Below are 57,142 nucleotides of genomic sequence, written 5' to 3'. Positions count from 1 at the left end.
ATGTATTAGGCACGCCGCCAGCGTTCGTCCTGAGCCAGGATCAAACTCTCCAAAAAGAGTTGAGTCATGCTCAAAATGTTACGTTGGCTAGTGATCCGAAGATCACTATATTATTGTTTGTTGACGCTTGTTTGTTTAGTTTTCAAAGAGCAATTATCGCTCAACAGCGACTTTAATAATATAACATATCAGCTGGCTTTCGTCAACACTTTTTAATAAATATTTAACTTGTCAGTGTTAACAACTCAAGCCGACCTTTGTGATTATATCAGCAGCCAAGCAAACAGGCAATACCTTTTAAAACAAAAAGTAATTTCTGATAATTCACTTCGATTTCAGCAGAAAGTAAATTTGATTTTTCAAGCTCATGGTTCAATTAGACGGTAAATGCTTTAGCCTTACATTTTGCTTTCCATAAATAAAAAAAGAGCAGGAAGCCATAGTCCGGCTTCCCGCTTTATTATACATTTTGCCTTGTTATTCTTCTTCACCCTCATCTTCTTTACCTTCCTCGAGGTTACCGGCAGGCTCATCCAATTCTACTACTTCAGTTACTACAATATTTTCTTCTGTATGCATTGCTTCTACTGCATCACCAGAAAGGTCTGATTCATCGTCGGGCTTATCTTCTTCCCTTTCGACTTTCGCAACGGTTGCCACACTCTCATTATCTTTAATGTTAATCAGCTTGACACCAATTGTGTTTCGGCCAACCTTCGAAATGCTGTCGACCGGTATACGGATAAGTACCCCGCTTGTGGTAATAAGCATAAGGTCTTCCTCACCCGTAACTGTTTTCATTGAAACGAGTTCACCGTTCCGTTCGGTTACGTTTGCGGTCTTAATACCTTTTCCTCCACGGCCCTGGATCCGGTATTCGGCTGCAGCTGTCCGCTTTCCATATCCTTTGCTTGTTACGACAAGCACATCAGTGCCTTCTTCAAGGACCTCCATCCCGATGACTTCATCATCAGGGTCAAGCGTAATTCCTTTTACGCCTGTAGCGGTTCTTCCCATTGTCCTTACGTCGGTTTCTGGGAAACGGATTTGCATCCCTTTCTTGGTTGCGATTGCGATTTCCTTGTTTCCATCAGTAAGCCGGACAGAAATCAACTCATCTCCCTCTCGAAGGTTCAAGGCGATAAGGCCGTTGTTCCGAATATGGGCAAATGAAGTAAGCGGCGAACGCTTCGAAATCCCTTCCTTTGTTGTAAAGAAGAGGAACCAGTCATCGACGAACTCATCAATCGGGATGATTGCATTGACCCATTCACCTTTCTCAATGCCGAGAAGGTTAATAATCGGGAGTCCTTTGGCCGTACGGCTGAATTCCGGAATCTCGTAACCTTTGGCGCGGTATACTTTCCCCTTATTCGTAAAGAAGAGGATTGTATCATGGGTTGACGTTGTAATCAGCTGTTCAACAAAGTCATCCTCATTTGTCCCCATACCCTGAATTCCCCGGCCGCCACGTTTTTGGGCGCGATAGGTGGAAACAGGCAGGCGCTTGATGTAGCCATTGTGGGTGAGGGTAAGAACAACTGTCTCACGCGGAATCAGGTCTTCATCCTCAATGTTCTCAATTCCGCCTGCAACGATTTCGGTACGCCTTTTATCGTTAAAACGCTCTTTGATTTCGAGCAGTTCTTCACGGATAATGTCCAGAATTTTCTCTTCATCGGCAAGAATCGCCTTTAATTCGGCTATCAAAGCCATCAAGCTCTGGAATTCATCCTCAATTTTTTCCCTTTCCAGTCCAGTTAAGCGCTGCAACCTCATATCGAGAATTGCCTGGGCCTGCTTTTCGGAAAGATTGAAGGTCGACATTAAGCCATCCTTTGCAATATCGGTTGTCCTGGAATTACGGATTAGTGTAATGACCGCATCCAGATTATCCAGGGCAATGCGCAGCCCTTCGAGGATATGCGCCCTGGCTTCAGCCTTGCCTAGCTCATATTCAGTCCTGCGCCTAATGACCACTTGTTGGTGCGCAAGGTAATATTTTAGGCACTGCTTCAAATTTAGAACCTTTGGCTGTCCGTCAACAAGGGCAAGCAAATTAATTCCGAAGCTGGTCTGCATGGCGGTTTGCTTGTACAAATTATTTAGTACGACATTTGCATTCGCATCTTTTCTGACCTCGATGTAAATACGCATTCCATTTCGGTCAGATTCATCCCGCAGATCCGTAATACCGTCAATCCTTTTATCACGTACGAGCTCGGCTATTTTTTCAATTAACCGTGCTTTGTTCACCTGGTAAGGCAATTCATTTACAATAATGACTTCTTTGCCGTTTTTCAGCTGTTCAATTTCGACTTTTGCCCGGAGTGTGATTGAACCCCGGCCGCTTTCATATGCTTTGCGGATCCCGCTTCGCCCAATGATTATTCCGCCAGTCGGGAAATCAGGGCCCGGAATCGTATCCATCAGTTCATGGATTGTAATATCAGGATCTTTGCTGAGGGCCAATACGCCATCGATTACTTCACCAAGCTGGTGTGGAGGAATATTCGTCGCCATTCCAACCGCAATCCCCGTCGTCCCATTTACGAGCAGGTTAGGGAAACGGGCGGGGAGGACAACAGGCTCTCTTTCCTCTCCATCATAGTTATCCTGGTAGTCAATGGTATCTTTATTGATATCCCTTAACAGCTCCATCGAGATTTTTGACATTCTCGATTCCGTGTAACGCATTGCCGCGGCCGCATCGCCGTCCACTGAACCGAAGTTTCCATGTCCATCGACGAGCATATAGCGATAGTTGAAATCCTGGGCCATGCGGACCATTGTTTCATAAACAGCGGAATCGCCATGTGGATGGTATTTACCAATTACATCCCCGACAATACGCGCGGATTTCTTGTATGGTTTGTCGGAATGCATTCCGAGGTCGTGCATTGCATAGAGGATACGGCGGTGCACCGGCTTCAGTCCGTCCCGGACATCAGGTAGGGCACGTGAAACGATAACACTCATTGCATAGTCCAGGAAGGATGATTTCATTTCCTGGCTAATATTTATTTCCCTTACTCGGGGGTTTTCAAAATCAGCCATCAAATTACCTCCATTAGGGACTGGCCGCTATTGCGCGCTGGCCCATAAACCCTAAATTAATTGCAAAAGCAGGATAGATGACTATCTATCCTGGCTTTTAAGTTGAATCATCGTGTCATGCGGCGTTTATCGTTTTTAAATATCCAGGTTTTTCACATAAAGTGCGTTTTCCTCGATAAAGTTCCTGCGGGGTTCAACCTTGTCGCCCATAAGGATTTCAAATGTCTCATCGGCTTCGATCGCGTCAGTCAGGTTTACCTGGAGAAGTGTCCGTGTCTCAGGATTCATCGTTGTCTCCCACAGCTGGTCCGGATTCATTTCCCCAAGCCCCTTATACCGCTGGACATTAGGCCTTGGCGTCGCCGGAAGCCCAGCCATGATTTCGTCCATTTGCTTGTCGTTATATGCGTATTCCACGCGTTTGCCCTGCTGGATTTTATACAGCGGCGGCTGTGCGATATAAATATAGCCCGACTCAATGATCTGGCGCATATAACGGTAAAAGAACGTCAATAATAAAGTGCGGATATGGGCGCCGTCGACATCGGCATCTGTCATGATGACGATTTTATGGTATCTCGCTTTGCTAATATCGAAATCTTCACCAATCCCTGTACCCACGGCTGTAATAATCGCCCTTACTTCGTTATTGGACAGGATTTTATCAAGTCGTGACTTTTCAACATTCAAAATCTTTCCGCGGAGCGGGAGGATTGCCTGGAAATGGCGGTCGCGGCCCTGTTTGGCGGATCCGCCTGCAGAGTCACCCTCTACAATGTAAACTTCACTCTCGGAAGGATCTTTTGATGAGCAGTCCGCGAGCTTTCCTGGAAGGCTTGAGACTTCCAGCGCGCTTTTCCTGCGTGTCAATTCGCGTGCTTTTTTCGCAGCTAGCCTTGCTCGGGCGGCCATCAGCCCTTTTTCAACAATCTTCCTGGCAACAATAGGATTTTCAAGCATGAATTTTTCAAATTGGTCCGCAAAAACCGCATCGGTTACCGCGCGTACTTCCGAGTTGCCAAGCTTGGTTTTGGTTTGCCCTTCGAATTGCGGGTCGGGATGCTTGATGGAAACGATGGCGGTCAATCCTTCACGGACATCCTCGCCAGAAAGGTTTGCATCGGCTTCCTTGAAAATCCCGCTCTTACGGGCATAATCGTTTATGACTCTCGTCAACGCGGTCTTGAACCCGAATTCATGGGTACCGCCTTCATACGTATTGATATTATTTGCAAAAGAATAAAGGTTTCCTGTATAGCCATCGTTGTATTGCATGGCCACTTCGACCGTAATCCCGTCACGGCCGCCCTCCATATAGATCGGCTCATCATGGATGACTTCTTTCGAGCGGTTCAAATGCTCTACATACGATTTAATTCCGCCTTCATAATGGTACTCATTCGATTTGTTCTCCACCCGCTTGTCTTCGATGGAAATGTTGATTCCACGGTTTAGGAAGGCCAACTCACGAAGCCTGTTTGCCAGCACATCGTATTCATATTCAAGTGTTTCCGTAAAAATTTCCGGGTCCGGTTTGAAGTGGATGGTCGTACCTGTCGTATCGGTTTCGCCAATCACCTTCAAATCGGCGACGGGAACGCCCCGCTCATATTTCTGGTAATAAATATTGCCGTCCCGGTGGACAAAAACCTCAAGGAAAGTGGACAGGGCATTCACAACGGATGCTCCGACCCCGTGCAGCCCTCCGGAAACTTTATATCCTCCGCCGCCAAATTTACCGCCGGCGTGCAACACAGTCAGGATAACCTCAACCGCGGGCCTGCCCATCTTCTCCTGAATCCCGACAGGAATGCCGCGCCCGTTATCTTTGACCGTAATGCTATTATCCTCTTCAATAATGACCTTAATTTTATCGCAATAGCCGGCCAGCGCTTCATCTATACTATTATCGACAATTTCCCAGACAAGGTGGTGCAGMCCTTTGCTGCTTGTCGAGCCGATGTACATCCCAGGTCGCTTCCTAACAGCCTCCAGGCCTTCAAGCACCTGAATTTGACTGGCATCATACGATTGCTCATTCATCATTTCTTGATCCATTGCCAAACCGCTCACCTGCTCTTTCATTGCATTTGCCTTGCTGATTTATGTTAAGTTCATATAAAAATCCTGAATGCCCATCCGGGCTGAACGTTTTTTTAATGTGGTTGAGGCCAGTGGGGATAAATAGATCTCTTTCTCGGTAACAACGACCGATTTGAAGGGACCCTTCGACAAATTGACAGCTTGGGCCGATTCAGCCAATCGGGAATCCGTGGCGCTGCCTTTATCGATAATCGCAATAATTTCTTTCMCCCTTMCCATATGGTCTTCACCGATGTGAATGTACATAGGACCGCCTCAACTCCTCTGTATAATCTCCCCTGAGTTGACAATGAAGGTGGAAGCCTCCTTGATCGTCTGGTGGTCGATTCCTTCCACACTTGTTGTTGTCACAAACGTTTGCACTCTCCCAAGAATTGTATTAAGGAGATGGGATTGCCGGTAATCGTCAAGCTCCGACAGGACATCGTCCAATAAGAGGATTGGATATTCACCGATTTCGGACTGAATTAGCTCAATCTCGGCTAGCTTTACTGATAATGCCGTTGTCCGCTGCTGGCCCTGTGACCCGAATGTCTGGACGTCGCGCCCGTTCACGTGGAAGAGGACATCATCCCTGTGAGGCCCGAAAAGGGTCGTTCCCCGTTCGATTTCCCTGGCTTTTACCTTTGTGAATTTATCTTCAAATACCTCTATCATTTTCGACAAATCCTGTCCTTCTAATACATTGACAGAAGGGGAGTAGTGGATTTCCAATGTTTCAATGCCTCTCGAGATGCCTTTGTGGAGGGGTTGGGCCCATTTTTCAAGGATCTTGAGGAATTCAAACCTTTTTGCGGTAATCCTGACCGCAGCCTGGATAAATTGTTCTGTGAGGATATCAAGCATTGTTTCGTCACTCGTTTTCCTGATTTGCAGCATTTTCAAGTAGTGGTTCCGTTGCTGCAGGATTTTCAAATACTGGCTGACGCCGTGCAAATAGACAGGCGAAACCTGTCCGATCTCCATATCTATGAAACGCCTTCGGATCTGCGGGCTGCCTTTAACAAGGTTCAGGTCTTCAGGCGCGAACATGACTACATTAAAGTTCCCGACATACTGGCTCAGCCTTTGCTGCTCGATATGATTGCACCAGGCTTTCTTGCCTTTTTTTGAAATAACGAGCTGCATCGGGAGAGAACCGTGTTTTCGTTTAATACGCCCTTCTATTTTAGCATAATCCGAATCCCAGCGAATAAGATCTTTGTCATTCGAGGTCCGGTGGGATTTTGCCATTGCCAGGACATAGATTGATTCCATGAGATTTGTTTTTCCCTGGGCGTTTTCTCCAAGGATTACATTCACCTTGTTCTCGAAATCAATTTCAAGGCTCTCATAATTCCGATAATTTTTTAAAGCCAACTTCTCAATATACATGACAATATCCCTTAAGCCTGTTCAAGGGTAAATTCACCGAAGCCGGGGATGGATATTTTGTCTCCAGCAGCGAGTTTTCTTCCTCTTCTTTGGTCCTGTTCCCCGTTGATGAACACCTCGTGCTCCCCAAGGAACCATTTGGCCATTCCGCCAGTCTGGATTACTTCGGCAAGCTTTAGAAACTGGCCCAGCGTGATGTATTCCGTATCGATTTTTATCTCAACCGGCATTTTCCTCACTCTTTTCAAAAAAATTGGCATATCCTTTATCCCGGATCTGCCCATTCCAAATGATGGTTGAGCATTTCCAGCTAGAAGTATCTAATACTTTATTTTACTAAAAAAACAGCGAAGATACAAAGAATACTGAGTTTTAGCATGTTTATTCCTGTTTCGGGTTGATTTTTGTGGAAAAAATATACAAATGGAACCTCGCATTCCATCCATTAGTAAGAAACGAAGCTGCCAGTCAACCGGCAGCTCCTTTTATCCTTATTGGGAATAATTTAGTAAGTCCTTACCGGAAGAATCAACTGCAGTGTCGATTCGTCGTGAACCGGACGGATGACAAACGGCCTCATCGCTCCTGTAAAGCTCACTTTAATATCTGTGCCTTCAAGTGCTTTTAATGCGTCCATCATGTATTTTGCGCTAAAGGAGATTTTTAATTCCTCGCCTTCAATAGATTGGCTTTGGATTTCTTCGACTACTTTACCAATTTCAGGGGTGTTGGAGGAAACTTCGACGTTGCCATCGCCAAGAGTCGAAAATTTAACAACATTGTTTCGTCCTTCCTTTGCCAAAAGCGAGGCCCTGTCAATCGCATGGAGGAAATCCTTCGTATGGACGACGACATCCGTTTTGCTTTCCTGCGGGATGAGCCTGGATGTGTCAGGATAGTTCCCTTCAAGCAGCCGGGAGAAAAAGAGCAAGTTTTTCGCACTGAACAGCACCTGGTTATCGGTAATGACGATATCAATCGCCTCATTTGTGTCAGCAATGATTTTGCTCAGTTCATTCAGGCTTTTTCCTGGAATCACGACATTATAGGAATCATTGTTTTCCGTTTCCACATGCGCTTTCCTTAATGCGAGCCGATGTGAATCTGTTGCAATACAGATCAACTGATTGTTTTCGGCCTTCCAGTTTACACCTGTCAAGATAGGCCGTGTTTCCGAGGTGGAAACCGCGAAAACGGTTTGTCTGATCAATGCTTTCAGCAAATCCGCAGGAATACGGAATTTGTTCTTTTCTTCAACCTGCGGAAGGTGCGGATATTCCTCGGCATCCAGGCCAATAAGGTTAAATTCTGATTTTCCTGAGCGAATAACCGTCTGAAGGTGGTTATGCACCTCAATTTCGACTGTATCGGTAGGAAGTTTTTTTACAATTTCGCTGAAAAACTTCGCTTGTAGGACAATTGCACCTTCCTGTTTGATTTCAACGATTTCATTCCCATTTTCTTCTTTTGGAATGAAAGATTGGATCGATATATCGGAATCGCTTCCTGTTAAGGTTACTCCGTCCGTTTCCGCAACAATTTTAATCCCGGTCAGGATTGGGATTGTCGTTCTTGATGTTACTGCCTTCATCACATCATTTACGCTCTGGACAAGATAGTCGCGCTGAATATTGAATTTCATTTTTCTTCCCCCGATTCATGCATAATTTTTTTTGCTAAAAATATATTATTAAGTTCTTTAAAAAAACAGTAGAAGTACTAGTAGGGCCTGTGGGTTTGTGGATAACTGGCCTATTCAAAGGAAAGACAGTCTATCCACATGTGGACAGACTGTGTGTAACCTCAACGGAGTTATTCACAATAACGTTAAACTTTCAACAGCTCGTTCAGCTCTTTGACTTGCTTTTGCAGCTGTGCATCGACAGCAAGCAGCTTTGAAATCTTTTCATGGGCATGGATGACTGTCGTATGGTCCCGGCCACCGAACTCTTCGCCGATTTTCGGAAGTGAGAAATCGGTAAGTTCACGGGACAGGTACATGGCAACCTGGCGAGGAAATGCCACAGATTTGGTCCGTTTCTTCGCCTTGAAATCCTCAAGCTTTACGTTGAACTGCTGCCCGACTGCCTTTTGGATATCGAGGATTGTGACGATTCTCGGCTTCGAGCTAGGGATTATATCCTTGAGGGCCTCGGCTGCGAGGTCGGCGTTAATATCCTTGTTAATCAATGAGGAATAGGCGACAACTCGAATAAGGGCGCCTTCAAGTTCCCTGATGTTTGAGTCGATTTGGTTTGCTATATAAAGCATCACTTCATTTGGAATATCTAGGCCTTCCGCTTTCGCTTTCTTGCGAAGGATCGCAATCCTTGTCTCCAGGTCAGGAGGAGTAATGTCGGTAATGAGTCCCCATTCGAACCTGGAGCGGAGCCGGTCTTCAAGGGTTGGAATTTCTTTTGGCGGCCGGTCACTCGAAATGATGATTTGCTTGCTCTCTTCGTGCAACGTGTTGAATGTATGGAAAAATTCTTCCTGCGTTGACTCTTTTCCCGCAAGGAATTGGATGTCATCAATCAGCAATACATCGACTTTGCGATACTTATTCCGAAATTCAATCGCCTTGTTGTCACGGATTGAATTAATAAATTCATTTGTGAATTTTTCGGAAGACAAATAGACAACTTTTGCAGATGGATTATGTTCCAGGACGTAATGGCCGATTGCATGCATCAAGTGTGTTTTGCCAAGCCCTACCCCCCCATAGATGAATAGGGGATTGTATGCTTTCGCAGGAGCTTCAGCAACCGCTAGCGAGGCGGCATGGGCAAACCTGTTTCCTGATCCAATGACAAATGTATCAAACGTATACTTTGGGTTAAGCATCGTTAGTGGGATGTCATTGGTTTCTTCCTCTTTTTTATGCTTTTTTTTCGGGAGAGCAAGTTCAGGCTCATTGTCGTCCTGCACTTGTGGAATAATAAATTTTGCTTCAAGCTCTTCCCCGGTAATTTCATAAAGTGTTTCCGATATTAAAGGGGCATATCGTTCTTCAAGCCAGTCACGTGCGAATTCGTTCGGTGCCGTTACAACTAATGTATTGCCCTGGAGCGAATGCGCTTTTGTCGATTTCAGCCATGTATCGAAGCTGGGCTTGCTTATTTTTGTTTCAATCGTGGCCAACGCCGCATTCCATAAGTCCGCGATATTTTCCAACTAGTTTCCCTCCCTCTGTTAGTCTTTGATACTTACAAGTATAGTTTCTTGTATATTTGTTGATTCGGTGATGTTGTACAAGCTGTACAACCCATATGAATAATTATTCAAGGTGATGGATTTGTGGAAAAACATATTATAAGGAAAGAATAAGAGGTTTCGACAATATCCACGGTATGTGGACAAGTTTATACAAAGTGGCGGGATAACCTGTCCACAACTTATCCACAACCTGTGGACATCTATATTGTCCACAGTGATTTATTAGAAGTGAAAACACAACTATAATACCAAAAAAAAGTAAGCGGCGCAATGGCTTTTAGTAATTATCCACAAGAACCGGATTTATCCAGATTCGATTTATCCACAATACTAGAGTATGTGAAAAACCTGTCAATAAGCAAGGGAGAATGTAAAAAATCTGTCGGAATTTATCCACAGGCATAACTATGGATCTTTTTCGGGAAAAGCTGGAGGCGGAAAAAGGGTATGGCCGGAGGATGATCCTTCCCCTTTGCGGACTGGTAGATGTATGAAATCATAATCAATAGTTGACAACTTCATGGATGCGTCTCTATAATAATTAAGACTGTCTTTACCAAGCGTAAATTATAAGCAAGCTAGACTGTCCATATAAGCAATTCCTTAGGGAGGTGTCACACGATGAAAAGGACGTACCAGCCAAAGAAAAGGAAGCATAGCAAAGTTCACGGGTTCCGCAGCCGCATGAGCTCAGCGAACGGCCGTAAGATACTAGCGCGCCGCCGCCAAAAAGGAAGAAAAGTATTATCAGCTTAGGCCACTGACCGTCTCAGTGGTCTTTTTTCTATTGAAAATAAAGTCGATTTTCTTCGGGTTCACCCCAAAACCACTCCCATGCCCATAACTGAGCGGCATGGTTAGTTATTTTCCCTTCGCGGCCCTCCGAATAACGGCCGGCCGCGGGGGAGAGGATGAGATGTAGAGGTGGAGGCCATCAGGTGGCGAAGATGGAAGGTGAAGTCATGAAAAAAGAATTCCGGATAAAAAAAAATAATGAGTTTCAGACAGTTTTCAAAAAGGGGCGCTCGACTGCAAACAGGCAGTTCATCGTCTATGTCCTGAAAAAGGAGGAGCAGCCTTCATTCCGGATCGGCTTATCGGTGAGCAAAAAAATCGGAAATGCCGTGATGAGAAACAGGATTAAACGATACATACGGCAGGCGATTTTTGAAATGAAGGAAGGGCTTGCCACGAGCCATGATTATGTCATCATAGCCAGGAAGCCTGCCGCGGAAATGGATTTCCACGATGTGAAAAAGAGCCTCGCCCACGTCTTGAAGCTTGCAAAAGTGTTAAATAGGAACTTTCCTGTCGACAATGGGCGGTAAAGAAGATGTTTTTTTCCGCTTCCTTAGATTTTGAAAGCACTTCCTTTAAAAAAATGATAGAATGATTCAGATAGCATGTCCTTTTCAGGAGGGACATCCTAAAATAAATTCACATACCCATCCGCTTAAGGAGGAAATTTCGGTTGAGTAAGCGAAAAATACTGTATTTAGGTTTATTTTCATTGGTTCTCCTGCTCTCAGGCTGTATGGAGGTAAATAAGCCAATTGATGCAAACAGCAAAGGTTTTTGGAACGAGTACATTGTGTACCCACTCTCATGGCTAATTACAGAGGGAGCGCACATCTTATGGGGAAGCTTCGGGCTTTCCATCATTGTAGTAACGATTCTGATCCGCCTGGCAATCCTTCCATTGATGATTAAGCAAACGAGAAGTTCAAAAGCGATGCAGGCCCTCCAGCCGGAAATGCAGGCATTGCGTGAAAAATACAGCTCAAAGGACCAGAAAACACAGCAGAAACTCCAGCAGGAAACGATGGCCCTTTTCCAGAAACATGGAGTCAACCCGCTGGCTGGATGTTTGCCTATTTTGGTCCAGATGCCGATCCTAATCGGTTTTTACCATGCAATTTCAAGAACAAGAGCGATTGCAGACCACAATTTCCTTTGGTTCGATCTTGGGGATAAGGATCCGTATTACATCCTGCCGATTTTGGCCGGTATCACCACGTTCATCCAGCAAAAAATGATGATGGCCGGGACGGAAGGCAATCCGCAAATGCAAATGATGCTTTACATGATGCCGATTATGATCCTTATTTTCGCCATCAACTTCCCGGCAGCCCTTTCCTTATACTGGGTAGTGGGGAACCTGTTCATGATTGTCCAGACATATTTCATTAAAGGGCCGGACCTGAAGAAGGCTTCAGCCACCGGCGGCGCGGGGGGAGCAAAGAAGTGAAACAGATAACTGCTAGCGGGCAAACCGTAGATGAAGCAGTCCAATCAGCACTGGCTCAATTGAACACAACAAAAGACCGCACAGAAATAGAAATTGTTGATGAGGGGAAAAAAGGGATTTTCGGCCTATTTGGAACAAGGCCGGCTATTGTAAAAGTTACCCTCAAACCTGATCCGATTGAAGAAGCAAAAAAATTCCTTGCCGAGGTCAGCGAGCAAATGGGAGCGTCCATTGAAATCGAGGCAAAAAGGGAAGGCAAACATGTAACGTTCGTAATGTCCGGAGAAAAGATCGCGTTATTGATCGGGAAGAGGGGACAGACCCTCAACTCCCTTCAGTACTTGACCCAGCTCGTCATCAATCGTTTCTCGGAGCAATATCTTACCATCATCCTTGATGCCGAAAATTACAGGGAACGCCGCAATGAAACGCTGATTCAATTGGCGGAGCGCCTTGCCCAAAAAGCAGTCAAGACGGGCAAAACAGTCACGCTTGAACCGATGCCTTCATACGAACGGAAAGTCATCCATACCGCACTTTCCGAAAATAGCAGAGTAAAGACGTATTCGGATGGCACTGAGCCTCACAGGCACATCGTCATTACGCCGGTACGCCACTAAAAAAGAATAGCTGTTAAGAAATCCCGCTTCCTATATTCCGGAGGCGGGATTTTTTATGTAGAAAAAACTCCCTTGTTACAAAATAGCATCTTGCCGGATTCAAAGGGAGAGGAAACCGTCGAATGGCAAGTGTGTGGATTGCTTACGCTTTATTGTTATTCACATGTGGATAAGTTAAAATAAAACATGTTCATCCCAACCGTGTGGATAAAGGTGTTTTTTTGAAAGGGACAGTATGCTATTCTGTTATTTTGGGGATAATCAGCGGTGCTTTGATTTCACTGGATGATGAAGTGGGAACACAAAGCCCTTAAGAGTGGGAAAAACAATAAATCAAATAAACTATAGATGAAGTTGAAACGAAAAGAGGTGGAAAACATGGAATTTGATACAATTGCGGCGATTTCGACTCCAATGGGTGAGGGAGCAATCGCGATTGTAAGGCTGAGCGGGGACGAGGCGTTTAAAATCGCGGATAAACTGTTTAAGAGCCCGTCCGGTAAAATGCTAGGCAATGTCGCGTCCCATACGATCCATTATGGACATCTTATTGATCCGAAGACAGGGGAGACGGTCGAGGAAGTAATGGTCTCTGCGATGCGGGGCCCAAAAACCTTTACAAAAGAGGATGTAATTGAAATAAACTGCCACGGTGGGCTTGTGTCGGTGAATCGTGTGCTCCAGCTCGTGCTGAATAATGGAGCAAGGTTGGCGGAGCCGGGGGAATTTACGAAACGCGCATTCCTTAATGGAAGGATTGACCTTTCCCAGGCGGAAGCCGTCATGGATTTGATCCGGGCAAAGACGGACCGGGCGATGAGCGTGGCGCTTGGCCAGATGGAAGGGCGCCTGTCCAGGCTTATTAAAAAACTTAGACAGGAAATACTCGAAACGCTGGCCCATGTGGAAGTGAATATCGATTATCCGGAATATGACGATGTGGAAGAGATGACGCACACGATGCTGCTTCAGAAAGCAGGCTATGTGCGGGATGAAATTAAAAAGCTTTTACAAACATCCCAACAGGGTAAAATATTAAGAGAGGGCCTTTCCACTGTCATTGTTGGCAGGCCGAATGTCGGAAAATCGTCCCTCTTGAATAGCCTTGCACAGGAAAATAAGGCAATCGTAACTGACATTCCAGGTACCACGAGGGATGTTATCGAGGAATATGTCAATGTCCGGGGAGTCCCGCTTCGCCTTCTCGATACAGCCGGGATCAGGGAGACGGAAGATATCGTCGAAAAAATTGGCGTTGAAAAGTCACGCCAGGTGCTTAAGGAAGCGGATTTGATCTTGCTCGTCCTGAACAATTCAGACCGGCTCACAGATGAGGACCGGAATATTTTTAAGGCAGTCGAAGGAATGGATGCCATTATCATCGTCAACAAGACTGACTTGCCCCAGGTAATTGATATGGAGGAAGTAAAGGCCCTTGCCGGAAACAGGCGGATAGTTTCAACTTCCCTCCTTGAAGACAGGGGAATCGATGAACTTGAAGATGCGATAGCAGCGCTGTTTTTTGCCGGGTCAATTGATGCTGGGGACATGACCTACGTATCGAATAGCCGCCATATTGCTCTCCTTGGCCAGGCGCTGCATGCGGTTGAGGAATCAATTAACGGAGTTGAAAATGGTATTCCGATTGATATTGTACAAATCGATTTAACCCGTTCGTGGGAGCTTTTGGGCGAGGTCATTGGCGAAAGTGTCCATGAAAGCTTGATTGATCAGCTATTTTCTCAATTCTGCCTAGGAAAATAACGCCTTGTTTTTGTACATTTGTAGCAGAGGGTAGATTTTTTTAGTTGAACACATGTAGATTTGGAGCAAAAATTAAAGATATTGAGTAATGTTTTATGCTAAATGAAAAGGAGGCAGCGTAAATGCACTACGAGGCCGGAAATTATGATGTAATCGTCATCGGCGCGGGCCATGCTGGCTGTGAAGCCGGATTGGCAGCTGCCCGAATTGGCGCAAAAACCTTAATGATCACAATCAATCTTGATATGGTCGCCTTTATGCCATGCAACCCATCAATCGGGGGGCCGGCAAAAGGGATTGTCGTCAGGGAAATTGATGCCCTTGGCGGTGAAATGGGAAAAAATATTGATAAAACCTATATTCAGATGAGAATGCTCAATACAGGGAAGGGACCTGCTGTACGTGCGCTTCGTGCTCAGGCGGACAAATTTTCCTACCAGCATGAAATGAAAAAAACGCTTGAAAGTGAAAAAAACCTTACTCTTCTCCAGGGAATGGTAGAAAATTTGGTTGTAGAAGATGGGGTTTGTACGGGCGTCATTACCCAGACGGGAGCAAAGTATCAAGCTAAAACCGTTATTATTACTACGGGTACATTCCTGCGCGGTGAAATAATCATTGGCGACCTTAAATATTCAAGCGGCCCTAATAACCAGCAGCCTTCAATCAAATTGTCCGAGCATCTAGAAGAGCTGGGCTTTGATCTGGTCCGTTTTAAAACAGGTACGCCTCCTCGGGTACATGGAAAAACAATCGATTACTCCCAAACTGAAATTCAGCCAGGAGACGATCTTCCGCAGGCATTTTCGTACGAAACAACAAAATATATCACCGACCAGCTTCCATGCTGGCTGACTTATACGAATGAACATACCCATCGGATCATTGATGAAAACCTTCACCGATCCCCGATGTTTTCCGGGATGATCAAAGGGTCGGGTCCGCGTTATTGTCCATCCATTGAAGATAAGGTGGTCAGGTTTAACGACAAGCCGCGCCACCAAATCTTCCTTGAGCCGGAAGGTAGAAATACGGAGGAAGTATATGTACAAGGACTTTCTACAAGCCTACCGGAAGAAGTGCAACACAAGATTATCAAAACGATTCCTGCCTTAAAAGATGCGCAAATGATGAGGGCGGGTTACGCGATTGAATACGACGCTATCGTTCCTACGCAGCTTTGGCCGACCCTTGAAACAAAAAAGGTGAAGAATCTTTATACAGCAGGCCAAATCAATGGAACGTCGGGCTATGAGGAAGCGGCCGGCCAGGGATTGATGGCAGGCATTAATGCCGCAATGAACGCGCTTGGCAAGGAAGAACTCATTTTGAGCCGTTCGGAAGCCTACATTGGCGTCATGATTGATGACCTGGTTACGAAAGGGACAAGCGAGCCATACCGCCTCTTGACTTCAAGGGCAGAATACAGGCTTCTTCTCCGCCATGACAATGCGGATCTCCGCCTGACGGAAATCGGCCATCGGATCGGATTGATCCCGGATGAACGGAACGAGAAGTTCCAAAAGAAAAATGGTGCGATCGAAGCGGAAATAAAACGGCTAAAAGCAACGATTATCAAGCCAACAGCGGAAGTCCAGGAATTGATTCGGAGCCTCGGAGGCAGCGAGCTGAAAGATGGAATCCGTGCCGCCGACTTCCTGAGAAGAACCGAAATGAATTACAGCCATATTGAATCCATCATTCCCCCGGAAATAAGCCTTGACGACGAAGTCAAGGAACAGGTGGAAATTCAGATAAAGTATGAGGGATATATTGAGAAATCGCTTCAGCAGGTTGACCGGCTGAAGAAGATGGAAAATAAAAAAATCCCGGAAAACATCGATTATGATGCCATCTCCGGGATTGCGAATGAAGCCCGCCAGAACCTTAAACAAGTAAGGCCGCTTTCAATTGCCCAGGCATCAAGGATTTCAGGGGTAAACCCGGCGGATATTTCTATTCTCCTCGTATATTTGGAGCACGGCCGGGTTGCAAGGATAAAAGCAGAATAAGAGCGGAGTTGGATGAAAATTATGAACGCAGAACAATTTGCCGGGCTGCTTGGGGACAGGGGGATTTCCCTCTCCTCCGCCCAGCTTGGCCAGTTCGAGACATATTTCAAAACATTGGTTGAATGGAATGAAAAGATGAACCTTACCGCGATTACCGACCGGGATGAGGTTTATTTAAAGCATTTTTACGACTCCCTTTCGGCCGCATTTTATTTTGATTTTTCAGGAACGCTCACCCTTTGCGACGTAGGCGCTGGAGCAGGGTTTCCAAGCATTCCATTAAAAATCGCCTTTCCTTCCCTAAATGTAACGATCGTTGATTCATTAAACAAGCGCATCACCTTCCTGAATCATCTTGCCAAGGCCCTTGAACTCGACAATGTCCATTTTATCCATGACAGGGCGGAAACCTTCGGAACCAAACCCGAGCACCGGGAAGGCTATGATATTGTTACCGCCAGGGCGGTTGCCAGGTTATCGGTATTAAGTGAACTTTGCCTCCCGCTCGTGAAACAGGGCGGCCATTTTATCGCTTTAAAGGCTGCCAATGCAAAGGAAGAACTGGAAGATGCAAAGAAGGCAATCACAGTTCTAGGCGGCAAGACATATGAAACAAATACCTTCTCCTTGCCGCTTGAGGAAAGCGAGCGGTCTATCATTGTCATCAAGAAGGAAAAACCGACTCCAAAGAAATATCCGCGGAAGCCTGGAACCCCCGCAAAATCGCCGATTGCATAATCTTCTTTTCTGTTAAAGGAAAGGCGAAATCGGCCTCTCCGTTCGGCAGGATTTTTCCGAAGAATAGAGAATTAGTTTAATAGGGAGTATTTAAAAGGTGGTGCAGGAGATGAAGAGTTCTTTTTCACGCTTTTTTGGCCGGGGTGATAAAGAAGAGCAGATTGACCTTCAAAAAGAGATTGATATAGAGACAGAAGCTAGCAATGAAGAAATAAAAAAAATAGCGATAAATTTGATCGTCCCAAACCGGTTTCAGCCAAGGACGGTTTTTGATGACGAAAAAATAGAGGAATTATCACGTACCATCCATATGCATGGGATCATCCAGCCGATTGTTGTCCGTGAATTCGAAGGCGGACGCTATGAGATCATTGCCGGTGAACGCAGATGGCGCGCAATGAAAAAACTGGGCTGGGAAGAAGTTCCCGCGATTATTAAAAATATGTCCGATACCGAAACGGCTTCCGTCGCGCTGATTGAGAATCTCCAGCGCGAGGAGCTTTCGCCAATTGAAGAAGCACTCGCCTATGGAAAGCTGCTTACGCTCCATAACCTGACCCAGGAAGCACTCGCCCAGCGGCTCGGGAAAGGGCAGTCGACAGTCGCCAATAAGCTTAGGCTCCTGAAGCTGCCGCAGGAGGTCCAGGATGCGCTATTGAACAAGCAAATTTCCGAAAGGCATGCCCGCGCGCTCATTCCTTTAAAAGATGGCGCTAAACAGGTTGCGGTAATGGAAGAAGTTATCACCAGGAATTTAAACGTGAAGCAAACCGAGGAACGGGTCATTAAGCTTCTTGGCCAGCAGGAAGAAAAACCAAAACCAAAACGAAAGGCGTTCAGCAAGGACATGCGGATTGCCGTCAACACAATCCGCCAGTCGCTAACGATGGTTTCGGATAGCGGCATCCCCCTTGATTCTGAAGAAGAGGAATTCGAGGAATATTACCAATTCACAATTAAAATTCCAAAGAAAAAATAATAAAACATCTAGCCGGACTCCATATGGGATCCGGTTTTTTTTTATAAGCCGCAACAGAGCGGCTCTTTTTGTAAATAACGGAAACATATGTTCCTGTTTAGATAGACTGTGTTACAGTTGGACGCTATAATGGGAGTGGAGGATAGGGTAATTTTTGTCTTTTTTCGATATTTCCGTCATTTTTGCGGGCATTTCATTTGCTGGATGGAATATTTTCATAAAAACACCTCCATCAATGATTTTTCATGATAAAATAGAATGCATGGCTTTCTCAAAACATTTTGGAAATGCCAGTTATTTTTAGCAAAAAGGTAGGTGACATCGTGGGCAAAATACTTGCAATCGCGAATCAAAAAGGAGGAGTCGGGAAAACGACCACCTCTGTCAATCTGGGCGCCTGCTTAGCATACATAGGAAAAAAAGTCTTAATGGTCGACATTGATCCCCAGGGGAATGCAACGAGCGGGATTGGAGTGGAAAAGGCCGATGTGGAGCACTGCATTTACGATGTGCTCGTCGATGATGTTGAAGCAAAAGAGGTCATAAGGCCAACAAACGTTGAAAACCTGTTCGCCATTCCTGCCACTATCCAGCTTGCCGGGGCGGAAATCGAGCTAGTTCCAACAATTTCCCGCGAGGTCAGGCTTAAAAGGGCTCTTGAAGAGGTTAAGGACGATTATGATTACATCATCATTGATTGCCCTCCCTCCCTCGGTTTATTGACCATCAACGCCCTTACAGCCTCCGATGCAGTCCTGATTCCCGTTCAATGCGAATATTACGCGCTTGAAGGGCTGAGCCAGCTGCTGAATACCGTTCGGCTGGTCCAAAAGCATCTTAACCAGCACCTGAAAATAGAAGGTGTCCTCCTCACAATGCTTGATGCCAGGACAAATCTAGGAATCCAGGTTATTGAAGAGGTAAAAAAGTATTTTCAGGACAAAGTCTACAAGACGATTATTCCACGGAATGTACGCTTAAGTGAGGCTCCGAGCCATGGTGAGCCAATTATCATCTATGATCCGAAATCACGAGGTGCTGAAGTTTATTTAGATCTGGCAAAGGAAGTGGTTTCTAATGGCTAAAGGACTTGGAAAAGGGCTTGATGCCTTTTTTGCCAATATGGAAGCGGAATCTGAAGAATCTGTCCAGGAGATCAGAATTAAAGAATTGCGTCCAAACCCTTACCAACCCCGAAAGCATTTTCAGCCGGAAGCAATTGAGGAATTGAAAGAATCCATATTGGAACATGGGATCCTCCAGCCGCTCGTTGTCCGAAAAAGCATAAAAGGATATGAAATCGTTGTCGGGGAGCGCCGTTACCGCGCCGCAAAACAAGCGGGGCTTGAAACAGTTCCGGCAGTCGTCCGCGATTTATCCGAACAGCAGATGATGGAGCTGGCCGTTCTCGAGAACTTACAGAGGGAAGATTTAAGCCCAATCGAAGAAGCCGCCGCTTACCAGACGCTGATGGAGAAGCTTAACCTCACCCAGGAGGAAGTGGCGAAGCGCCTTGGAAAAAGCCGTCCGCATGTAGCCAATTACATACGGCTCCTCTCGCTGCCGAAACAAATTCAGGATTTGATTTCCAATGGCACCATTTCAATGGGACACGGAAGGGCTCTTCTTGGGCTGAGGCAAAAATCGAAACTTCCTCTCCTTGTTGACAAAATCGTCAAGGAAAGCCTGAACGTCCGCCAGCTTGAGAAACTTATCCAGCAACTGAATGACAATGTTTCACGTGAAACAAAAAAGCCGGAAAAGAAGAAAGACCGCTTCATTCGGGATAGGGAGAACCAGCTACGTGAAAGGTTCGGCACGACGGTCCACATCAAACAAACAAAGAACAAGGGCAAAATCGAGATCGAGTTTTTTTCAAAAGAAGATTTGGAAAGGCTTCTGGATCTTTTAGAACCCGAATCTAACGACTAGGCCATCATGTGATGGTTTCTTTTTTTAGGCAGTAAGTCTTTACAGATAGGGGAAATGGTTATGTTTTTATGGGGAACACTGGTTAACGGGCTGTTGATCATCCTGGGCACAATGCTGGGCAAACTTCTCCATCGTATACCTGAGGGAATGAAGACGACCGTCATGCACGGAATCGGCCTCTCAGTAATGGTGCTTGGCTTGCAAATGGGCCTTAAAAGCCAAAATTTCCTTATCGTCATTTTAAGCCTTGTTCTTGGAGGGGTACTTGGCGAGGCTTGGGCCCTGGATGACAAGCTGAATCGGCTGGGCCTCTGGCTTGAACGGAAAATTGGCGCGAACGGAAAGGGAAGTATTTCCCAGGGGTTTGTAACGGCTACGCTAATTTTTGTAATCGGGGCAATGGCAATTATCGGCGCCCTTGACAGCGGGATTCGCGGTGACCACGATGTCCTTTATACGAAAGCGATCATTGACGGTTTTACTTCAATCATCCTGGCAACGACCCTTGGCATCGGTGTTATGTTCTCGGCCATTCCGGTTATGCTGTATCAAGGGACGATTGCTTTGTTCGCCACTCAAATTGACAGGATTGTCCCAGCTGTATTAATGGATCAATTCATTGTGGAAATGACGGCCACCGGAGGGGTAATGATTTTTGCCATCGGCTTGAATCTGGCCGGGCTAACGAAAATAAAGGTTGCAAATCTGCTCCCGGGCATCCTCGTTACGGCGATGGCGGTAGGGGCTCTTTATTTTTACCAGCAGCTTACATAAGGAAACTAAAAACAGGAGAAGCCTTGCTCGCTTTTCCTGTTTTTAGGTTGTCTGTTCATTTATGGCAGCCTCTTGCTCCCTGTTCCAGCGGATTTCCGACCATGCAAGCTGGTTGTATTGGTATTTGGAGGCTAGATGGATACCGTTCGCAATTGTTTTTGCCATTTTTACAACCAGGCTGAGCCTCGTATTTTGCAAAACAAAAAACTCCATGAAACCGCTGACATTGACGATTCCAGTAATATGCATATCCCCGACTTCTGGCAATTCCTTGTTTACCCCAGCCCCCGGTTTTACAGGGCCATCGCAAACCTGAATAATGCCTACACTTTTAAAACGGCCGAGACAAGCATCAATCGCAATAATAAATGGATGGAAATGCCTTGCCATGATGTCCTTCAGTTTTTCTTCCAAATTTACGGCATGGATTGGATCGTCCAACGTTCCGTATATGTGGAAAGATGGCAACCTCTTCTCTTCAAGGAAACTACCAACGAGAGGGCCCAACGAATCTCCTGTCGATCGGTCAGTCCCAATGCAGACCACTACGATTGGCCGGCTTGTTAACAAAGGCAAATGTGTAATCAGCTCAGTCGCCAGCTTTGCTTCCGCTTTGGCGTCCTCATAATGTATCCGGCTGTTTTGCACCCTGTCGAATAAGCCTGGTTTAATAGTCATTAAGCCCACTCCTTTATGGAAAGCGTAAACGCATTCAGTTCAGTTGTTGTGCTGGTGAACGTCCGTGCAGGACTTAGAGTTAAGGTGGGGTAAATATTTTCCCAATGGGGAGATAAAGAATAGTATCAGTATACGAATATATTTCGTACTCTATACATACCTAAAATATGTTTTTGCTAAACAGGGTAGAAAGAAGGATGAATACGCCCCTTCAGGGAGTAATGGACTAGAAATATAAGGCAGTTGGCCGCGAAAAGTTGAAAAAAATCCCGCTTCTAACTAGAATGATAATGATTGATTGCTTAGGTGGTGAGACTGTGTATATGGTTAACCAGATAATGAGCAAAATACATAACAGATTACTTGATGAAGATAAATGGGCCGCTATCGGAGAGGGTGCAATAAAAATCCTTTTTATACTGGTGATTTCGGTATTCCTGATCCGGATTGGGAAGGCGGCTATCCATAAAGCATTTAAAATAAGGGGCAAAATGCCCCTCAGGGTAACGGAGCGGCGTGAAGCAACCCTTGTAAAACTGCTTGACAATATCCTGTCATATGTCATTTATTTCATTGCATTAATGATGATCCTTACCGTATTGACAATTGATGTGAAAGCCATGCTCGCAGGGGCGGGAATTGTTGGCCTTGCAGTCGGCTTTGGCGCGCAGAACCTGGTGAGGGACGTTATTACCGGATTCTTCATTATTTTTGAGGACCAGTTCTCGGTTGGCGACCATATTAGGGTTGATACATTTGAAGGAACGGTAGAGACGATTGGCCTACGGACGACGAAAATAAAGGCGTGGACTGGGGAATTGCATATTCTGCCAAACGGGAGCATTACGCAGGTCACTAATTACTCCTTAAATAACAGCATGGCTGTAGTGGATATCGGAGTCGCATACGAAGAGGATATTGAAAAAGCTGAAAAGATAATCCAGGAAATCATCGGGAAATTGGCGAATGCGCATGAGGATATGGTTAAACCACCGGAATTGGTCGGAGTGCAAAACTTCGGCCCAACCGAGGTAACCTTAAGGGTTGTCGCGGAAACAAAGCCAATGAAACATTTTGCAATTGCAAGGATGATCCGTAAAGAAATCAAGCTGGGATTGGACCAGCACGGAATCGATATACCATTTCCAAGGATGGTCATGTATTCACGCGAGGATAAAGGCGGCCAAACCGCTGACAGGGGGAAAAGCTGATGGAACAAAAAGAATATGGATTGAATGACATAGTCGAAATGAAAAAGCCTCATCCATGCGGGACAAATCGCTGGAAAATCATTCGCCTCGGAATGGATATCAGAATCAAATGTGAAGGCTGTGCCCACAGCGTACTTATACCACGGAGGGAATTTTCAAGAAAAATGAAAAAGGTTCTTGTGAAGCATGAAAATTAAGTTCATGCTTCTTTTTTTTGTAAAAATGTATTAATCTAGTAATTAAAAACATACGAAGGCGCTTGCGGGGGTGGGGAGTTGCAAACAATCGTGAAATCAGGGTGCCCGTTGAATTGCTGGGACAACTGCGGTTTTCAAGTAACAATGGAAAATGGGAAGGTCATTCAAATAGACGGCGACCCTGACCATCCAATTACAAAAGGTAAAATCTGCGGCCGTGGGCGGTCGTTAATTAAGAGAATTGAAGCCGAGGATAGGTTGCTTTATCCATTGAAAAAAGTAAATGGTGAATTCGTCCGGATTTCCTGGAAACAGGCACTTGATGAAATTGCATCAAAGATGGACGATATTAAGGAAATGTATGGCACAACTGCAGTTCTCCACAGCCATGACTATGCGAATAGCGGGATCCTGACAAACCTTGACCAGCGTTTTTTTAATGCTTACGGCGGAGTGACGGAACTGGTTGGTTCGCTTTGCTGGGGAGCAGGAATCGAAGCGCAACTTTGGGATTTTGGCGATGCGCTCAGCCATGCACCAGGCGATTTATTGAACAGCAGGCATATCGTTGTGTGGGGAAGGAACGCCTCGAGGACAAATCTGCATTTCTACCAAAGCCTACTTGAAGCCAAGAAAAAGGGCATCCACATTCTTGTGATTGATCCATTATACAATGCCACGGCAAAACTGGCAGATGACTTTATCTCAATCAAGCCGGGCATGGACGGCCTGCTCGCCGCGGGCATTTTAAAGGGTTTGCTTAAGTCTGGAAAGGAAGACCGCGCCTATATTGATCAATACACCGAGGGGTTTGGGGATGTTGAAGCGCTTCTTGATACAATTACAATAGAGGAAATCAGCGAAAAGACTGAAGTTCCAATAGAGGCAATTGAAAGGCTGTCCGGCATTTATGCAGACCGGCCTGTGTCGACTTATATTGGCCTCGGCATGCAGCGCTACCGGAATGGAGGCAATACCATCCGGTTTATTGATGCGCTTGTCGCGGCGAGCGGAAATATTGGCATTCCTGGCGGTGGAGCCAATTATGCAAATCTTCAAGTAGGGAAGAGCTTTCAGGCCGCCCGTCTTTCATTAAGCGATAGAAAAAAGGAGTTCCGCCAATTCCCAATCATGAAACAGGCTGAACTGATTCTTTCGGAAAAAAAACCTGAAATAAAAATGGCCATTGTCACATGCGGCAATCCTGCAACCCAGGTCCCCGACTCGAATATAGTCGAGGAGGCCTTTTCAAAGGTCGAAACGGTTGTCGTAATTGATCAGTTCATGACTGACACAGCCCTGCTTGCCGATTATGTCCTGCCGTCTGCGGCTGTTTTTGAAGAAGAAGATATTTATTATGCTTCAATGTTCCATCATTATGTGAATTATGCGCCGAAGCTGATGGATCCGCCGGGTGAGGCAAAACCGGATTTATGGATATGGACCGAGCTGGCAAACCGGCTTGGCTTTGGCGATGATTTTGCCTATACGCCCGAGCAATGGCTGGAAATGTTCCTGGAGCCATTGAATAAAGACGGGCTGACCCTTGAATTGTTAAAGGAACGTCATACATTCGAACTGCCGGTTGTCAAAATTCCCTGGGCGGATGGAAGATTTAGGACGCCTTCCGGAAAATACGAATTTACTTCAAAACTGGCCAAGCAAAAGGGAGTGGACGGGAAGCTTCAGTTATCCTTGCCGGCTGAGACGAGATGGGCAAACCCTGATTTGGCGTCACGGTTCCCGTATTCTCTTTTGACAATCCATCCGCTGAGGTCAAACCATTCGCAGCACTTTCCGATTTTTGCAAAAGAGCCTCACGTTATCATTGAGATTGCGCCAGATATTGCAAATAGGCATGGATTTATCGATGGTGATAAGGCAAAGGTTTGGAATGAGCGGGGAGAAGTAACCGGTACGGTTTCCATTTCGCCGAAAGCACATCCCGGGACAATCAATATCGATGAAGGTATTTGGAAAAAATTTGGCGGGCCTGTCAATAGCCTTACATCAAGCCTTCCTTCCGATAATGGGCTGGGCAGCACTCTGTATGATTGCCTGGTTACGATAGAAAAAATCAAGGCCAAGTAAACTGCCGGATTTTCCGGCAGTTTTAAAATGGGCGGCCAATCAACGCAACCTTGTGTTTTTAGAAAGGAATGCCTATAATTGTGTAGTGCTTTTAAATGTAATTGTAACTGCAATGTGAAATTTCAATAGATACTGTTTATTTTAGAGGAGTGACCGAACTATGGCGTTAACAGCAGGTATTGTGGGCCTTCCGAACGTCGGGAAATCCACGCTTTTTAATGCAATAACCCAGGCGGGTGCCGAATCGGCGAACTACCCGTTTTGTACAATCGACCCGAATGTCGGAATCGTCGAAGTGCCGGACCAACGCTTGAATAAGCTGACCGAACTGGTCCAGCCGAAAAAAACCGTGCCGACTACATTTGAATTCACCGATATCGCCGGGATTGTGAAAGGTGCAAGCAAGGGGGAAGGCCTTGGAAATAAGTTTCTTTCCCACATTCGTGAAGTGGATGCGATCTGCCAGGTGGTCAGATGCTTCGCCGACGATAATATCACCCATGTTGCCGGCAAGGTAGACCCAATTTCAGATATCGAAACGATTAATCTTGAGCTGATCCTCGCTGATATGGAGTCCGTGGAAAAACGGATCGGCCGTGTTGAAAAGCTGGCAAAGCAAAAGGATAAGGATGCTTCAGCTGAATTTGAAGTGCTGTCCATGCTTCGCGAAGCGTTCGAAGCTGAAAAGCCTGCGAGGGCAGTTGAATTTACGGAAGAGCAAATGAAAATTGCCAGGCAGCTTCATCTGTTGACAATCAAGCCTGTATTGTATGTAGCGAACGTTGGCGAGGAAGATGTAGCCGATCCGTCTTCGAATGAATATGTGCAGCGGGTCCGTGATTTCGCCGCCAATGAAAATGCGGAAGTCATTGTCATTTGTGCAAAAATTGAATCCGAAATAGCCGAGCTTGAAGGGGAAGAAAAGGAAATGTTCCTCTCAGAGCTAGGGATAGAAGAATCCGGACTTGACCAGTTGATTCGTAAGGCATACAGCCTTCTTGGACTGGCTACCTACTTTACTGCTGGCGTCCAGGAAGTCCGTGCCTGGACATTCAGAATGGGTATGAAAGCTCCTCAATGTGCCGGAATCATCCATTCCGATTTTGAAAGAGGATTTATCCGGGCTGAAACGGTTCACTATGATGACCTGCTTGCGCATGGTTCAATGAATGCTGCGAAAGAAGCTGGAAAAGTGCGGCTGGAAGGAAAAGAATATGAAGTGAAGGATGGCGACATCATTCATTTCCGTTTCAATGTATAAAAAAAACATATCAACGAAGGTGTTCACCCGGATTTATTGCGGTGAATGCCTTCTTTTTTTACAGCATCCAGGCGGCTGTTGCGCTTTGAGCATTTCTATGATATACTTTTACCTTGTGAGTAATTAATAAATTGCTCCTTGCCCAATTGGGCCGCTTAGACCAAAAGGAGGTGACTGTGATGAGAAAGTACGAAATTATGTACATCATCCGCCCAAACATTGAAGATGAGGCCAAGAAAGCGCTTGTTGAGCGTTTCAACACAATTCTGGCTGATAATGGTGCGGAAGTGGCAGAAGCAAAGGACTGGGGTAAACGCCGTCTCGCTTACGAAATCAATGATTTCCGCGACGGATTCTACCAGATTCTGAAGGTGAATGCCGAGCCTGCAGCGGTAGAAGAATTCTCCCGCCTTGCAAAGATCAGCGAAGATATCATTCGCCACATCGTGATTAAAGAAGAAGAATAATCCTTACAGATAAATCGTTCCGGGAAAAATGTTCCACGTGGAACATGAACAGGACAAGGGAGTTGATTCTGATGATGAATCGTGTCGTACTGGTTGGCCGTTTAACGAGAGATCCTGAGCTTCGATATACGCCAAGCGGTGTTCCGATGGCTACATTTACTCTTGCAGTTAACCGCACATTCTCCAACCAGCAGGGGGAGAGAGAGGCTGACTTCATTAATTGTGTGGTATGGAGAAAACCGGCGGAAAACGTCGCTAACTACCTTAAAAAAGGGAGCATGGCAGGCGTGGATGGCCGTATTCAAACCCGCAATTTTGAAGGACAAGACGGAAAGCGTGTCTATATAACAGAAGTCGTAGCTGAAAGCGTTCAATTCCTTGAACCAAGGAGCTCCGGCAATAGAAGCGACAACAACGATTACTATGGCGGTGCTCCAAGGGAACAAGGCAATCCTTTTGGGAACAGCAATCAGAATCAACGGCCTGCACCTGCGAAACAGCAGGGTTATACTCGGATGGATGACGATCCGTTCGCTGGCAGCGGACAGATTGATATCTCCGACGATGACCTGCCATTCTAGAGCGATAAAATAACGGACAGTACTAAGCATATTTGAAAAGGAGGGACATACAGATGGCAATGGGACGTAAAGGCGGCCGCGCTAAGCGCCGTAAAGTGTGCTACTTCACTGCAAACGGAATTACACACATCGATTACAAAGATGTTGATCTGTTGAAAAAGTTCATTTCTGAACGCGGCAAGATTCTGCCACGCCGTGTGACTGGCACAAACGCAAAATACCAACGCAAATTGACAATCGCAATTAAACGCGCTCGTTTAATGGCATTGCTTCCATATGTTGCAGGCGAATAATAGCCTGATTACAAAGAGCAGCAGGGACTCCCTTGCTGCTTTTTTAACATTCTTCATTTGCTTTTCACGTTACGTTAGTTAACAAGTAAACCACCCGCTTCTCTATTTAAAAAACAAGGGTTTTTTTGAAAAATAAAGTAGAGAGCAATACAAAACTACATAAATTGTTCTGTTTTGAGAACATTACGTAAAACCAGTTGTTTTTCTTTTCATGATTAGGATATTGGGTATAATGAAATTAGGATTCGGCTTATGGATACTTTTAAAATGAAGGATTTCCAATATTGCCGATGCATAAAAATTTGGAACTTTTCTGTCAGGGAGCTGAAAGAATGCCGTCATTTTTGGAAAAGCGGTCAATACGTTATCCTTTTTACGGATTACTGGGCTTAACTGCGGTGCTTTTGGGCATCCTTGCACGTTATCATATGGCTATAAGCATAGCAGGCTACGTCCTGGCGGGAGCCGCTCTTTATTATTTGGTGCAAATTGATAGGCGCCAGCGGAAGGAAATGGAGGAGTATATCTCAACCCTTTCATACCGGGTTAAAAAGGTCGGGGAAGAGGCGCTCATGGAAATGCCCATTGGGATCATGCTGATCAACGATGATCTTTGCATCCAGTGGACCAATCCTTTTCTGGCTTCCTGTTTTGATGAGGAGACATTGGTGGGGAGGTCTCTTTATGATGTTGCCGAATCGCTTGTTCCTTTGATTAGGCAGGATGTTGAAACTGAACTGATTACGCTCCATGACCGGAAATTCCGGGTTATCCATAAAGTGGATGAAAAGCTTCTCTACTTTTTCGATGTAACCGAGCAGACTGAAATTGAAAAAATGTACAGGGACGAGCGGACAGTCATTGCCATTATCTTTCTTGATAATTATGAAGAACTTACCCAGGGGCTTGATGATCAGGCACGAAGCAGCATCAATAATCTTGTTACCTCCATCCTGAATAAGTGGGCGCACGACAATGGCATTTATTTGAAGAGGATTACATCCGAACGTTTTATTGGTGTTTTCAATGAAAGCATACTTCAAACATTGGAAAAGGGGAATTTTACGATTTTGGATGTTGTCAGGGAAATGACGATGAAACAAAACGTTGCCCTGACTTTGAGTATAGGAATAGGTGCTGGGGTTTCGTCATTGCCAGAACTGGGAACCCTTGCACAATCGAGCCTTGATCTCGCGCTTGGGCGCGGTGGCGACCAAGTGGCGATTAAACAATCAAATGGAAAAGTGAAGTTCTACGGAGGCAAAACAAATCCGATAGAGAAGCGGACGAGGGTCCGTGCGAGGGTTATCTCCCATGCATTAAAAGAGTTGATTGCCGAGAGCGATAAAGTTATCGTTATGGGACATAAATTCCCGGACATGGACTCTGTCGGCTCTGCAATAGGGATCAGCAAGGTTGCGCAAATGAACCAGCGCGATGGTTATATCGTCATGAATTACGACGAAATTGATACAGGAATCCAGCGGCTGATGGCCGAAATCAAGCAGCATCCGGATTTATTCGAGCGGTTTATTACTCCAGAGCAGGCGCTTGATTTGGCTACAGATGCAACTTTGCTGGTGATTGTCGATACGCACAAACCGTCGCTTGTCATTGATGAAAGGGTTCTGGACTCGATAAGCGACGTTGTTGTTATTGACCACCACAGGCGCGGAGAGGACTTTATCAGTAACCCGCTGCTTGTGTATATGGAGCCATATGCTTCCTCAACTGCCGAGCTCGTTACCGAACTTCTTGAATACCAGCCAAAACGGGCTAAGTTCAGCATGATAGAAGCAACAGCACTGCTTGCCGGTATTACCGTCGATACGAAAAGCTTTACACTCAGGACAGGCGCCAGGACGTTTGATGCGGCATCGTATTTAAGGTCGCTCGGAGCCGATACAATTCTTGTCCAGAAGTTTTTGAAGGAAGATGTGGATACGTATATTAAGAGAGCAAGGCTGATTGAATCCGTCTATTTTTATAAAGAAGGCCTTGCAATTGCGAAAGCGGCTGATGGCGATGTTTATGACCAGGTAATGCTTGCGCAGGCGGCGGACACACTGCTAACGATGGATGGTGTCCAGGCTTCATTCGCGATGTCCATACGGGATGATGGACAGATAGGCATCAGCGCCCGCTCGCTTGGCGAAGTCAACGTACAAATCATTATGGAAAGCCTCGGAGGCGGGGGGCATTTGACCAATGCGGCCACACAAATTGCAGATATAGAAATCGAAGAGGCGGAGCAAATGCTTCAGAAGGCCATCGATGATTATTTTGAAGGAGGAAAAGCGGAATGAAGGTAATTTTTCTGAAAGATGTTAAAGGAAAAGGAAAAAAAGGCGAAGTAAAGAATGTCGCCGATGGCTATGCACATAACTTTCTTTTCAAACAGGGGCTTGCTGTTGAAGCGAGCCAGGCCAACATGAGCAACCTGAGCGCCCAGAAGAAAAAAGAAGAAAAAATGGCTGCCCAGGAACTTGCCGAAGCGAAAGAGCTAAAGGCAAAGCTTGAAAAAATCACTGTGGAACTAACTGCGAAATCCGGGGAAGGCGGCCGCCTGTTTGGATCGATTACAACGAAGCAAATTTCCGAGGAATTGCAAAAGAAGCATGGCATTAAAATTGATAAGAGGAAGATGGAGCTTGAGGATGCCATTCGCAGCCTTGGCCAGACAATGGTTCCAGTCAAGCTTCATCATGAGGTCACAGCGACTCTCAAGGTTTATGTAAAAGAAGGAAACTGATTTTTAGTGGTAGATTTCGACAGAGAACATGATAAGATAATAGAGTAGCGAAAATGTGATCGGCCCGGCTGGTCACTTTTTTCGCGGTGTTAAGCAGTATTACCTCGAGGACGGGGGGATTTTTTGATGAATGATGTATTTGCGGACCGTATGCCGCCCCAAAATATAGAAGCAGAACAGGCAGTGCTGGGAGCGATTTTTCTCGAACCGGCTTCATTGACACTGGCAACCGAGATATTGATTCCAGAGGATTTCTACAGGGCGGCCCACCAAAAAATCTTCAATACGATGCTTAAATTGAATGATGAGGGGAAAGCCGTCGATTTAGTCACAGTCACGGAAGAACTTGCAGCGGCGAAGCTACTTGAGGATATTGGCGGAGTCAGCTATATGAGCGAATTGGCCGGATCTGTGCCTACGGCTGCCAATATTGAATATTATGCGAAAATCGTTGAAGAAAAATCATTGCTGCGCCGCCTAATCCGCACAGCAACAACGATTGCACAGGATGGATATTCACGGGAGGATGAGGTTGAACTTCTTCTCTCGGAAGCAGAAAAAAACATCATGGAGGTTGCCCAGCGGAAAAACGCCGGTGCTTTCCATAATATTAAGGATGTCCTTGTCCGGACGTATGACAATATTGAAATGATGCATAATCGGAAAGGCGACATTACCGGGATCGCGACCGGATTCCGTGAGCTGGACCGGATGACTGCGGGGTTCCAGCGCAACGATCTGATTATTGTAGGCGCACGTCCATCGGTCGGTAAAACGGCATTCGCATTGAACATAGCCCAGAATGTCGCTGTCAAGACCGGTGAAAATGTCGCCATTTTCAGCCTTGAGATGGGTGCGGAGCAGCTTGTTATGAGGATGCTCTGCGCGGAAGGCAATATTGATGCACAGCGGCTGCGGACCGGTTCCTTGACGGATGAGGACTGGGGCAAACTGACGATGGCCATGGGCAGCTTGTCACGGGCTGGAATATTTATAGATGATACCCCGGGAGTGCGAGTTGGAGATATCCGTTCAAAATGCAGGCGCCTGAAACAGGAGCATGGCCTCGGAATGATTATGATCGATTACCTCCAATTGATTCTGGGAAGCGGCAGGAGCGGTGAAAACCGCCAGCAGGAAGTATCTGAAATATCACGTTCCCTGAAGCAGCTTGCGCGTGAACTTCAGGTACCGGTCATCGCATTGTCCCAGCTCTCCCGTGGGGTGGAGCAGCGCCAGGATAAGCGCCCGATGATGTCCGATATCCGGGAATCGGGAAGTATCGAGCAGGATGCCGATATCGTAGCATTCCTGTACCGGGACGATTACTATGATAAAGAATCAGAGAATAAAAACATCATAGAAATCATCATTGCCAAGCAGAGGAACGGCCCTACAGGCACAGTCCAGCTGGCATTCGTAAAAGAATACAATAAATTCGTCAACCTGGAGACCCGATTTGATGATTCGGCCATTCCTCCAGGCGCATAGCGGTTTCCATATGCCGGCCTTTTAAAGGGCCGGCAATTTTAATTTTAGGGGTGTGAAAAATAGATACATATTCAATCACTTCCAAAACAACCAGGCTTGTGATTCGGCCTCTTAGATGTTCTGATTATTGGTTATACAATCCATAACCAGTTCTGGGGCAGGGGATATGGAAAAGAAGCGGTAAAGGAAGGCTTGGCAATTGCATTTACTAAATTAAAGTATCACCGGATAGAAGCCCATATTAATGTTGATAATACCCCCTCAGAGCGACTGGCACAAAGTGTCGGCATGGAATTTGAATGTGTCAGGAAAGGATTCATATTTGAGTTCGGCAAGTGGACGGACAACCTGGTGTATTATTTGAACGGCGATAACACTGAAATAGATATGTTAAGCTAGTACATCCTTTTGTGATTTTACGAACATAGTAGAGTTGTATAATAGTAAATGTTCGGGTTTTCTTGACTTTTTATTCGTGAAGTTGGTAAGATTGGTATGGTTTGTTGCTTATTATAAAAAAGTAGCTACTTTTGGAGGTGCTTGTATGTCATCAGTTGTTGTAGTTGGTACACAATGGGGCGATGAAGGAAAAGGAAAAATTACTGACTTTCTTTCTGAAAATGCAGAAGTAATTGCCCGTTACCAGGGAGGAAATAACGCCGGCCATACCATTAAATTTAACGGCGTTACTTATAAATTGCACCTAATCCCTTCAGGAATTTTCTATAAGGATAAAATTTGCGTAATTGGGAACGGCATGGTCGTAGATCCGAAGGCACTAATCAAGGAACTTGAATATTTGCACGGAGAAGGGGTTTCCACAGACAACCTCCGCATCAGCAACCGCGCGCATGTTATCCTTCCATACCACCTAAAGCTCGATGAAGTTGAAGAAGAGCGGAAGGGCGCTAATAAGATTGGAACAACGAAAAAGGGAATTGGCCCTGCTTATATGGATAAGGCGGCAAGGGTAGGAATCCGTATCGCCGATTTACTGGACAGGGAATTATTTGAAGAAAAGCTAACAAGGAATCTTGAGGAGAAAAACCGCCTTTTTGAAAAAATTTATGAAACACAAGGATTTACCGTCGAGGAAATCCTGGATGAATATTATGGATACGGCCAGCAAATCAAGAAATATGTCTGCGATACATCGGTTGTCCTGAATGATGCGCTTGACAAGGGCCGCCGCGTCCTATTTGAAGGCGCGCAAGGAGTAATGCTCGATATTGACCAGGGGACATATCCATTTGTTACGTCATCCAACCCGGTTGCCGGCGGAGTGACAATTGGATCGGGGGTCGGCCCGACAAAAATTACGAATATCGTCGGGGTTTCCAAAGCCTATACAACACGAGTCGGCGATGGACCGTTCCCAACAGAACTTAATAATGAAGTTGGCGACCAAATCCGTGAAGTGGGCCGTGAGTACGGTACAACAACCGGACGCCCTCGCAGGGTTGGCTGGTTCGATAGCGTCGTTGTCCGCCATGCACGGCGTGTGAGCGGCATTACGGATCTTTCACTCAATTCAATTGACGTTCTGAGTGGACTTGAGACAGTGAAAATTTGCGCAGCCTACCGCTACAAGGGTGAAATCATTGAAGAGTTTCCTGCCAGCCTGAAGGTGCTTGCGGAGTGTGAACCAGTCTATGAGGAATTCCCAGGCTGGACAGAGGATATTACAGGCTGCAAGTCACTTGGCGAGCTCCCTGAAAATGCCCGCCATTACCTTGAAAGGCTTTCGCAGCTTACAGGAATTCCATTGGCAATCTTCTCTGTAGGCCCGGATCGCTCACAGACGAATGTCGTCAGGAGCCCTTGGAGGCCAAGCATGTAAGAACGGGTACCAGGACCCTTCTCCTTTCGGGAGGAAGGTCCTTTCTTTTTCATTTTCCTTGTCCTGTTGGTTCACGTTCGCTGAACAGCATTTGGATGTTTTAAGTATGCTGTTTAGGGAAAAGGAGTGAACATTGGGCGGAAAAAAGGGTTAGAATAATTTTTTTCTGAAATTGCTTGCTTCTTATTCAGTACGTATGCTATTATAAAAAACGTCGCCACTGGCAAAAAGCAACTATGCTGGATGGAAGATTAATAAACTATTTTAATAAGAGCCATTAGCTCAGTTGGTAGAGACGAGCAATGCTCCAAGGAATAAGCTACGAGTTGTACCCGCCGAGACGCTGCTTGCGAATCTTACTGAGGCGGGGACACAAATGCTATAGAAGATTAGGATACACCATTTTAATAAGAGCCATTAGCTCAGTTGGTAGAGCATCTGACTTTTAATCAGAGGGTCGAAGGTTCGAGTCCTTCATGGCTCACCATTTATTTTTTTGATAAATGGCCCCTTGGTCAAGCGGTTAAGACACCGCCCTTTCACGGCGGTAACACGGGTTCGAATCCCGTAGGGGTCATTATTCTGGTCCGGTAGTTCAGTTGGTTAGAATGCCTGCCTGTCACGCAGGAGGTCGCGGGTTCGAGTCCCGTCCGGACCGCCACTTTTTTAAAAGTGCAATACATATTTAGATTGGCTCAGTAGCTCAGTCGGTAGAGCAACGAGCAAAGCTCCAATGAATAAGCTGCGAGTTGTACCCGCTGAGACGCTTCTTGCGGATCTTTCTGAGGCGGGGACAAAGGCGATTACAAACTTAATTTAGGAAGCATAATTATATACGGCTCAGTAGCTCAGTCGGTAGAGCAAAGGACTGAAAATCCTTGTGTCGGCGGTTCGATTCCGTCCTGAGCCATCAAGGAAGAAAGCAGAAAGTCCTGCTTTCTTTTTTATTTCCCAACAAGCTTACCGAAATTGTAATGTATTTGTAATAAATAGCCCTTATTTTACCATAAAACAACCTAATTCCTCCTATCTAAGACATTTTTACTACCAAAATTGTCGAAACCCCCAAAAACCCACTATTTATAGGCTTTTCGGCCTGTTTTCCTTCTGTTTTTTCAAAGAAAATAGACCTTCAAGCGCTATTTTGCCGCCAAATTTTTCCTGTAAATGTCAACTATTATACATTTCTGTTACATTATTAGCAGTTCTAATCTATTTAAATTAATTTATGGTAAAGTAGAAAATGTGTAAAAATATTTTATATTTCCCAATAGGAAATTAGTTGCGTTTTTAGAAACTAAGAGGTTTTGTTTCTGTCGCCCAGGGAGGAAAAACAATGAAAGTATTTTCAAAGGAACGTTCCTTGCCAACGAAAAAACCGAATAGGACATTCAATTACATAAAAAAATATATGCTCACCGCTTTAGCGGCCACGGCGTTATTCCTGACAGCCGGGGAAAAGGCGGGAGCGGAACTAAAGCTAACCACTGTATACTATGTTTATCTTAATAATGCATACATAGGGACTGTATCTGATAAAAACGTTGTAGAAGCAATGGTTGAAAAGCAAGTGATGGATATGCGGAAGATGAATAAGAACTTCAAAATTGGTTCGGAAATCACCTATATCCCGGAACAGGTTTTCCGCTCAACGGCCAACAACCGGGAAGCCGCCGAAAGGCTTGCAAAGGAAATGACCCTAGAAGTGGAATCCGCGGCGATTGTCATTGATGGGCAGCCGGTCGTCTACCTGGACAGCCAGGAAGCTGCTGAGCGGGTCATTAAACTGTTAAAATATAAATATGTGACCATTGAACAGCTCGAGGGGGTTGAAGCGAGGAAAAGCCAGCCAGAAACTGCTTTACCTCCATTAAAGGAAGATGAAACGCGCATCCTTGATGTCCGTTTTTCCAATGAAGCGGAAGTCAAGATGACAACCGTCTCTCCCAAGAAAATCCTGACTCCGGAAAAAGCATTGAAGTTCCTTCAAAAAGGGACGCTCGAAGAAAAGAAATATACAGTTAAAGAAGGGGATGTACTAGGGTCGATCGCAATGGGCGCCAATCTTACAACTGCTCAGCTGCTTGCCCTTAACCCTGGAATGAAAGAAGATTCCCTTATCAAGATTGGCCAGGAATTAAACATAACGGTTCCAAAGCCTTTTCTCGACGTAATAGTAGACAAGGAAGTTTTCAAAAAAGAAACCCTTTCGTTTAAAACCGAGGTAGTCAATAGCGATTCAATGTTCAAAGGTGATAAAAAGGTGAAACAGGAAGGCCGAAATGGGGCCAGGGAAGTCACCTATGCAATTTCCGAACAGGGCGGGCAGGTTATCAAGAAATCGGTTATAAGCGAGAAAATTACTCAAAAGCCTGTTAACCATATTATTGTCAGGGGCACCAAGGTCGTTCCTTCCCGTGGCGAAGGGTCGTTCGTATGGCCTGCATCAGGAGGCTATGTATCAAGCCAGATTGGTTACCGCTGGGGCAAAATGCACAAGGGAATTGATATCGCCAGGCCTTCAAACCACACAATCAAAGCCGCCGACAACGGAACAGTTATTTCCGCCGGTTGGGATGGGGGCTATGGAAACAAAATTGTCATCGACCATAACAATGGATTCCGAACCGTCTATGCCCACTTATCATCGATCGATGTCCGTGTTGGCCAAACAGTGGCAAAAGGGTCAAAAATAGGCCTAATGGGTTCAACTGGGGATTCAACCGGCCTCCACCTTCATTTCGAAGTATATAAAAATGGCAGTCTCCAAAACCCGCTGAAATTTTTAAGAAGATAGAATCAAAGATCAAGCTTACAAGTCTCCGGCATGCAATCGGAGGCTTTTTGCCCATTAGGCAATTGTTTCTAATAGATGATTTATAGCTAGTAAAATGGTAAAGTTAAATAGTATAATGTGAACCCGATTAGCTAACTTAAGCCGCTGGAGCACAGTGGCAAGTTTTATGGTAGCTCACCAATTGGACCTTTTCGGGCATGATTCCCCGCCTCTCTTCTTTAATTCCTCTTAACCTTGAGGCAGGGGATCTTAATGCCTGTTTAGATTGAATAAATGCTAGAAAGCGGGAAGAGGAAGGAGTTTTGGGATGGAGAAGAAAATTTTGGTCGTTGACGATGAAAAGCCAATTGCCGATATACTGCAGTTCAATTTGAAAAAAGAGGGGTACAATGTTTTTTGCGCATACGACGGGAACGAAGCAATCTCCATGGTTGAAGAGGTTCAACCGGACCTGATACTTCTCGATATCATGCTGCCCCTCCGCGATGGGATGGAAGTGTGCAGGGAAGTAAGAAAGAAACATGAAATGCCCATCATTATGCTGACAGCCAAAGATTCCGAAATTGATAAGGTTCTCGGCCTGGAACTTGGGGCCGATGACTATGTGACGAAGCCTTTTAGCACAAGGGAATTGATTGCCAGGGTGAAAGCGAACCTGAGGAGGCATCAGCTTCCTTCCGGCCAGGGCAATGGGGAAGATTCTTCGAATGAAATAGAAATCGGATCGCTCACCATCCACCCGGATGCCTATGTTGTATCAAAACGGGGCGAAATAATTGAATTGACACATCGTGAATTTGAACTCCTTCACTATCTTGCCAAACATATTGGCCAAGTCATGACACGGGAACATCTCCTGCAAACAGTGTGGGGATATGACTACTATGGCGATGTCCGGACGGTGGACGTTACGGTAAGGCGGCTGCGCGAGAAGATCGAGGACAGCCCAAGCCACCCGGCATGGATTGTGACTAGAAGAGGAGTCGGCTATTATTTGCGCAACCCTGACCAGGAGTAAGGAATTTCAATGAAAAGAGTCGGCTTTTTTAATTCTGTCCACCTTAAATTTGTGCTTATATATGTACTGCTTATCCTCCTCGCCATGCAGATCATTGGGGTTTATTTCGTCAAGCAGCTTGAAGAAACCCTTACTGCAAACTTTCAGACGTCCCTGAAACGGCAGGKGACGATGCTTGGCTATAACCTCGTTGAGCAAATGCAAAAGGAACGGGGAACAGGGGAAACGGACAGCAAAGAGGAAATAAGGAGAATTTTAAAAGAATTTGCCGTCGGCGATATTATTGAAGTTAGGCTGATTGAGGCTGATACGCTGAAAATCCTCGGGACATCGAAACAAAATGACCAGGACGTAGTCGGCCAAAGGACTACGGAAATGAGGATAAAGCGGTCGATTGTCATAGAAGATGAACAAAGCGAAATTCTCGTTGACGGAAATGGCCGCCGGATATGGGTACTCGCCACTCCTATTAAATCAGACCGGAAAATCATTGGTGTAATCCGGGTTATTGCCAATATTGAAAGTGTTTTTGAACAGATGAAAACAATCAATGGAATTTTGGCAAAAGGCACTGCGATTGCGTTGGTGTTTACGGCCGCGCTTGGGATTCTGCTGGCGCAGACGATTACACGGCCGATTACTGATATGAAGAAACAGGCGTTGGCGATGGCTAAAGGCAATTTTTCCAGGAAGGTCAAGGTATACGGGTACGATGAGATTGGCACGCTTGCCATGACATTTAACAACTTGACGAAAAAACTGCAGGAAGCTCAGGCCACGACAGAAGGAGAACGGAGGAAACTTTCATCCGTCCTTTCCTATATGACCGATGGGGTAATCGCTACGGACCGTAGGGGAAGGGTGATTGTGATCAATGATCCGGCTGCTAAAATGCTCGGCGTTTCACGTGAAACAGTCCTTTCCCAGCCAATTGTGTCTGTGCTTGATTTAGAGGATCTGTATACATTCGAGGAATTGCTGGAAATAAAGGATTCAATCATCCTGGATTACAGCACAAAGCATACCCCCTATATTTTGAGGGCAAATTTGTCCGTCATCCAGAAAGAAACCGGCTTTGTGAACGGCCTGATTACGGTTCTCCATGATATAACCGAGCAGGAAAAAATCGATGCGGAACGCCGGGAGTTCGTGGCGAATGTATCGCACGAGCTGAGGACGCCGCTGACGACGATGAGAAGCTATCTCGAAGCACTGGCCGATGGCGTAATGGAAGATCGGGAGGTTGGCCCGCAGTTCCTGAATGTCGCCCAGACGGAAACAGAACGAATGATCAGGCTTGTGAATGACCTGCTCCAATTGTCAAAAATGGATAGCAGGGACTACAGGCTTTCAAAAGAATGGGTCGATTTTACGGAGTTCTTTAGCAGAATAATCGACCGTTTTGAAATGGCAAAGCATGAAAATGTCCGGTTCACGCGGATTTTGCCGCGCAAGCCGCTCTTTGTTGACATTGATGAGGATAAATTGACCCAGGTGCTTGATAATATCATTTCGAATGCCCTGAAATACTCGCCTGAGGGCGGAGAAGTAATTTTTACCGTCCTTGAGGAGGAAGGAAAGATTACGGTTAGCATAAAGGATGAGGGCATCGGGATTCCGAAAGAAAATCTCGGAAAGATATTTGACCGTTTTTACCGCGTTGATAAGGCCAGGACCCGGAAGTTGGGCGGCACGGGCCTCGGGCTTGCTATAGCCCGTGAAATGATAAATGCCCATGGCGGCAATATTTGGGCAACAAGTGAGGAAGGAAAAGGTACACAAATCATTTTCACTTTGCCTTACGAGCCGACTGAAGAGGTTGACTGGTCATGAAATATGAAACTGTAAAATCGATTTTGCTGACGCTGCTGGTTCTTTTAAGTATCGGGCTGACCTGGTCTTTATGGACCTACCAGCCGAATCTTGACCTGCTTGTGAGCGGGAAATACGTTGAAGAAGTAAAAATGGGCGAGAGAAAAGAAGAGTCCAAAATCATTAAGCCTGAACGAATTCTTTATCACACAGAAGGAAAGCATTACGGGACTTCACGGATTAATGAAATCGACAGGCTGATGAAGGAAATGTCCGGTTGGGTGTTTTTTGATGTGAAAAACCATACCGAGCAGGCGGGAACTTTTAAACAGGTGGTACATGGGAACGGCAAGGTTGAAATCGTGTATCCTCATGAGGTGCCCGTCGAGGKTTTCAGGAATATCCTGAACTTCGAGGAGAAAAAACTGCCATCCTTCCAGTTCGACCGAATTGTTATCGATATGAAAAGCCTCCAGAAAGACAGAGGCGTTGTTTACTTCGCGAATTCGAGGACCCGGGAGATTTATATCAGCTATATCTCCGCATCGCTTTTAACCCAGTTCAACCGCAGCTTTTATGAACGGGCGGGACAGAACCCGGCTTATTTTGCATTTGAAGCAACTGAAAAGCGGACAATCTTTCTTCCAGAAGAAGAAACGGAAATGCGAGCGTATAAGTATTGGCCAAAAATCTTGGAATCCGATGAATTTAAAGAAGCCCTTTTCAGTAACCCAAGCCTTGTGCAAAAAAGCATTGTCAGTACAGGTGAGGAATATGCGAACGATTCCAGCAAAATGAATATTTACACGAACAAGCATCTGCTTGTGTTCATTAATCCCTCGGAAGATAACGGATATTTGTCCGGATCCACGAACCTGCTAAGGCGGAGCATTGATTTTATTAATGAACATTACGGCTGGACTGACCCATACCGGTTTGTCTACCTTGATGAAGCTTCCCAGCGGGTAACTTTCCGGCTTTACAGCATGGATGGATACCCAATATTCAATGAAGAAGGCCTTTCGGAAATCAATGAGTTCTGGGGAAAGAATGAAATTACCAGATTAACCAGGCCGACTTTTGCGATGGAGCTTCCGTTTGAAACGACAAAAGTTGTTCGTCCGTCCGGAAGGGAAGCTTTGGAGTTTTTGAAAAAGCAAAAAGGTTTCAAGCCGGAGCTTCTTGAGGATTTGGTCCTGGGCTACAGGATGGAAAGGGACTCCGCATCCAACAGGCTTATCACTCTGGAGCCCGCCTGGTTTTACCTCTACAATAAAAAATGGGTTCAAATCAGCACGGAAGAGTTGGGGGTGATGCGGCATGGATTGGAGTAGGATTAAAACAATCTTCATCATTACCTTCCTCATCCTGGACGTCTACCTTCTGTATCAGTTAATGGCGAAGCATAACGCCAACCAGCTTGAAATGATGAAGGAGACTTCCGTTGAGGACCAGCTCAAGGCGGCCGATATTACCTATGAAGCAATGCCCAAAGCAGCAATAAAGGATCAATATGTCCGGGCAAAAATCAAGGAATTTACAAAAGATGATAAAGAAAAACTGAAGAACCAGTCGATTATCATAAGAGAAAAGAGCGTCCTTGTTTCAAAATTGTCCGAGCCATATCAACTGGATGAAAATGCCGAACCAATTTCGCTGGCCGGGTTCATCAATGAAAATATCCTGTTTGGCAGGGAATATCAGTATTGGGAACGGGACGATAAGAAAAAAACAATTACGTATTTCCAACAGTACCAGAATAAATTTTTGTACCAAAGTGTGAATGGAAATGGCAAGATTGTTTTCGAGTTGAATGATAAAAACCAAATTGTTTCGTACGAACAGACGTATTTTGAGGACATTAAGAAGCTGGATGTGAAGGAAGAGGTCATCCAGCCGCTAAAGGCGTTGGGAATCCTCGTCCAAAAGGGGTTAATCGAGCCAAAAAGCAAGATAATAAAAGTTGAGCTTGGCTATTCGACGATTGTGCCGCTTGCCTCTTCACAGGTATTCGCCCCGACATGGCGCTTTGTCATTGATAACGGCAAGAATTTGTATGTCAATGCATTCGAGGGCCAGGTGATCCCGTTTGGGAGCGAGGAAAACGGAGTAACGGAGTGAACGGAATGACATTGCAATTTAGTGTGCTTGCAAGCGGGAGTACAGGAAACGCCATCTATGTGGAATCGGGCGAGCACTCATTTTTGGTGGATGCGGGCTTGAGCGGAAAGCAGCTCGAAGGCCTTTTTCAGAAAATTGGCCGTGATATGCGTGACTTGTCCGGAATCTTGGTCACCCATGAGCACAGTGACCATGTGAAAGGATTGGGCGTCGCCGCGCGCAAGTACAAGCTTCCGATCTATGCGAACGAAAAGACATGGAAAGCAATGGAGCACTGCATCGGGGAAATCCCGACAGAGCAGAAGTTTGTTTTCGGAATGGAAACGGTCAAGAGCTTTGGTTCGCTCGATATTGAGTCGTTTGGCGTTTCGCATGATGCTGCCGAGCCGATGTTCTATGTTTTTCATTCAGGCGGAAAGAAGCTTGTTTTGATTACCGACACGGGCTATGTAAGTGACCGTATGAAGGGAACCATCGAGAATGCGGACGCATATGTGTTTGAAAGCAACCATGATGTCCAGATGCTCAGGATGGGAAGATACCCCTGGAACGTCAAGCGCCGGATCTTGAGCGATGTCGGGCACGTCTCGAATGAGGATGCCGCAATTGCGATGAGCGAGGTTGCCGGGGACAAAACAAAAAGGATATACCTGGCTCATTTAAGCCTGGACAACAATATGAAGGACCTGGCAAGGATGGCCGTTGCCCAGACGCTTGAAACGAGGGGCATCCGGATCGGCGAGCAGTTTGATCTATATGATACAGACCCACGCATCCCGACAGCGTTGACCGCTGTGTAGGATTGCTTAAAAGAGTAAATATACGTCCTTTTGGATGGTATGTTTGCTCTTTTCTTTATATGGCCGAAGATTTTGCGGAAATGAAATGCCGAGTAGAGTTATGCGTTGAAAAAAGAGTCTTGGGGTGATGCGTTTCCATTCGAAATATTCCGTGGGGGGAGTATAATTAGTTTAAAAGTGGCATGCGTTTTGGCAGTTTTGAAGGAGGAATTGTATTATGGGATATTATGACCATGACTACCAGTCCAGGTATAAGGAACCGGAGCCGAAAAAGAGCAGAAAAGGCTATTTCCTCACCAGCCTTATCGGGGCGATGATTGGAGCTTTCCTCGTTATTCTATCTGTTCCTTTTCTCTCGGATGCGGGGCTGCTCCCTTATAAAGTGGCACCGACAAACGGGCCGGCACTGGAAACGGCTGCAGGAATTGGAGGAGCAACAACAGAAGTCCGGAAACAGGTGGCTGTCGATGTGGAAACAGATGTAACGAAAGCGGTTGAAAAGGCCGCCGATGCCGTCGTCGGTATAAGCAATATCAGAACGTCGCGGGGATTTTGGTTCAGTGAGGACCAGGAGCAATCCGCCGGAACGGGATCGGGAGTTATTTATAAAGTAACTGGAAATAAGGCATATATCGTGACGAACCACCATGTAGTGGATGGAGCGAACGAGCTCGAAGTAACCCTATCGGATGGCAATAAAATACCTGCCAAACTAAAGGGCAGTGACGTATGGACGGATCTCGCCGTCCTGGAAGTCAGTTCAGATAAGATTAAAACAGTTGCGGAATTTGGCGACTCCGAGCGATTGAAGCCAGGAGAACCGGTCATTGCAATCGGGAACCCGCTTGGGCTGACCTTTTCCGGTTCGGTTACGAAAGGGATCATTTCCGGCCTTGAACGGGCCATTCCAGTCGATATAAACCAGGATGGAATTGCCGACTGGCAGGCGGATGTTATCCAGACGGATGCAGCCATCAACCCGGGTAACAGCGGAGGGGCGCTTATCAATATTGCAGGCCAGGTAATCGGCATCAACTCAATGAAGATTGCCCAAAGCGCTGTTGAAGGAATTGGGCTGTCCATTCCTATCAATTATGCAAAGCCGGTGATTGCCGACCTCGAAAAATACGGCGAAGTGCGCCGCCCTTACATGGGTGTCGATTTACGATCTGTATCAGATCTGCCCACTTCGTTCCAGCATGGGGAACTGCAGTTGCCAGGGGATGTGAATTATGGAGTCGCCCTCAGGCATGTCGTACCGAACTCACCAGCCGATAAAGCGGGGCTCAAAGAACTGGATGTCATCGTATCAATGGATGGAGAGAAAATAAAGGATGCCATTGATCTCCGCAGGCATCTCTACAATAAGAAGAAAATTGGCGAGAAGATGGCAATCAAGTTTTACCGCGGGGGCAAACAAATGGAGACGACCATCCAGCTTGGTGAAGGAGATATTTAGAATGGAACGGGAGGGCCTTACGTGGGGCCTTCCCGTTTTTTGCTGTGGAAAAGTTGAAGGGATTAGGGGTTGTACAGTATGGTATGATGTGAATAACTCGTTTTCTGGTGTGGAAACTATACATAGAGCTGACATCAAAGAGTTATCGGTTGCAAAGAAGATGGAGGTGGACAAACTTGATTTATTGTTGCGAAGAACACGTGGATCTTGCACTTGATATGGTCGTAGATGAGCACGAAACCTTTCCGATTTTGGAAAAAGTAGATGTGGATAACTTATCAACAAGCTGTGAATTTTGTCAAAATACGGCTATATATGTTGTGGCGAACGAATGATCTGCTACAATATGTGGATAGAAAATGTGGACATGTGGATAAGTTCTGTGGATAACGTGTTTGTAAACTGTTTGTAACCATTCTGTAAAGGGTTGTGGATTGTGAATATCTCTGTCGTAACGGTTGGTAAATTGAAAGAAAAATATTTGAAGCAGGGGATCGAGGAATATACGAAACGCCTGTCCGCCTATGCCAAAATTGAAATCATTGAAGTTCCCGATGAAAAGGCGCCTGAGGAAATGAGCGAAGCCGAAATGGAACAGGTCAAGAAAAAGGAAGGGGAGCGGATTCTTGCTAAGGTCAGCTCCGATGCCCATGTCATCGCCCTGGCCATTGAAGGAAAGATGCAATCGTCCGAGGAGCTTGCCGCCAACCTGGACAGGCTCGCCCTCCACGGCAAAAGCAAAATCGCTTTTATTATTGGCGGTTCGCTCGGCTTAAGCAGCGAGGTCCTGAGCCGGGCCAATGAGAAGCTTTCTTTTTCGAAAATGACCTTTCCTCATCAGCTTATGCGGCTGATTCTTGTAGAACAGATATATCGGGCGTTTCGGATAAATAGGAATGAACCATATCATAAGTAAATGAGGTTTTAATAAAATGTATTGAAAATCAGTCTATCACAATTTTAAGATAGGCTGTTTTTATTTTAATTGTTATTATTTAGAAAAAGGGGGAGTCTTAACTTCAACAATATTAGCTGGACTAGCTTGGGATGGTATTAAAAATGCAGGAAATATTACCTCACAGTATCTTAAAAGGAAATTGGGAGAATGGATTATAGATAATCAACAAGTAGAGACAATAGTTGATAAGATAAATGAAATTCCCGATGTGTATAAGAAGAATGAGAGATTTTTAGATTTAGCGATTCAGGAAGATGAACAATTACAAGTTTTAAATCCTGAAAGTAAAAAAGGATGTCTCGATTTAGGAGACATCCTTTTGTATTGATTTTATTTTGTATAGTTATCGAAGTAACCTTGGATATAGACCATGGGTGTTCCTTTGTCTCCACTTCCAGAAGTCAAATCGGATAAAGATCCAATTAGGTCTGTAAGTTTACGAGGTGTAGTACCTTGTGCTTCCATGGCACCGACCAGGTCTTCTTTTTTATTCTGGATGTATTCGGAAATAGCCTGTTTTAACTCTTCTCCCTGAAGATGAGAGAAGTTGTTATCTGCCAGGTATTTTAATTTCACTTCGTTTGGAGTGCCATTAAGTCCTTCAGTGTAAGCTGGAGATACTACTGGATCCGCAAGCTCCCAAATTTTACCCACTGGATCTTTGAATGCACCATCGCCATAAACCATTACTTCAACTGTTTTACCGGTGACTTCTTTGATTTTGGCTTGAATGCCATCTACGATTGGCTGACAGTTGTTTGGAAATAGTTTTACGCTGTCTTCAGTTGCTTTATTTGATCCAAGTAGACCATAAGCCTCATTAAAACCGCTTCCATTAATTGACTCTGAAAGAATATCATCAAGTCCATATACTTTTTCAGCACCAGCGTTTGTTAAAATCCGTTTTGTTCTAAAACGTGAGTGGATATCACAAGTTAAAACATTCTTTGTATAGTCCAAAATGGTTTTTGGGTTGTTAGAGAAAATAACCTCGCACGTTACACCTTCAGCTTCAATCAGGGATTTATAGTATTCGATGTAATCAACACCTGTAAATGGATGATGGATAAAACCGAAATGTTCACGGAACTGGGCTTCAGATAATACATCTGTCCATGGATTTATGCCCTTATTGTCTAGTTCATCGATATCTACAAGGTGATTCCCAACTTCATCAGATGGATAGCTTAACATTAATACAATCCTCTTTGCCCCTTTTGCTATCCCCCGTAAGCAGTTTGCAAATCGATTACGGCTAAGAATCGGAAAAATAATCCCAATTGTTTCGTCACCGAATTTTCCTTTAATATCTGCTGCTATATCGTCAATGGTTGCATAGTTTCCTTGTGCACGAGCGACAATGGATTCAGTTACTGTTACAATGTCACGATCCTCTATAGAAAAGCCTTCCAGTTTTGCGGCATTTATTACTGTTTCAACAACGATTTGTTCGATATTATCTCCTTTGTTGATAATAGGTCCGCGAAGCCCGCGAACTACTGTTCCAACAGCTCTAGTCAATATAATCTCTCCTCTAATCGGGTAACCTTTAAAAAGGATTATTTACATATTTTCAAAACGCTATAAATTTACTATACCTTTATAAGCTGTTATAAGTAAAATTAATATATGTAATATCTGATATAAGGAGTGCTTATATGATAGGAAATTTGGATTTATATCGCATATTTAACGTCGTTAGCCGAAATAAAAGTTTTTCGAAAGCAGCACAAGAATTATATTTGACACAATCAGCGGTCAGTCAAGCGATTATGAAGCTTGAGAATGAATTAGAGATACAACTCTTCTATCGAACACCAAAGGGCATATTATTGACGAATGAAGGAAAATTATTAAATGAGCATATTAATTCAGCTTTAGGAATGATCAATGTCGCGGAGGAGAAAATATTAGATTTTAAAACATTAAGAACTGGGAAATTACGTATTGGGGTTGGAGATACTATCTCGCGCTATTTTTTATTACCATATTTGGAGGAATTTCATGCACGATATCCCGGAATCAAATTAAATATATTAAATGGAACCACAACAGAAATCTGTAATTTTATTAAATCCGGAAAGGCAGATTTGGGAATATGCAATTTGCCATTCCATGATGACCACATTCAAGTGATGCCGTGTAAAGAAATCCAAGATATTTTTGTCTGTGGAGAAAAATTCAAAAGATTAACAAATAAACCGGTTAGTTTAAAGTTTTTAATGGAGATGCCACTTATATTTTTAGAAAAGAAATCGAATTCACGCATGTTTGTAGAAAATTTCTTTAAAAAGAGGGGCTTTCATATTTCTCCTGTATTTGAACTTGGGTCATATGACTTAGTTTTAGAATTCACGAAGATAAATTTAGGTATTTCTTGTGTAATAAAAGAGTTTTCAAAGGATTATTTAGAAAGAGGGGAATTATACGAAATAAGGCTTGAAGAGGAAATCCCAAAAAGGAGTATTGGCATATGCTATTTAAAAAATGTTCCATTATCGCGTGCAGCCAAGAAGTTTGTAGAAAGTATACATAAAGTCTGAACCAGTGAAAACTCATTTAGATGTATCGCGGTGAACCACATCACAAATAGATGCAGTTTTAATTATGACCAATGATAGACAACCTCACTAGATAAAATCGGAGAGATTGCCAAAAGGAACAATCAAAACAGAGATGATAAAGAACTCATCTCTGTTCTATTAATTAACTGGTTGTATTAGAGGCCATGTGGGACAACGAGATTGGTAACCTCTTTATATAATATGCTATTTCTTAAATTCCCTGTCCTCTCCATATCCCATCGTTACCACTTCGGTTTGTTGATAATCGTTTAACAACTCTTTTAGGTCCTTATCTCTATCTATCATATTTTCCACTACGGGAAAGGCGTTCAATAATTGATCTAGGGTCTCCGGTGATGTGGCACTTTTTTTGGATGGAAATGTATGGCTTGGAATAACGTATTGAACTTTCAATAGGTGCTTTACTGCATAAGCTGCTTCTTTTGGCCCCATTGTAAAGTGTCCTGATGAAGATAATATTGCAATCTCTGGATTATACACATCTTGAATCAACTTCATATCGTACATAAGAGCCGTATCACCAGAATGGTAAACTGTATAATCATTGGCAAAGTCAAAAATATAACCAGATGCCTCACCCGCATATATTGGGGTTCCTTCTATCTCCCCGTATGAGGATGTATGTTTTGCTTGAACCATTGTGACGTTAAGGTCCTCGAAGGAGACCGAACCACCTAGATTAATGGGAAGTATATTTTTAATGCCCTTTTGCAGAAGTATCATGGCCAAATCATATTGTGCAACAACCATAATGTCAGGTTTGTTTTCCACTATTTTAGAAAGTCCACTTGTATGATCAAAATGTCCGTGTGTCAAAAATACACAACCAATAGCATTATAAAAATCTTTATTGTCTAGATGTTGTGGAAATCCTGGATTTAAATCAAAAAACGGATCTACGAGGTAATTTTTCCCTTCCTTACTTGTAAACATATACATTGCATGCCCAAGCCTTAATATTTTCATTACATTCTTCTCCCCCTAATATTAGTAAAGTAAAACCATTATCATTCTATTCCTGACTTTCAAATTAATAAGTCCGAATTTGTAAAATGTGATTATTGGCTTAAATAAGTAATGAATATCTTGGAAAGGATCAACAAGTTAATGTTTTTTTAGCTGAGGTATTGAGAGCAAAGCCAAATGGTAATCACCTGCATGATTATCCTAGATAAAGGTGACATCATACCAATTAAAAACCGCCACTTTTAAAGATGCGGTGAGCCTTACCATAAACAGAGGTAAAAAAAGTTGTAAATAAAGGAAAATTCTTTGTCGGAAGCGGGTATTGACTGTGGAAAACCATTTGTATTATCCGTTTCTCGATATAACAAATGGAGAAGTATAAAGGTCTTTAATAAATTAACTCTGAAAGTCAAAGTCGAATTTTTTTAATAGTTCGTGGTTTGTCTAGTAATTTTTTTTACTGAGATTTCTTTTATTAGCTTTTGAAGTAAATGTTTTTTCCTTTCTCTTGAAGCGCTTTTAAAAATTATGTTCCAAAAGTTTTTCAATCGGCTCAGTTGGTCTAATCTTTGAATCGTGTGAGCTTATTGTACCGTAATGTCATTCTTCTTTTGTTCTAACTCGCTTTTTTCTCTGCTATTTCACCTCCATATAGTTGTGCATATTGACGTAAAGTTTGTAGTTGTTCAGTTATGCTGTAACCCTCACTTGCTTTTTCTTCAGTGCTTAGCCTTCCATAATTGACACCCTTTTTTTGTCTTTCAGTTGAAAGAGTCTCTTTCAGTTTCTTATAAGATATAGTTTTCATTTGTTCAAAGTGAACAAAGGCTTGTTAGAAAGTAATGTAATATTAAAATTGTTATGCATGTTTAATAGTTTGTGCTCGTTCCTTTTGGTCAATCAGTATATAGAACTTGTTGGAAATGCTATATATAATAAAGGGTGATGAGGTTGAAAGCGGTTTCGCTTTACCTTACTAATACGATCTTTTTATTTTGTTAAGATAGTTTTGTAATGTTATTTAAAAATTACAAAACTATCATTTATCCCAGAAATGGGAATTAAGGGGTCAAATTTAGGAGGGGTATTATGTTGTTACAAGAGAAAGTTGCATTAATTACAGGCGCTGCATCAGGACTAGGTAGAGCACAGGCAATTGAGTATGCAAAAGAAGGTGCCAAGGTTATCCTTAATGATTTGAATGCGGTAGGTTTAGCTGAAACTGAGAAACTAATCAAAGATAATAATGGAACTGTACTTAGTATTGTTGCTGACATTTCTAAAAAAGAAGATGTTCAGATTATGATTAATAAAGCGCTTGATGAGTTTGGAACAGTTGATATTTGTGTGAACAATGCTGCTATTTTGGCGGATTTTAAAGCATCTCTTGATATTACTGAAGATGAATGGGATAGAATCATGGCTGTGAACGTTAAAGCAGTCTATTTACTAACAAATGCGCTCCTGCCACATATGCTTGAAAAAGGGAAGGGAACATTTATTAATGTCGCTTCAATTGGAGGAACAATTGCTGGTGTTGGAGACGCAGCATATATTACTTCTAAGCATGCACTTGTTGGATACACGAAACAGCTTGCTTTCAATTATGCGAAAGATGGAATTCGTGCTGTTTCACTATGTCCAGGATTAACCGATACTCCAATGGTCCGCTACGCAATCGATCAAGAACATCCGGCAGTTGTTCGACAAATAGCTAGTATTCCATCTGAACGTATTGGTCGCTCTGAAGATGTTGCCTATTTCTCGGCCTATTTAGCAAGTGACAGAGCTATGCATATAAATGGTGTTGAAATGAAAATTGATGGTGGACAATCAATTGGATAATTGTATTTTTTAAAATTACAGGGCAATTCCCCAGTTTGGTAAAGTGTTAACGAGCTGGGGGACAGGCCCTTTTTTAGAAAACCTTTTTAGTTTATATCACAATATAATCTTTTTTTTGTGTACCATATATGAATTTAATTACAGGGGGTATTTTTCCATGGGTAATTTAATAATACGAAATGCACATATCAAAGATGGCGAAGCTCAGAAAGATATTAAAATCATTGATGGGAAAATTGTGGAAATAACTGCACACATTCAAAATGACAATAACTTAGAAGAAATTGATGCAAAAGGCAATGCTGTGTTACCAACTCTAATTGAAAGTCATATCCACCCTGATAAAGCTTTTCTTGAAGATCGCAAACCTAATATATCAGGAACATTAGAGGAAGCATTGAAGAATACGGCTGAATTAAAGAAATTATATACATATGATGATGTGAAAAAACGGGCTGAAAGAGTATTAAGATGGTCGGTGTTAAACGGAACTACCATAATGAGAGCACATCCTGATGTGGATCCATTCGAGAAGACTCTTGGGGTTGAAGTGCTTCTGGATTTAAAAGAGAAATTTAAAGATGTACTAGATATGCAAATTGTTGCATTCCCTCAGGAAGGCATCATTCAATCTCCTGGCGTTCTGGAGATGATGGAAGAATCCATCAAAATGGGTGCCGATGTAGTTGGTGGTTGTCCTTATAGTGAAAAAACAATGGAGGATACTAAAAAACAACTAGAAATCGTTTTTGATTTGGCGGAAAAATACAACTTGCCGATTGATATGCATGCCGATTTTGGTACGGATGCGAATGATCCACAAAATACATGCATCGAGTTAATTTGTGACATGACAATTGAACGAGGCTATCAAGGTAGAGTTGCAATCGGACATGTTACAACATTAGGGTCACTTGATCCAGAAGTGGCAGCTCCTATTTTTGACAAAATTGCTAAAGCTGAAGTTTCCATCGTTCCATTACCAGTAACGGATATGTTTATGACCGGACGCACGGAGAGAAAAAATATTCCTCGCGGTATGGCACCTGTATTGTCAATGATGGAGCATGGGGTAAATCTTGCTTATTCCTCCAATAATATTCGCAATGCATTTACACCCTTTGGTAATGCAGACTTAATCGCTGTTGGCTACTTATTGCAGGTATCACAACAAATGGGTTCTGCGGATCAACGTCGTGCAGTATTAGATATGGTCACTTATAACGCGGCTAAGGCAATAGGGGTAAGAGATACTTACGGCATAGAGGTTGGTAAAAATGCTGATATTGTTATCTATGATTGTGACGATTTGAGCAATTTAATTAATGATCAACCTTTAGTTCGCTATGTAATTAAAAATGGTAACATCATTGTCCAAAATGAATTATCACGTAAGATGGCATCTGTTTTAATGGGAGATTAATAATAAATAGACTGTTTATTTCTATCTACTACTAATTCAGGAAAGGTGATAAATATGGTTCCTATTAATATGTTAAATAATGCTCGCTTAACAGTCTCTGATCAGCCGCCTTTTGATGCGCTACAGTCGTTTGTTCGTGAAAACCACATCGCTTTGAAAGGGTCTGGTGAGGGGAATCTCGAAGGACTTGTTTTTGCAGTAAAAGATGTTTTTAAAATTTTGGGAAGCACTTATAGTAATGGCCATCCAGAATGGCTGCGGACACATGATCCAGATGACTTTACCTCTAGTATTGTCACTAAAACGTTATCTGCTGGAGCAGATTTAGTTGGGAAAACGATTTGTGATGAGCTATGTTACAGTATAAGTGGTGAAAATTGGAATTATGGTTCTCCAATTAACCCTCACGACCCAAGACGCTTTACAGGAGGGTCTTCGAGCGGGACGGGCGCAGCTACAGCTGGAGGTTTAGTAGATTTTGCTTACGGAAGCGACTGCCTAGGGTCTGTTCGGGTTCCTGCAAGTTACAATGGAGTATTAGGTATTCGTCCTACTTATGGACGTGTTGCAAATGATGGAGAGGCTCCGTATTGTGAGAGCATGGACGTTCTTGGGTATGTTGCTAGAAATGCAGATATTTTTAAACGGGTATCCAAAGAAGTATTAGGAAATGACAGTAAAAAAGTGACGTTTAATAGATTACTCATCGCTGAGGATTGTTTTGATTCGGTCAACAAAGATGTTGTGGAGGCATTACAGCCTGCTGTCAACCATCTTAAACAACATTTTGAGATAGTTGAAAATATAAAAGTGAGTCCTAATGGTTTAGAAGAATGGACAGAAATTTTTAGAGTTATTCAAGGATATGAAGTTTGGGAAAGTTACGGTGGTTGGGTAAGGAAATATCGTCCGAATCTTTCATCAGGCCCAAAAGAACGATTAGAGTGGGCATCTACCATTACTATGAGCGAATATAAAGAAGCATTATATAAAAGACAAGCTATTATTGAAAGAGTGAAAGATATTTTACCAGAAGGAACACTACTATGCTTACCTACAGCTGCCTCTGTAGCACCTTTAAGAAGTAGCTCTTTAGATGAAATAAATGCAACACGTGCACAATCGACTAAATTATTATGTATTTCACCTTTATCCGGTACACCGCAAGTGACACTGCCATTAGTTAAACAACACGAAGTGCCACTTGGTATTTCTTTAATCGGGGCTCATGATTGTGATTTACAGTTAGCCGAATTTGCTGCGGATTTAGTCGACAGTTTTAGTAACGCCAATCATAAAATTTCAGCTAGATAATACTTTCAAAATGCATACCACCGTCCTGCTTTAGATGGGGGTAAAAAGTTAATCTAGCTATAATCGACAAACGAAAAAATAAAAAATAGCCTCTAGGTATCGTATGGGACTCTTGTTAAGTTTTTTGCAAGAAATAAAAGAAAAGTAGTTGGAGGAGGGGAGAAATGCTAATCATTTACTCCCCCTCTCTATTTAATCTCGATTGAGAATAGTCAATTCTGTTGCTTGATCGTACTGAAAAACAAATTAAAGGAGTGATATTCATGTTAGATTTACGTATCGAACCTTCATATACAAAATTGCCTCAAGAAATAATCGATGGGTTAGGTGCTATTAGTACTACAATTATTGCCGATGCAATGGGAATATTTAATGCAATGATAGGAGTTGCACATTTTAATAAACCGGATGTTCAAATGGTTGGGCAGGCTTTGACAGTAAAAACAATGCCTAGGGACAATTTGATGTTTCATAAAGCGATCGAGATAGCATCTCCTGGCGATGTTATTGTTGTGGATGCCGGTGGAGATATTAGCAGAGCATTATTAGGAGAAATGATGTGTATGATTGGGAAGAGAAATCGCATTTCCGGCTATGTAGTAGATGGAGCGATCAGAGATGCGGAAGCGATAAAACAAATCGGTTTTCCCGTTTTTGCAAAAGGCGTGAACCCTGGGGGCCCTTTCAAAGAAGGGCCGGGACAAATCAATGTTTCTATTAGCTGTGCCGGTGTTTCAGTGAATCCGGGTGATGTTATTGTAGGTGATAACGATGGGGTAGTGGTTGTCCCTTATGGACAGGCGGAAAAGGTGCTAGAAAGAGCAAAAGCAATATACGCTCATGAACAAGAGATGCTCACTCAAATTGAGGCTGGTACATTAGACAGAAGTTGGATAGACAAAACATTAAAAAAGAAAGGTTTAAAATTTTAAGTTGTAAGTTTTGAGACCAGTTCCCCGGTTCAATATAGTAATACTAAACTGATGGACTGGCCTCTTTTTGCGTTTATGCTGAATTCCTTTGCTTTTGGTATATAAATGACTAAAGCAAGTCTATCCATAAGTAAATAAGACTTTTGTAACTTGAAAATATAAGCTGAAATAGCCGTGCTATTGTTAATGGTTAGTATTCGATTTGCAAGTTGACGGTGTTATAGTTGATTGCGAATGAATAGTACACAACACGCACACGGTTTACAATCTAAAAAAGCACAAACCCACTTCACTCAAGGTTTGTGCTTTTTGAATAATATAATTGCTAGGCACTCTTATTTAAACATATTAATTGTTGTAATAATAATTGGCATGCCGAACATGTCAATTAAGAAGGCTCCTACGATTGGCACAATTAGGAATGCTTTGCGTGAGGGACCAAATTTAGAAACGACAGCCGACATATTGGCCATAGCATTTGGCGTTGCACCAAGACCATGACCAAGGAAACCTGATACCATAATCGCTGCATCGTAGTTTTTGCCAAGTAAGCGGAAAAGAACAAACACCCCGAATAACACGATGAAGATTACTTGAGCTAAAACAATGATGAGTAATGGTAAGGCTAAATCAGCGATTTCCCATAATTTAATGCTCATTAATGCCATTGATAAGAAAATACCAAGAGAAATATCGCCGATTAAGTTGATTTCGTTCATGTTGATTAATTCAGGGTTAAAGCGATCAACGATGTTACGAACAATTACAGCTGTGAACATGGCACCTACATAACCTGGTAATACGAATCCTGTCAAAGTAGAAAACCATTCTGCGATATAAGTACCAGCAGCCATACAGAATGTGATTAAAAAAACTTGCTTCATAAATGATTTTTCTGTAATCGGATTTTGTGCTTTTTCAATGTATTCTTCTGCTTCTTCAGAAGATGGATTTAGGTTGAATTTGCGAATTAAGTATTGTACAGCTGGGCCACCTACAAGTCCCCCAGCTACTAATCCACACGTAGCTGCAGACATACCAATTGTTACTGCAGAAGCTACACCTAAACCTTCAATTGTTTCACCATAAGCAGCGGCAGCACCATGTCCACCTTCCATTGAAACAGCTCCAGCCATAACGCCGAGTAATGGATGAATATCCATTACTTTCGCTAGTGAAACCCCAATTAAATTTTGCATTAAAGCTAAGAATCCACAAGCTACCCAATAAATGACTAACAATTTCCCACCCAATTTAACAAGTTTGAAACTCGCACCAAGTCCAATCGTTGTAAAGAATGTAATCATGAAAATGGATTGTAGTGAAGTGTCTAATGTAATTTGAAGAATATTATAACTTTTTAACATCGTTGCTAAAATAGCAAAGAGCAAGCCACCAATTACCGGTGCTGGAATACAGAAACGATTTAAAAAATTTATCCTTTTAACTAAAAAAGATCCTATTAAAAATAATGCTACTGCTAGGCATAGAGTGGTAATTTGATTCAATGCCATACAAATCCCCCTTTATTTTATTCGAAACTGTTCATAATTACTTCATTTATAAAGTATGCCCCTAATTTTTCTGTTCTGTTACCTACATCAAGTGAAGGGTTGACTTCACAAATACTGAAGCTTACAGTCTTTTTGTGCGAAACCATTTGGCGCAGAATGCCACGAACTTTTAAAGCAGATAAACCAAATGGCGATGGTGCACTGACACCGGGAGCTTCAGCAGCATTTAAAACATCCATACAAAGCGTAACGAGTAAAACATCATGTGCATCCATAAAGTCATTTAATGCTGTAGTGAACTGAGCTGAATCCAACTGTTCGTCTAAAAAGTACTGCACATTATATTGATCTGCTGTATTAAATAATGCAGTCGTATTGCCATATTGCTGGATACCACATACAAAATAATGGGCATTCGGATCCTCGTCTAAAATTTGTTTAAACATTGTACCCGACGAAGTTTGTTTGTCATACGAACGCATATCAAAGTGCGCATCAATATTTAGCAAACCGATTGAAGCGTCCGGACCTACTGCTTTTCGCACACCTAAATATTGTCCGTATAATGTTTCATGCCCGCCCCCAAGTACAATAGCCTTTCCTTTTGTTACAATGTCAGAAACTTTATCCCCCAGTTCCCGTTGAGCATGCTCTAATTCATGACCTTCACAAATGATATTCCCCAGGTCAATTAGTGAATTTTCGTGATTATGATTACGCCATGGTAACGGAGCTAACTGCTTACGTAAGGTATCAGGAGCATCTTTTGCACCAACACGGCCATTGTTACGGCGTACCCCCTCATCGCAGGCAAAGCCAATTAATCCAATTGCCCCTTGTTTAATTGTTGTGGCCACTTGGACAATTTGGTGATAACGAAAGTAAGTAGAATCTGTATTGTGATCGGTGCGACCTTGCCAGATTTCTGGATTTGTTTTTTTATACAATGTATTCACCTCTTAAAAATCGGAAAAATGATATTTTTATTATATTTTCTAACATTTATTATTACAAATATCATTTTTTAAACTTATAATAGTTTAAAACTATAAATGGGGTAGCAAAATGGATTTAAGGAAAATGAATTATTTTATTGCGACAGTAAAATATCAAAGTTTTTCAAGGGCAGCAAAGGCTTTACATATTTCACAGCCTTCATTAAGTAATGCAATAAAAGCTCTGGAACAAGAAATCAATGCACCGCTTATAGATCGAACGAGGAAAAAATTTCAATTAACGGAATTAGGATACCAATTTTATGAACATGCTAAAAAGTTAATTATCCAATTTGAAGTAATGGATATCGTGGTAAAGGAGTTAGCAAAAGGGGAGCATTTGGAAATTCGATTAGGCATAATTGAATCAGCAAATTATTGGCTCTCACAAGTAATTATTGCGTATCAAAAGCTATACCCAAATAATCAATTTACAATAATTGATACACTGTATAATAAAACCGTGCGTCAATCATTGTTAGGTTTAAATGTGCATGCGGTTATTACGAATCAGCATATTGTAGATAATGAAATAGAGAGTGAATTATTGTATACCGAACCGTACGTTGTGTTAACAAGAAAAGATCATCCTTTTGCAATGAAGGAAGAAATAACGATGTCAGACTTTTCTGGAGAGTCATTAATCATAGGGATACCAGAGTTCCAAACAAGTGCACAAATATTAAAAGCATTTAAACAAGAAAATGTTACACCGCGTATTCAGTATAAAATAGAAAGGTTTGAAATGATAAAAGTATTAGTAGAGGAAGGGTTAGGAATTGCCATCTTGCCTCAACACTATGTTACACAGTATTTATCAGAAAATTTACTTGCACGCCCAGTGAATAGTGAGTTTCTAAATCGCAATGTATACTTAAGCAAAATGAAAAACCGTACATTCCCTGAGAGTATATTAAAGCTATT

General features: G+C 43.6%; 50 protein-coding genes, 4 tRNA genes and 1 pseudogene (1 of these 55 cut by a window edge). 43 read left to right on the top strand and 12 right to left on the bottom strand.

From position 1 onward, the window contains the following. Nucleotides 1-477: 477 nt before the first annotated feature. The 7 genes from gyrA to dnaA all read right to left on the bottom strand — a co-directional run bounded on the left by gyrA (nt 478) and on the right by dnaA (nt 9,708). Complete coding sequence (gyrA, locus tag ADU24_RS21855; protein ID WP_053368627.1) at nt 478-3,057, bottom strand: DNA gyrase subunit A; 2,580 nt, start codon at nt 3,055-3,057, stop codon at nt 478-480. Nucleotides 3,058-3,192: 135 nt separating this feature from the next. Next, nucleotides 3,193-5,103, bottom strand: a complete 1,911-nt coding sequence (gene gyrB, locus ADU24_RS21850) for a DNA topoisomerase (ATP-hydrolyzing) subunit B (RefSeq protein WP_442853763.1) — start codon at nt 5,101-5,103, stop codon at nt 3,193-3,195. A gap of 57 nt (nt 5,104-5,160) precedes the next feature. Beyond that, nucleotides 5,161-5,406 carry an extracellular matrix regulator RemB gene (gene remB / locus ADU24_RS21845; protein ID WP_053368626.1) on the bottom strand — a complete coding sequence of 82 codons (246 nt, stop codon included), beginning with the start codon at nt 5,404-5,406 and terminating at the stop codon, nt 5,161-5,163. Between the two features lie 9 nt (nt 5,407-5,415). Next, the gene (gene recF / locus ADU24_RS21840; protein WP_053368625.1) at nt 5,416-6,534 is read right to left on the bottom strand and encodes a DNA replication/repair protein RecF; all 1,119 of its coding nucleotides are present in this window, start codon (nt 6,532-6,534) and stop codon (nt 5,416-5,418) included. Nucleotides 6,535-6,545: 11 nt separating this feature from the next. Then, on the bottom strand, nt 6,546-6,764 hold the full coding sequence (yaaA, locus tag ADU24_RS21835) for a S4 domain-containing protein YaaA (protein ID WP_053369045.1): 219 nt from the start codon (nt 6,762-6,764) through the stop codon (nt 6,546-6,548). A 275-nt stretch (nt 6,765-7,039) separates the two neighbouring features. Beyond that, nucleotides 7,040-8,176 carry a DNA polymerase III subunit beta gene (gene dnaN / locus ADU24_RS21830; protein ID WP_053368624.1) on the bottom strand — a complete coding sequence of 379 codons (1,137 nt, stop codon included), beginning with the start codon at nt 8,174-8,176 and terminating at the stop codon, nt 7,040-7,042. Nucleotides 8,177-8,361: 185 nt separating this feature from the next. Beyond that, entirely contained in the window at nt 8,362-9,708 is a 1,347-nt protein-coding gene (dnaA, locus tag ADU24_RS21825; protein ID WP_053368623.1) for a chromosomal replication initiator protein DnaA, read from the bottom strand. Nucleotides 9,709-10,371: 663 nt separating this feature from the next. Here dnaA and rpmH point away from each other — a divergent pair. The 11 genes from rpmH (at nt 10,372) to ADU24_RS21770 (ending at nt 20,817) form a co-directional block, all read left to right on the top strand. After that, on the top strand, nt 10,372-10,506 hold the full coding sequence (rpmH, locus tag ADU24_RS21820) for a 50S ribosomal protein L34 (protein ID WP_053368622.1): 135 nt from the start codon (nt 10,372-10,374) through the stop codon (nt 10,504-10,506). Between the two features lie 206 nt (nt 10,507-10,712). Continuing rightward, entirely contained in the window at nt 10,713-11,078 is a 366-nt protein-coding gene (gene rnpA / locus ADU24_RS21815; protein ID WP_053369044.1) for a ribonuclease P protein component, read from the top strand. 143 nt (nt 11,079-11,221) lie between these two features. Further along, nucleotides 11,222-11,998, top strand: a complete 777-nt coding sequence (gene spoIIIJ / locus ADU24_RS21810) for a YidC family membrane integrase SpoIIIJ (RefSeq protein WP_053368621.1) — start codon at nt 11,222-11,224, stop codon at nt 11,996-11,998. Further along, nucleotides 11,995-12,618: an RNA-binding cell elongation regulator Jag/EloR gene (gene jag, locus ADU24_RS21805; protein WP_053368620.1), complete on the top strand. Its 624-nt coding sequence runs from the start codon at nt 11,995-11,997 to the stop codon at nt 12,616-12,618. Before spoIIIJ ends, jag begins: the two co-directional genes overlap by 4 nt. A gap of 378 nt (nt 12,619-12,996) precedes the next feature. Continuing rightward, nucleotides 12,997-14,382: a tRNA uridine-5-carboxymethylaminomethyl(34) synthesis GTPase MnmE gene (gene mnmE, locus ADU24_RS21800; RefSeq protein ID WP_053368619.1), complete on the top strand. Its 1,386-nt coding sequence runs from the start codon at nt 12,997-12,999 to the stop codon at nt 14,380-14,382. Nucleotides 14,383-14,504: 122 nt separating this feature from the next. Continuing rightward, nucleotides 14,505-16,394 (top strand): tRNA uridine-5-carboxymethylaminomethyl(34) synthesis enzyme MnmG, encoded by a 1,890-nt coding sequence (mnmG, locus tag ADU24_RS21795; RefSeq protein ID WP_053368618.1) that lies wholly within the window; start codon nt 14,505-14,507, stop codon nt 16,392-16,394. Nucleotides 16,395-16,415: 21 nt separating this feature from the next. Continuing rightward, nucleotides 16,416-17,132, top strand: coding sequence for a 16S rRNA (guanine(527)-N(7))-methyltransferase RsmG (gene rsmG / locus ADU24_RS21790; RefSeq protein ID WP_053369043.1), 717 nt, complete (start codon nt 16,416-16,418; stop codon nt 17,130-17,132). A 109-nt stretch (nt 17,133-17,241) separates the two neighbouring features. Continuing rightward, nucleotides 17,242-18,111: a nucleoid occlusion protein gene (gene noc / locus ADU24_RS21785; protein ID WP_053368617.1), complete on the top strand. Its 870-nt coding sequence runs from the start codon at nt 17,242-17,244 to the stop codon at nt 18,109-18,111. Nucleotides 18,112-18,434: 323 nt separating this feature from the next. Further along, nucleotides 18,435-19,196, top strand: coding sequence for a ParA family protein (locus ADU24_RS21780; protein WP_053368616.1), 762 nt, complete (start codon nt 18,435-18,437; stop codon nt 19,194-19,196). Continuing rightward, entirely contained in the window at nt 19,189-20,043 is an 855-nt protein-coding gene (locus ADU24_RS21775; protein WP_053368615.1) for a ParB/RepB/Spo0J family partition protein, read from the top strand. The genes ADU24_RS21780 and ADU24_RS21775 overlap by 8 nt, the downstream gene beginning before the upstream one ends. Before the next feature lie 60 nt (nt 20,044-20,103). Then, nucleotides 20,104-20,817, top strand: coding sequence for a DUF554 domain-containing protein (locus ADU24_RS21770; RefSeq protein ID WP_053368614.1), 714 nt, complete (start codon nt 20,104-20,106; stop codon nt 20,815-20,817). A gap of 42 nt (nt 20,818-20,859) precedes the next feature. On the opposite strand, the gene yyaC is transcribed toward ADU24_RS21770, so the two are convergent. Then, nucleotides 20,860-21,495 (bottom strand): spore protease YyaC, encoded by a 636-nt coding sequence (gene yyaC, locus ADU24_RS21765; RefSeq protein ID WP_053368613.1) that lies wholly within the window; start codon nt 21,493-21,495, stop codon nt 20,860-20,862. A 317-nt stretch (nt 21,496-21,812) separates the two neighbouring features. Between yyaC and ADU24_RS21760 the strand changes: the two genes are divergently transcribed. From ADU24_RS21760 to ADU24_RS23715, 26 genes and pseudogenes are all read left to right on the top strand, one after another. Further along, nucleotides 21,813-22,706: a mechanosensitive ion channel family protein gene (locus ADU24_RS21760; RefSeq protein WP_156324657.1), complete on the top strand. Its 894-nt coding sequence runs from the start codon at nt 21,813-21,815 to the stop codon at nt 22,704-22,706. Continuing rightward, entirely contained in the window at nt 22,706-22,903 is a 198-nt protein-coding gene (locus tag ADU24_RS21755; protein WP_053368612.1) for a DUF951 domain-containing protein, read from the top strand. The genes ADU24_RS21760 and ADU24_RS21755 overlap by 1 nt, the downstream gene beginning before the upstream one ends. Before the next feature lie 78 nt (nt 22,904-22,981). Further along, complete coding sequence (locus ADU24_RS21750; protein ID WP_053368611.1) at nt 22,982-24,994, top strand: molybdopterin-dependent oxidoreductase; 2,013 nt, start codon at nt 22,982-22,984, stop codon at nt 24,992-24,994. 160 nt (nt 24,995-25,154) lie between these two features. Then, on the top strand, nt 25,155-26,255 hold the full coding sequence (gene ychF, locus ADU24_RS21745) for a redox-regulated ATPase YchF (protein WP_053368610.1): 1,101 nt from the start codon (nt 25,155-25,157) through the stop codon (nt 26,253-26,255). 179 nt (nt 26,256-26,434) lie between these two features. After that, nucleotides 26,435-26,722: a 30S ribosomal protein S6 gene (rpsF, locus tag ADU24_RS21740; protein ID WP_053368609.1), complete on the top strand. Its 288-nt coding sequence runs from the start codon at nt 26,435-26,437 to the stop codon at nt 26,720-26,722. Between the two features lie 71 nt (nt 26,723-26,793). Then, entirely contained in the window at nt 26,794-27,303 is a 510-nt protein-coding gene (gene ssb, locus ADU24_RS21735) for a single-stranded DNA-binding protein (RefSeq protein WP_053368608.1), read from the top strand. 53 nt (nt 27,304-27,356) lie between these two features. Further along, entirely contained in the window at nt 27,357-27,596 is a 240-nt protein-coding gene (gene rpsR / locus ADU24_RS21730; protein WP_053368607.1) for a 30S ribosomal protein S18, read from the top strand. A 332-nt stretch (nt 27,597-27,928) separates the two neighbouring features. Beyond that, complete coding sequence (locus ADU24_RS21725) at nt 27,929-29,902, top strand: DHH family phosphoesterase (protein ID WP_053368606.1); 1,974 nt, start codon at nt 27,929-27,931, stop codon at nt 29,900-29,902. Next, nucleotides 29,899-30,348, top strand: a complete 450-nt coding sequence (rplI, locus tag ADU24_RS21720) for a 50S ribosomal protein L9 (RefSeq protein WP_053368605.1) — start codon at nt 29,899-29,901, stop codon at nt 30,346-30,348. The genes ADU24_RS21725 and rplI overlap by 4 nt, the downstream gene beginning before the upstream one ends. A 126-nt stretch (nt 30,349-30,474) precedes the next feature. Continuing rightward, complete coding sequence (dnaB, locus tag ADU24_RS21715; protein ID WP_053368604.1) at nt 30,475-31,839, top strand: replicative DNA helicase; 1,365 nt, start codon at nt 30,475-30,477, stop codon at nt 31,837-31,839. A gap of 129 nt (nt 31,840-31,968) precedes the next feature. After that, nucleotides 31,969-32,238 (top strand): annotated as a pseudogene (locus ADU24_RS21710) (GNAT family N-acetyltransferase); the annotation flags it as partial. Between the two features lie 145 nt (nt 32,239-32,383). Beyond that, complete coding sequence (locus tag ADU24_RS21705) at nt 32,384-33,679, top strand: adenylosuccinate synthase (RefSeq protein WP_053368603.1); 1,296 nt, start codon at nt 32,384-32,386, stop codon at nt 33,677-33,679. Between the two features lie 411 nt (nt 33,680-34,090). Continuing rightward, nucleotides 34,091-34,166, top strand: a tRNA-Lys gene (locus ADU24_RS21700). A gap of 18 nt (nt 34,167-34,184) precedes the next feature. Then, nucleotides 34,185-34,256 (top strand) — tRNA-Glu (locus tag ADU24_RS21695). A 7-nt stretch (nt 34,257-34,263) separates the two neighbouring features. After that, a tRNA-Asp gene (locus ADU24_RS21690) sits at nt 34,264-34,340 on the top strand. Nucleotides 34,341-34,516: 176 nt separating this feature from the next. Further along, a tRNA-Phe gene (locus ADU24_RS21685) sits at nt 34,517-34,589 on the top strand. Between the two features lie 426 nt (nt 34,590-35,015). Continuing rightward, complete coding sequence (locus ADU24_RS21680) at nt 35,016-36,476, top strand: M23 family metallopeptidase (RefSeq protein ID WP_053368602.1); 1,461 nt, start codon at nt 35,016-35,018, stop codon at nt 36,474-36,476. A 307-nt stretch (nt 36,477-36,783) separates the two neighbouring features. Then, nucleotides 36,784-37,494, top strand: coding sequence for a response regulator YycF (yycF, locus tag ADU24_RS21675; protein WP_053368601.1), 711 nt, complete (start codon nt 36,784-36,786; stop codon nt 37,492-37,494). Between the two features lie 9 nt (nt 37,495-37,503). Next, on the top strand, nt 37,504-39,327 hold the full coding sequence (gene walK, locus ADU24_RS21670; protein ID WP_053368600.1) for a cell wall metabolism sensor histidine kinase WalK: 1,824 nt from the start codon (nt 37,504-37,506) through the stop codon (nt 39,325-39,327). Beyond that, on the top strand, nt 39,324-40,640 hold the full coding sequence (locus tag ADU24_RS21665; protein ID WP_053368599.1) for a YycH family regulatory protein: 1,317 nt from the start codon (nt 39,324-39,326) through the stop codon (nt 40,638-40,640). The genes walK and ADU24_RS21665 overlap by 4 nt, the downstream gene beginning before the upstream one ends. Continuing rightward, entirely contained in the window at nt 40,627-41,427 is an 801-nt protein-coding gene (locus ADU24_RS21660; protein WP_053368598.1) for a two-component system regulatory protein YycI, read from the top strand. Before ADU24_RS21665 ends, ADU24_RS21660 begins: the two co-directional genes overlap by 14 nt. Nucleotides 41,428-41,432: 5 nt before the next feature. Then, nucleotides 41,433-42,227, top strand: a complete 795-nt coding sequence (locus ADU24_RS21655) for an MBL fold metallo-hydrolase (RefSeq protein WP_053369041.1) — start codon at nt 41,433-41,435, stop codon at nt 42,225-42,227. 217 nt (nt 42,228-42,444) lie between these two features. Further along, nucleotides 42,445-43,686, top strand: coding sequence for a S1C family serine protease (locus ADU24_RS21650; protein ID WP_053368597.1), 1,242 nt, complete (start codon nt 42,445-42,447; stop codon nt 43,684-43,686). A gap of 107 nt (nt 43,687-43,793) precedes the next feature. Next, complete coding sequence (locus ADU24_RS22815) at nt 43,794-44,021, top strand: CxxH/CxxC protein (RefSeq protein WP_442853746.1); 228 nt, start codon at nt 43,794-43,796, stop codon at nt 44,019-44,021. A 101-nt stretch (nt 44,022-44,122) separates the two neighbouring features. Next, nucleotides 44,123-44,602 carry a 23S rRNA (pseudouridine(1915)-N(3))-methyltransferase RlmH gene (gene rlmH / locus ADU24_RS21640; RefSeq protein WP_053368595.1) on the top strand — a complete coding sequence of 160 codons (480 nt, stop codon included), beginning with the start codon at nt 44,123-44,125 and terminating at the stop codon, nt 44,600-44,602. 49 nt (nt 44,603-44,651) lie between these two features. After that, nucleotides 44,652-44,972 carry a hypothetical protein gene (locus ADU24_RS23715; RefSeq protein WP_331457069.1) on the top strand — a complete coding sequence of 107 codons (321 nt, stop codon included), beginning with the start codon at nt 44,652-44,654 and terminating at the stop codon, nt 44,970-44,972. Between the two features lie 2 nt (nt 44,973-44,974). On the opposite strand, the gene ADU24_RS21630 is transcribed toward ADU24_RS23715, so the two are convergent. After that, a complete protein-coding gene (locus ADU24_RS21630; RefSeq protein ID WP_053368593.1) occupies nt 44,975-46,165 on the bottom strand; it encodes a coenzyme F420-0:L-glutamate ligase in 1,191 nt (396 codons plus the stop codon). Between the two features lie 137 nt (nt 46,166-46,302). On the opposite strand from ADU24_RS21630, the gene ADU24_RS21625 reads away from it, so the two are divergent. After that, entirely contained in the window at nt 46,303-47,187 is an 885-nt protein-coding gene (locus ADU24_RS21625) for a LysR family transcriptional regulator (protein ID WP_053368592.1), read from the top strand. Between the two features lie 225 nt (nt 47,188-47,412). Here ADU24_RS21625 and ADU24_RS21620 read toward each other — a convergent pair whose 3' ends face one another. Then, on the bottom strand, nt 47,413-48,195 hold the full coding sequence (locus tag ADU24_RS21620) for a metal-dependent hydrolase (protein WP_053368591.1): 783 nt from the start codon (nt 48,193-48,195) through the stop codon (nt 47,413-47,415). 1,089 nt (nt 48,196-49,284) lie between these two features. On the opposite strand from ADU24_RS21620, the gene ADU24_RS21615 reads away from it, so the two are divergent. The 4 genes from ADU24_RS21615 (at nt 49,285) to ADU24_RS21600 (ending at nt 53,709) form a co-directional block, all read left to right on the top strand. Further along, nucleotides 49,285-50,040 carry an SDR family NAD(P)-dependent oxidoreductase gene (locus tag ADU24_RS21615; protein WP_053368590.1) on the top strand — a complete coding sequence of 252 codons (756 nt, stop codon included), beginning with the start codon at nt 49,285-49,287 and terminating at the stop codon, nt 50,038-50,040. Nucleotides 50,041-50,197: 157 nt separating this feature from the next. Continuing rightward, nucleotides 50,198-51,463, top strand: coding sequence for an amidohydrolase family protein (locus ADU24_RS21610; protein WP_053368589.1), 1,266 nt, complete (start codon nt 50,198-50,200; stop codon nt 51,461-51,463). 54 nt (nt 51,464-51,517) lie between these two features. Further along, nucleotides 51,518-52,777, top strand: a complete 1,260-nt coding sequence (locus tag ADU24_RS21605) for an amidase (RefSeq protein WP_053368588.1) — start codon at nt 51,518-51,520, stop codon at nt 52,775-52,777. Nucleotides 52,778-53,040: 263 nt separating this feature from the next. Continuing rightward, nucleotides 53,041-53,709 (top strand): RraA family protein, encoded by a 669-nt coding sequence (locus ADU24_RS21600; RefSeq protein WP_082307004.1) that lies wholly within the window; start codon nt 53,041-53,043, stop codon nt 53,707-53,709. Between the two features lie 335 nt (nt 53,710-54,044). On the opposite strand, the gene gltS is transcribed toward ADU24_RS21600, so the two are convergent. Together gltS and hutG are read right to left on the bottom strand one after the other, a co-directional pair. Then, nucleotides 54,045-55,229: a sodium/glutamate symporter gene (gene gltS / locus ADU24_RS21595; RefSeq protein ID WP_053368587.1), complete on the bottom strand. Its 1,185-nt coding sequence runs from the start codon at nt 55,227-55,229 to the stop codon at nt 54,045-54,047. Nucleotides 55,230-55,240: 11 nt separating this feature from the next. Then, entirely contained in the window at nt 55,241-56,170 is a 930-nt protein-coding gene (gene hutG, locus ADU24_RS21590) for a formimidoylglutamase (RefSeq protein ID WP_197277549.1), read from the bottom strand. Between the two features lie 118 nt (nt 56,171-56,288). Between hutG and ADU24_RS21585 the strand changes: the two genes are divergently transcribed. Then, on the top strand, nt 56,289-57,142 hold the 5' portion of the coding sequence (locus tag ADU24_RS21585; RefSeq protein WP_053368585.1) for a LysR family transcriptional regulator. It continues 25 nt past the right edge of the window; only the first 854 of its 879 coding nucleotides appear in the window; its start codon is at nt 56,289-56,291; the stop codon falls past the right edge of the window.

The organism is Bacillus sp. FJAT-27245 (assembly GCF_001273955.1).
In the GTDB taxonomy this organism is placed as follows: domain Bacteria; phylum Bacillota; class Bacilli; order Bacillales; family Cytobacillaceae; genus Bacillus_D.
Note: the sequence above shows the minus strand (reverse complement) of the source record. Positions and strands in the feature narration are given on the sequence as shown.

Coding starts and splice junctions, on each gene's coding strand:
- gyrA (WP_053368627.1), bottom strand. CDS start 3,057: ATGGCTGATTTTGAAAACCCCCGAGTAAGGGAAATAAATATTAGCCAG.
- recF (WP_053368625.1), bottom strand. CDS start 6,534: ATGTATATTGAGAAGTTGGCTTTAAAAAATTATCGGAATTATGAGAGC.
- yaaA (WP_053369045.1), bottom strand. CDS start 6,764: ATGCCGGTTGAGATAAAAATCGATACGGAATACATCACGCTGGGCCAG.
- dnaN (WP_053368624.1), bottom strand. CDS start 8,176: ATGAAATTCAATATTCAGCGCGACTATCTTGTCCAGAGCGTAAATGAT.
- rpmH (WP_053368622.1), top strand. CDS start 10,372: ATGAAAAGGACGTACCAGCCAAAGAAAAGGAAGCATAGCAAAGTTCAC.
- rnpA (WP_053369044.1), top strand. CDS start 10,713: ATGAAAAAAGAATTCCGGATAAAAAAAAATAATGAGTTTCAGACAGTT.
- mnmE (WP_053368619.1), top strand. CDS start 12,997: ATGGAATTTGATACAATTGCGGCGATTTCGACTCCAATGGGTGAGGGA.
- mnmG (WP_053368618.1), top strand. CDS start 14,505: ATGCACTACGAGGCCGGAAATTATGATGTAATCGTCATCGGCGCGGGC.
- rsmG (WP_053369043.1), top strand. CDS start 16,416: ATGAACGCAGAACAATTTGCCGGGCTGCTTGGGGACAGGGGGATTTCC.
- noc (WP_053368617.1), top strand. CDS start 17,242: ATGAAGAGTTCTTTTTCACGCTTTTTTGGCCGGGGTGATAAAGAAGAG.
- ADU24_RS21775 (WP_053368615.1), top strand. CDS start 19,189: ATGGCTAAAGGACTTGGAAAAGGGCTTGATGCCTTTTTTGCCAATATG.
- ADU24_RS21770 (WP_053368614.1), top strand. CDS start 20,104: ATGTTTTTATGGGGAACACTGGTTAACGGGCTGTTGATCATCCTGGGC.
- yyaC (WP_053368613.1), bottom strand. CDS start 21,495: ATGACTATTAAACCAGGCTTATTCGACAGGGTGCAAAACAGCCGGATA.
- ADU24_RS21755 (WP_053368612.1), top strand. CDS start 22,706: ATGGAACAAAAAGAATATGGATTGAATGACATAGTCGAAATGAAAAAG.
- ychF (WP_053368610.1), top strand. CDS start 25,155: ATGGCGTTAACAGCAGGTATTGTGGGCCTTCCGAACGTCGGGAAATCC.
- rpsF (WP_053368609.1), top strand. CDS start 26,435: ATGAGAAAGTACGAAATTATGTACATCATCCGCCCAAACATTGAAGAT.
- ssb (WP_053368608.1), top strand. CDS start 26,794: ATGATGAATCGTGTCGTACTGGTTGGCCGTTTAACGAGAGATCCTGAG.
- rpsR (WP_053368607.1), top strand. CDS start 27,357: ATGGCAATGGGACGTAAAGGCGGCCGCGCTAAGCGCCGTAAAGTGTGC.
- ADU24_RS21725 (WP_053368606.1), top strand. CDS start 27,929: ATGCCGTCATTTTTGGAAAAGCGGTCAATACGTTATCCTTTTTACGGA.
- rplI (WP_053368605.1), top strand. CDS start 29,899: ATGAAGGTAATTTTTCTGAAAGATGTTAAAGGAAAAGGAAAAAAAGGC.
- dnaB (WP_053368604.1), top strand. CDS start 30,475: ATGAATGATGTATTTGCGGACCGTATGCCGCCCCAAAATATAGAAGCA.
- ADU24_RS21705 (WP_053368603.1), top strand. CDS start 32,384: ATGTCATCAGTTGTTGTAGTTGGTACACAATGGGGCGATGAAGGAAAA.
- ADU24_RS21680 (WP_053368602.1), top strand. CDS start 35,016: ATGAAAGTATTTTCAAAGGAACGTTCCTTGCCAACGAAAAAACCGAAT.
- yycF (WP_053368601.1), top strand. CDS start 36,784: ATGGAGAAGAAAATTTTGGTCGTTGACGATGAAAAGCCAATTGCCGAT.
- ADU24_RS21660 (WP_053368598.1), top strand. CDS start 40,627: ATGGATTGGAGTAGGATTAAAACAATCTTCATCATTACCTTCCTCATC.
- ADU24_RS21655 (WP_053369041.1), top strand. CDS start 41,433: ATGACATTGCAATTTAGTGTGCTTGCAAGCGGGAGTACAGGAAACGCC.
- ADU24_RS21650 (WP_053368597.1), top strand. CDS start 42,445: ATGGGATATTATGACCATGACTACCAGTCCAGGTATAAGGAACCGGAG.
- ADU24_RS21625 (WP_053368592.1), top strand. CDS start 46,303: ATGATAGGAAATTTGGATTTATATCGCATATTTAACGTCGTTAGCCGA.
- ADU24_RS21620 (WP_053368591.1), bottom strand. CDS start 48,195: ATGAAAATATTAAGGCTTGGGCATGCAATGTATATGTTTACAAGTAAG.
- ADU24_RS21615 (WP_053368590.1), top strand. CDS start 49,285: ATGTTGTTACAAGAGAAAGTTGCATTAATTACAGGCGCTGCATCAGGA.
- ADU24_RS21610 (WP_053368589.1), top strand. CDS start 50,198: ATGGGTAATTTAATAATACGAAATGCACATATCAAAGATGGCGAAGCT.
- ADU24_RS21605 (WP_053368588.1), top strand. CDS start 51,518: ATGGTTCCTATTAATATGTTAAATAATGCTCGCTTAACAGTCTCTGAT.
- ADU24_RS21600 (WP_082307004.1), top strand. CDS start 53,041: ATGTTAGATTTACGTATCGAACCTTCATATACAAAATTGCCTCAAGAA.